Genomic DNA, 57671 nt, shown 5'->3' on the forward strand with positions numbered 1-57671 from the left:
GACCGGCGAACGCAGCCTGCTGCTCGGACACTTCGCCAAGGAGTTCCGCGGCCTCAAGAGTTCCGAGTTCGCCGACCTCTACCAGCTCCTCCAGGCACGTATCACCAAGCTGGAGAACACCTTCCGGTGGAACTGGAAACTGGGCGACGTGGCGATCTGGGACAATCGCGCCACGCAGCACTACGGCATCGCCGACTTCGGCAACCAGCAGCGTGAACTGCACCGCATCACCCTCGCCGGCGATGTGCCCGTCGACGTCCACGGTCAGGCGAGCCAGGTTCTCCAGGGCGACGCGACGCACTACTCGGTCGTCGAAGAACCCGCCCGACTGTCGGTGTTCGCGGCCTGACCCGTGCGCGCGTCACCGCCCGCTCCCTGAGTTGCGAGGAGCGCAAGCGACGAGCCTCGAAGGGTCCTGGCGAGGTGCGTGGCAAACCCTTCGTGACGCGCCCTCCGCAAGCTCCGGGCGCTCCTCAGGGAGCAGAGAGTGCGGCTTGCGCTCCTCTCGCCTCAGGGCCGGTCGCCCTCGGCGACCGGCCGTTCCGGGTCCGACGACCACTGCGAGAACGATCCGGGGAACAGCGTGGCGTCGATCCCCGTGATGGCGAGCGCCGCGATCTGGTGCGCGGCATTGATCCCGGAACCGCAGTAGACGACGACATCGGAGCCGGCCCCGGCGTCGATACCGAGATCTGCGAACCGGCGTCGTAGCTCCTCCGCCGTACGGAAGCGGCCGGAGGTGTCGACGTTGTCAGCCGTCGGGACACTGATCGCCCCGGGGATGTGGCCGGCGCGCGGATCGACCGGTTCGACGTCGCCGCGATAGCGTTCGGCGGCCCGGGCGTCGAGCAGGTGTGCCGGCCCGGCCGCGACGTCGTCGATGGTCGCGACCGGCAGGTGTCCGGCGCTCAGGGTCACGTTGCCCGTTCGCGGCCGACCGCCGTCGCCCGTGGTCGTGCGCAGACCTTCGGCACGCCACGCCGCGAGGCCGCCGTCGAGAAGTCGCACGTCGGCGACTCCCGCCCACCGCAGCAGCCACCAGGCGCGCGCGGCCGCGAGGTTGCCGGAGTCGTCGTACACCACCACCGGGACGGCGTCGTCGATCCCCCATCGCCGGGCCGCCTCCTGGAGGTCGGCGACGTCGGGCAGCGGATGCCTGCCGCCGACCGGTCCGGAGGGCGGGGCCGCCAGTTCGGAGTCGAGGTCGACGTAGACCGCACCGGGGATGTGACCCTCGCGATAGGCGTGCCGACCATCGAAGTCGCCCAGTTGCCAGCGCACGTCCAGCAGGATCGGCGGAGTCGCCAGCAGCATCTCGGCCAGCTCGAGCGGGGTGATGAGGACCTCGGCCATGGCGGCGAGGGTACCAACGCGACCCGATGGCAGAATGGGGCAATCCGCCCATGACCGGGCACCTGGGCCTCCGTCGCCCTGTCGTCACCACCCTCAGGAGTCCATCCCGTGGCGTTGTTTCCTGCCGTCGTCTTCGGACTCATCACCTTCTGGCTGCACCGGCGCATCGTCCGCGCGACCGCGATGCCGCGCCCCTGGTCGATCATCGCCGACGTGGCGCTGGTCGTCCTGTGGGCGCTCGCCCTCATCGGCTTCGCCACCGGACGGGTGCTCGACCCGTCGTGGGCGCGGCCCATCGGCACGATCGGGCTGATCTGGCTCGCCGCCGTCTTCTACCTGTTCCTCGGCCTCGCGGTGGTGGGCCTCGTGTCGTTCGCCGCACACATCGTCCGCTGGATCCGGCGACGTCGATCCGGAGTGCAGGACAACCCCTCGTTCGCGGCCCGTCGGCTCAGCAAGCTCCGGGTCGCCACGGCCGCGGTCGTGGTGGTCGCGCTCGGGGTCACCGGCTACGGGGTGTGGGAAGCATCTCGCCCCCAGGTCGTCGACGTCGACGCCACGTTCGCGAGCCTGCCGCCGCAGTTCGACGGAACGCGCATCGCGGTGATCTCCGACCTGCACGTCGGCCCGGCCCGTGACGCGTCGTTCACCCAGCGCGTCGTCGACGACGTCAACGAGCAGAAGCCGGATCTCGTCGTCCTCGTCGGCGACCTCACCGACGGCACCATCCCGAACGTCCGCGACACCCTCGAACCCCTCGCGGATCTGGATGCGCCTCTCGGGGTCTTCGGTGTGAGCGGCAACCACGAGTACTACGCCGACGACGGTGGCCGGTGGCTCGACGTCTGGGAGGAGGTCGGCGTGCGCACGCTGCGCAACGTGCGGGTGCCCATCGAAGTCGACGGCGCGACCATCACACTCGCCGGCGTCCACGACGCCACCGCCCCCGAACCGTACGAGCCCGACCTCCCGGCGGCGTTGGCGGGAACGTCTCCCGACGACTTCACCCTGCTCCTCGCCCACCAGCCCAAGCAGGCCGTCGAGGCATCGGATCTGGGTGTCGACCTCCAGCTGTCCGGGCACACGCACGGCGGCCAGCTCTGGCCCATCCGCTACCTCGTCCGCGCCCAGCAGCCGACGATCACCGGGCTCGACCAGATCGGGAACACCACGATCTACACCACCCGCGGCGCCGGCGCCTGGGGCCCGCCGGTCCGTGTCCTGACGCCGCCGGAGATCACGATCCTCACGCTGCGATCGGCGCCGCCTGCCTCCTGAGGCGCGAGGAGCGAAAGCAACACCCCCTGCCCCCTGAGGTGCGAGGAGCGAAAGCGACGAGCCTCGAAGGGCTGGTGAGTTGACTCGCCGGCCCTTCGAGGCTCGCTTCGCTCGCACCTCAGGGAGCAGATGGGTGGGCTCGCTCGCACCTCAAGGAGCAGGATGGGGCTCGCTCTCGAGGAGCAGCGGCTCAGCCGTTGATATCGGAAGGATGGGTCGCCAGTGGGGTGACCTTGATCCGCATGTACGGGAACAGCGGCAGACCTGACAGCAGGGTGTGCAGTTCGTCGTTCGACTCGACGTCGAAGATCGAGTAGTTGGAGTACTCCCCGACGATCCGCCAGATGTGCGGCCACTTGCCGGCGCGTTGTAGATCCTGCGAGTACGCCTTCTCCCGTGCGACCGTGTCGGCCCGCAGGTCGGGGTCGAGGTCGTCGGGAATGGAGACGTCCATCCGCACGTGGAACAGCACTACTTCGCCGGGTCCAGCACGAAGTCGTAGGAGACGGTGAAGCCGCCCTTGCCGTCGTCCTGCGGGTCGAGCACCAGTTCGGGTTTGACGGCGCTGGCGACGTCGTCGTCGTTGTGCGGGTCGCCCGGGAAGTACAGCTGTGCGGTGAGCTGCTCGTGGCCCGGCGCCGAGACCTTGAGGTGCAGGTGCGCGGGACGCCACGGATGCCAGCCCGCCGCGGAGATCATCTTCCCGCACGAGCCATCGGTCGGGATCATGTACGGCGCGGGCCGGATGGTGGTGATCTCGAAGCGGCCCTCGTCATCGGCGGTGAAGGTGCCGCGCAGATTCCACTCCGGGATTCCCGGCGCGAACTGCGAGTAGAAGCCGTCGTCGTCGGCGTGCCAGAGTTCGACAGTGGCGCCGGCGAGGGCGGTGCCGTCGCACGACCGGACCTGGCCGGTCCACACCAACGGATCGCCGGGCTCGTTGTCCCGCATGGGCAGAGTGCCCTTGGCGCCGAGTTCCGGAGCGTCCGGGACGTAGTACGGGCCTTCGATGCTGCCCTTGTTGCCCTGACGATGCGAGGTCGCGACGTCCTCGACGACGTGCTCCACCCAGACGTCGAGGAACAGCGGCCACTCGCCGTCCTCACCGACGTTGATGAGCCACGCCTTGAGCGCGTTGTACTCGTCGTAGGTCACCTTGTGCTTCCGGATCACCTCGTGCACGCCCGCGAGGACCTCGTTGATGAGGGTCGAGACACGTTCCGGCGCAGTGTCCTTCACTGCCTCGAACGGAGACTTGTCCGCGTGGAACCGCTCGGTGGCGGAGGCGCCGGACGCCGCGGCGGTGGCGACTTCCTGGGGATGCTCGGTGGTGGTCATGTTCTTCTCCTTGCTACTGGGTTCGCGGGGCTGCCACGAGACGTGTTGTGGGCGTGCGGGTCTAGTTGTCGGTGCGATAGCGGTCGAGCTTGTCCGGATCGATCTCGAAACCGATGCCCGGCGCGGTCGAACGGTGCAGGTGGCCATCGCGGATCTGCAACGGCTCGGTCAGCAGGTCGTCGCTCATGTCCAGGAAGTTCGACAGCTCACCCGCGTAGCGCGAGGTCAGCTCGAAGGCGCTGCCGAAGGCGAGCGTGCACGCCGTCCCGATCTGTCCGTCGATCTGGTTGCCCATGACGACCGGGACGCCCAACCCCTCGGCGAGGTGATGCGTGCGGCGTGAGGTGGTGAAACCCGACCGCGCGGTCTTGATGCTGACGGCGGTCGCCGACCGGCCGAGGATCTCGCGGGTGACATCGGCCGGCGTGGGCACCGATTCGTCGGCGATGAACGGCACCGGCAGCTGTTCGACGAGCCACCGGCGACCGAGCACATCGGCTGCGTCGCAGAGCTCTTCGGCGAACAGCAGATCGAGGTCGGCCATCTCCCGCATGGCTCGCGCCGACTCGGCTGCGGTCCAACCCCGATTGCCGTCGACGTAGAGTTCGACGTCGCTGCCGAACCGCTCGCGGAGCGCGCGGACGACCGCGGTGTCGAGGGATGCCGGGTGACGTCCGACCTTCACCTTGAAGGTGCGGATCCCGTAGGTGTCGACCATCTTCTCGGCTTCGGCGACCATCGCGGCCGGCTCGGCGAAACCGAGCATGTGACTCACCCGCATCCGGTCGGTGTAACCGCCGAGCATGTCCCCCACGGGCAACCCCAGGACCTTGCCCAGCGCATCCCAGATCGCCATGTCCACAGCGGATTTCGCGGCCGGGTTGCCGACCGTGCGAGCCATCCGGGCGGCGACCACCTCACGCTCGAGCAAGGTCAGGCCGACGACCGCGGGCGCGAAGATGCCCTCGATCACGGCGATGATGCCGTCCTGGGTCTCGCCATAGGTGAACGGGCGGGGCGGCGCCTCGGCGACGCCGACCACGCCGGCGTCGGTGTGCACCCGGACCAGCACGTGGGTCGCGGCGTGCACCTCGCCGGAGGCGAACCTCAGCGGCTTCACGTACGGGATGGCGAACGGAATCGCCTCCACAGCGGTGATTTTCACGGTTTCTCTCCAGATCGAGCACCCAGTCGGGTCCTCACGGAACGGTGGTCGGCAAGCTGGGTGTCGCGCGACTCTGCGGCGGCGGGATCGATGAAGGCGGAATCGGCGAAGGCAGCGGCGATGACGTCGGCGACCGCGGTGACGACCGGGTCGTCGGAACCCGATCGCCAGGCGAGTGCGACCTCGACGGTGTCGGCATCGACGAGGTCGCGCACCACCAAACCGTCGAGCGGAAGTGACCGCACCGAGGCCGGGAGCAGGGCGACCCCCAGCCCGGCGGCGACCAGGGCCAGCAGCACCGCGGTACCCGGCGCCTGGTGCGCCCGGTGGGGAACGAAACCCGCTGCGCGACATGTCCGTATTGCGGCGTCGTTGACGGCGGAGTCCCGGCTGTCGTACAGCACGAACGGCTCGTGGCGGAGGTCGGCGACGGAGACCACGGGCTCGGCGGCCAGTCGGTGATCGACCGACACCGCGAGAACCATCGGCTCGACATCGATGACCGTCGTGTCGATGTGCTCCCCGATTGCCGGCGGGCGCAGGATCCCGAGGTCGAGGGTGCCGGCACGCAGGGCGTCGCACTGGCCCGGCGTGAGCATGTCGGACTGGATGCGAAGATCCACATCGGGCAACTCCCGCTTGACGACCCGCGCGATGCGCGGCAGATGGGAGAACGCGGCGATACCGGTGATACCGACCCGGACGAGGCCGCTGCGGCCGGCGGCGATCCGACGCACGCCGTCCACGGCTTCGTCCACGCCGGCAAGAATTCGCTCGGCCTGGGCCCTGAGGTACTGCCCGGCCGGGGTGAGCGACACCTGACGGGTGGTCCGCGTGAACAGGGTGACGTCGAGCTCGGCCTCGAGCTGGCGGATGGCGTACGACAGCGCGGGCTGTGCCACGTGCAACGACGCCGCCGCCTGCCCGAAATGACAGGTGTCGGCCACGGCGGCGAAGTACCGCAGGTGCCGTAGCTCCATGACCTACCTCGTCTCCTACCGATCGATCACCGCGGCTGTGACCGCGGACACGTCTCACGGTAGAGCGTCGATCCATACATGACAAAGACACAAATTGCGGCGATTGATCGACGCCATTGATCAATAGGTTGCTTGGCCAGGACTGGCAATTACCCGGGTGTGATCGCCACCACGTGCTGCCACAGTGCAGAGAGCAGCCCACTTTCTGGAGGTATACGACCATGACCGCGTCCGTATCGGAACACTTGAATCATGTGAACTCGGTCCTCGGCGACGCGGTCGTCGACGACCGAGACGCCGGTGTCTACCGCGCCAATCGGCGCATCTTCACCGATGAGGACATCTTCGAGTTGGAGATGAAGCACATCTTCGAGGGCAACTGGATCTATCTCGCACACGAGAGCCAGGTCCCCGAGCCTGGCGACTACTTCACCACCTACATCGGCCGGCAGCCCGTCGTCATCACCCGCGACAAGAACGGCGAGTTGCACTGCCTGATCAACGCCTGTGCGCACCGCGGCGCGATGATCTGCCGGCGCAAGACCGATAACCGCATGACCCTCACGTGCCCGTTCCACGGCTGGACGTTCCGCAACGACGGGACCCTTCTGAAGGTCAAGGATCCCGATGGGGCCGGCTACCCCGACACCTTCGACGTCGACGGCTCGCACAACCTGACCAAGGTCGCCCGCTTCGACAGTTACCGCGGCTTCCTGTTCGGCAGCCTCAACGAGGACGTCGCCTCGCTAGGGGAGCATCTCGGCGACACCCGACTGATCATCGACATGCTCGTCGACCAGTCGCCGGACGGACTCGAGGTCCTGCGCGGCGCATCGACGTACACCTTCGACGGGAACTGGAAGGTACAGGCGGAGAACGGGGCCGACGGCTACCACGTCACCGCCACCCACTGGAACTACGCGGCCACCACGTCTCGTCGCGGCACCGGTGAGTCGACGAACGACACCAAGGCACTCGACGCCGGCGGCTGGGGGAAGTCCGGCGGCGGCTACTGGTCCTACCCCAACGGTCATCTGTGCCTGTGGACATGGGCGGCCAACCCGCAGGACCGGCCGCTGTGGGATTCGCTGGAGCAGCTCAAGGAGATCCACGGCGACGCCAAGGGCGAGTTCATGGTGAAGGGGTCGCGCAACCTGTGTCTGTACCCGAATGTCTATCTGATGGACCAGTTCTCGACGCAGATCCGCCACTTTCGTCCGATCGCGCCGGACAAGACCGAGGTGACGATCTACTGCATCGCGCCCAAGTGTGAGAGCGACTCCGCGCGGGCTCACCGCATCCGCCAGTACGAGGACTTCTTCAATGCGTCCGGAATGGCGACTCCCGACGACCTCGAGGAGTTTCGGTCGTGCCAGCTCACGTTCCGGGCGCAAGCCGCGCCGTGGAACGACATGAGCCGCGGTGCCGAGCACTGGCTCACCGGTCCCGATCCCGTCGCCGAATCGCTGGGCATGACCGGGGTCATCTCGGCCGGCGTCAAGAACGAGGACGAGGGGCTCTACCCGGTCCAGCACGGTTACTGGCTCGAGCGGATGCGCGCAGCTGCCGCGAAGGAAGAGGCGGCGGCCGAACAAGCAGCGGCCCCAGCCCAGTAGACCGCCGCCCAGCCCACCGCCCTGAAGGAGAGCACCATGACCACCGCTGAGACCAATTCCGCCGCTGTCGATCCCGCCGGGTCGGGCACATCCACCGGCGGAACGCTCATCACCCAGAACATGATCGAGCAGTTCCTGTACCGCGAGGCCCGCTACCTCGACGACCGCGAATTCGAGAAGTGGCTCGACTGCTACGCCGACGACGTCGTGTACTGGATGCCGGCCTGGGACGACCGTGATCGTCTCACCGAGAACCCGCACCGCGAGATCTCGCTGATCTACTACGGCAACAAGGGCGGCCTCGAGGACCGGGTCTTCCGCATCCGCACCGAGCGGTCGTCGGCGACCTCACTGCCCGAACCCCGGACGAGCCACAACATCGGCAACGTCGACGTCATCGAGCGGCGCGGTGATCTCGTCGACGTCCGGTTCAATTGGCACACCATGTATTTCCAGTACAACACGGTGGACCCGTACTACGGGACCTCCTTCTACACGATCGACTTCTCCGGCGAGCAGCCGTTGATCCGGCGCAAGACGATCGTGCTGAAGAACGACTACATCCACCACGTGGTGGACATCTACCACTTCTAGGACCCGTCCATGACTGTCACCACCGACAACGGCTTCGGCGCCGACCTGCGCGCCCCCGACGGCGAGGCCACCATCCATCGGGTGGCGCTGTCCTTCGAAGACGGTGTCACGCGGTTCATCTCGTGCCGCGAGGATCAGACCGTCGCCGACGCCTCCTACCGTCAGCGGATCAACATCCCGCTGGACTGCCGCGACGGGGCCTGTGGAACGTGTAAGTCGTTCTGCGAGTTCGGCGATTTCGACGGCGGGGTATACATCGAGGACGCGCTCTCCGACGACGAGTCCGCCGCGGGCTATGCGCTCCCCTGTTGCATGAAACCCAAGTCCGATCTCGTGCTGCAGATCCCGGCGACCTCCGATGTCGCCAAGACCCAGGCGTCCCGTTTCACCGGCACCATCGTCGAACTCGATCGACTCTCGGACTCGACCATGCGTCTCGAGGTCCTGATCGAGAACCGCGGGGAGCTGGCGTTCCTGCCCGGACAGTACGTCAACATCGAGATCCCCGGCAGCGACGACGGCGAGGGCACCCCGGTGACCCGGTCGTACTCGTTTGCCAACGGCCCGCACGAGGACTGTCTCGTCTTCCTCATCAAGCTGAGTCCCGGCGGCGCGATGTCGACCTACCTGACCGACCGCGCCGCCCGCGGCGAGGAGATCGCGTTCACCGGTCCGCACGGATCGTTCTTCCTGCGCGAGGCCACCCGCCCCGTGCTGCTGCTGGCCGGCGGCACCGGCCTTGCGCCGATCCTGTCGATGTTGCGGAAGCTGCACGCCGACAACAGCCGTCGAAAAGTCCACCTCATCTACGGGGTGTCCACCGACACCGATCTGGTTGCCCTCGACGAGGTCGAGTTCTTCGCCGAGAAGCTGCCCGGTCTGACGTGGGACCACTGTGTCTCGGACCCGGCCAGTTCCGCGGTCAACAAGGGCTACGTGATGAGCCTGATCGAGCCGGCCCACCTCTACGACGGGGATGTCGCGATCTACCTGTGCGGTCCGCCGCCGATGGTGGAGTCGGTTCGCAAGCACGTCGCCCAGGCCGGCATCGCGCCGACGGGCTTCTACTACGAGAAGTTCGCGCTCGCGGCGCGTCCGGAGGCCGGTGCCGACGACGGCACAGTCGACGAGACCGAGGTGCTCACCGACGAAACCGCCCGGGCGACTACCGCGGCGTCCGACTCGTCCGCGCCGGACGCCGACGACCCGATCATCGTGGCCGCGAACGCCCGGTCGATCGCCGGACAGCAGACTCTCCCGGCCGCAGACATGGCGGCCTGGTCGGGTGCACGTCCGTCGGTCGCCGGCGACGATTCACTGGTCCGGATCGCTGGACAGGTCGTGTGGCACACCGAATCCGATGACCGCGGACTGGAATCCGATGCGGGGTTGCTGCGACCGACGGCGTCGCATCCGGCGGGTCCGGCACGGTCGATCGCCGGGCAGGAGGTGTTCGCGCCGTCGAGCCTGGAACCGCTGCACGAAGCGGTTCCCGCGGTGGCGACCGAAACGCCCACCGTCGGGGACACCGTGGCGGGACCGGCAGTCGTCGGTTCGCAGGGCTACCAGATCGGCGAGGAGCATCCGGCGATCCACGAGTCGGACGCCCTGTTCGAGGCCCGGGCCGCCCTGGAACTGGGCGCACTCGAGCTGACGTTCGGGCGCTTGTCCATGCAACAGCTGGCCGGTTACCGTATGCTCGCCGACGCCACGGTGCCGTACGTGGACGGTGATCGCTTCGTCGATGCCGCGGAGTACACCGAGACCAACGCCGCGTTCCACGACTACCTCTTCGCCCAGACCGGTAACGATCACCTGCTCGAGGCCTACAAGGCGCTCGGCGTCAAGGGCCGCATGAGTGAAGTGCTACGGAACGCGACCTGGTGTCACCCGTTGTGCGCGCAGGACCACATCGACATCGTCTCGGCGTTCGAGGCCGGGGACCACGACGCGGCACGAGCACTGATCACCGCGCATGCCGACCGGTCGAAGCAGACCATGCGCCGAGCGATGGCCGACGAATCGGTTTCGCGTCGATCGCGTTTCGTCACCCCGGGCCGGTTCGCCGGCAAGGTCGTCGTCATCACCGGTGCCGCACAGGGGATCGGCGAGCAGACCGCCCGGCGAATCAGCGCCGAGGGCGGCAGGGTCGTCCTCGCCGACCGGTCGAAACTGGTCGCCGAGGTGTCCCGCGATCTCGACGCGAACGGTCCCGGCGCGGCAGCCGCCATCGCCGACCTGGAGGGTTTCGGCGGCGCCGAGTCGGTGATCCGGCAGGCGTTGTCCACGTACGGTCGGGTGGATGTGCTGATCAACAACGTGGGCGGCGCCATCAACTTCAAACCGTTTGTCGAGTTCACCGAGGAGCAGATTCGGGCCGAGATCGACCGGTCGCTGATGACGACGCTGTACGCGTGCCGGGCGGTCCTGCCGTCGATGACACGCGCCGGGGGCGGGGTGATCGTCAACGTCTCCTCGGCGGCGACGCGAGGCATTCACCGGATCCCGTACTCGGCGGCGAAGGGGGCGGTGAACGCGTTGACCGCGTCACTGGCGATGGAGTACGCCGACGACGGCATCCGAGTGGTCGCCACGGCGCCGGGAGGCACCGAGGCACCGCCGCGTCGGATCTCACGCGGTACACCGGAGCCGCGCAACGAGATCGAGTCACAGTGGTATCAGGCCCACATCGACCAGACGATCGCGTCGTCGTCGATGCACCGGTACGGCACCCTCGACGAGCAGGCGGCCGCCATCTGCTTTCTCGCTTCCGACGAGGCGTCGTACATCACCGGGACCGTGCTGCCCGTCGCCGGCGGCGATCAGGGTTGAGCTGCTGACTAGTATGGACCGATGATGGTCACCGGCGGGTGCGTCGGCCGCGACCGCGAGATCGAATTGCTCTTCTCGCGGCTCGACGCCGTGTCGGAGTCGGGCTTTCTGGCCGTCACGGGAGATCCCGGAATCGGCAAGTCGACGCTGCTGAGGCACCTGGTCCGGCGGCGACTGTCTGCTCCGACAACCGGTTCCACGTTGTGGGCCGCGGTCTCACCGTGGCGAGCGCACACGCCCGGCGCACTCATCCGGCAGCTGGTACAGGACCGGCCCGACGCCACACCCGCGACCGCTGCCGACCCGACCCCGGACGACCTGCTCGACGCACTACTCGCAGCGGTCACCACTCCTGCAGAGTCATCGACCGAGGTGCCCGGCGACACCGCCGGACTCATCGCCGTCGACGACGCCGACCTCGCCGACGAGGAGTCACTGCAGGCGTTGGTCTCACTCACCCGAGAACACCGGGATCGCCGAATCCTGGTCGTCCTCACCATGTCTCGGCCGGGCGCCCGGCTCGTCGGCAACGCACTCGACGAGCTACGACTCGACGGCCTGGACCCAACGGGTACTGCCGACCTCGCCGCGCAGCGCGGCATCGTGCTGCACCCGGCGATGCGGGAGGAACTGGCCCGGCACACCGGCGGGAATCCCCGCGACATCGTGGCCCTGCTCGACGAGGTCCCGCCAGGTACCTGGTCCCGCACCGGCGTGGGACTGCCTGCGCCGGCCCATGTCGTCGCGATGGTGCGGAAGCGATTGCCGGACAACGGCACCTCGGCTCGCGCGCTCATCGAAGCGCTCGCGATCCTCGACCCGGCCGAGCCCCTCGCCACCGCGATTGCGCTCGCCGGGATTAGCGACCCCCTGGCCGCGATCGACGACGCGCGCGCAACCGGTCTGGTGACGGACGACAGGGCATTGACACCCGCGGAGGCGCAACCGCGTCTCGCGGGTCCCCTGGTGCGGGCCGCCGTCCTCGAGGTCCTCGGCATGAAGACCGTGGGCGACGCCCACCGTCGGGCTGCGGACCTCGTCGACGACCCTGCCCGACAGCTCCATCACCGCGTCGCGGCCACCTCGACGGTCGACGCCGCCCTCGCCGACGCCCTCACCGACCTGGCACGCGCCCGCGGCGCCGACGGTGCGTGGGCCGAGGCCGCCGGGCTGTACGGGCAGGCGGGCCGGCTCACCCCCGATCCGTTGCAGCGCGACACACGGGTGACGCTCGCGGTCGATTCGCTCCTCGCCGCGGGCGACTGCACCGGTGCCGGCGCCCTCGTACCGACCGTGGAGAGCCTGCGCGAGACACCACTGCGCAATGCGACCCTGGCGTACCTCGCCATCCTGCGGGGCCGGTCGGCGGAGGCACAGCTGCGTCTCGACCGGGCGTGGGCGATCGTCAACGTCGAGCGCGAGCCCGATGTCGCCGCCCTGATCGCGCAACGTTTCGTCCTGCACAACCTGGTCCGATGCCAGGGCACCGAGTTGGTGGACTGGGCCGATCGCGCGGACGCGATGGCCGACGCCGGATCGGCCGCCCGAGTGGAGGCCGCCGTCATCCGTGGACTCGGACTGGCCTGGTCGGGACACCCGGATGCCGCACGCGCCGAGTACCAGACGGTGTCGGAACGGGTTCGATACGGCGCGCAGGCGCAGCGTGCGATCATGGGTCGCGGTTGGCTCGAACTCGGCCTCGACGAGATCGACGCTGCGCGTACCGATCTCGAAACCGCCGTGTCGATGGCGCAGCTCGGTGGCTCCACCCGGATCACGTTGTGGGCGCTGGCCTGGCTCGCCCGGGTCCAGTTCCTCACCGGCGACTGGGACGATGCGCTGCGCGGCGTCGAGGCCGGCCGCGCGCTCGCCCGCAACAGCGGCATCGCGCTCACCACGCCCCTGCTCAACTGGACTGCGAGCCAGATTTATTCGCTGCGCGGGAACTGGGAGGACGCGCATGGAAGTATCGCACAGAGCAGCACCTCCATCGGCGACTACGAGATCATGCGGATACCGGACCTGCTGGCCCGGGCCCAACTGGCGGAGGCCGCAGCCGACTACGGCAAGGTCCGGCGGATACTGACGCCGCTCGTCGCGATGGCCGAGTCCGTCCCGGCCCTGTCCGAGCCGGGCCTGTGGCCGTGGGTCGACGTCCTCGCCAACGCACTGGTCCTCGAGGGACGGCACGAGGCCGCCGACGATCTGCTGCGACGCTACGAGATCCGGTCCGCCGAACGGGGCCACCGGTCGTCGGCAGCCCGGATGAAGTACGCACGCGGCCGCCACCTCGGTGCGACCGGTGACATCCACGGAGCACGACGCACCTTCGAGGAGGGCATCGAACTCCTCGACGGTCTCGGCCTGCGCTACGACCAGGCGCGGGTGAACTTCGCCTACGGCCAGACGTTGCGACGTGCGGGCAAGCGCCGGGTCGCCGACGCCGTCATCGGGACTGCCCGCGACCTGTATCTGTCACTCGGCGCGACCACCTACGTCGAACGCTGTGAACGCGAACTGAAGGCGGGCGGTCTCGCGACGTCGCGTGGTGAGAACCACACCGCCACAAAGGGTACCGCCGAACTCACTCCGCAGGAGGAGGCAGTGACCGCCCTTGTCGCGCGCGGCCTGTCGAACCGGGAGGTGGCGGCCGAGCTCTACATCTCACCGAAGACGGTGCAGTACCACCTGACCCGGATCTACGCAAAGCTCGGTGTGCGGTCCCGCGCCGAACTCGCAGCCACCCGCCGGTGACGTCGACCGTGCGTCAGACTCCGTCGACCGTGCGTGTGTACCTGCAGGCGATCTATGCTCCGGCCGTCGCGTAGGCGGCGGTGCGGTCGGTGACCGGCGCACCGGTCCGGTCCTCGACCATCCCCAGGTCCACGCCCGGGGCGAACTCGACGACGTCGAATCCCGTTCCGGCGACGTCGAACACACCGAGGTCGGTGATCACGCGACTCACCACGCCGCGGCCGGTCAGCGGCAGCGCGCAGCCCTCGAGCAGCTTCGGGTCACCCTTCTTGGTGACGTGGTCCATCAGCACGATGACCCGGCCGGCGCCGTTGACGAGGTCCATGGCGCCACCGATGCCCTTGACGAGGGCACCCGGGACCATCCAGTTGGCCAGGTCGCCGTTCATCGCGACTTGCATGCCACCGAGGACCGCGACGTCGACGTGGCCGCCGCGGATCATCGCAAAGCTCGTGGCCGAATCGAAGTACGACGCCCCGGGCAGCACCGACACGGTCTGTTTGCCGGCGTTGATGAGGTCGGGGTCGACCTCGTCGTCGTAGGGAAACGGTCCGACGCCGAGGATGCCGTTCTCGGCGTGCAGGTGGACGCCGGAGTTGTCCGGCATGAGGTCGGGAATCATGGTGGGCAGACCGATTCCCAGGTTGACGTAGTCACCGGGGGCGAGTTCGCGGGCGGCGCGGGCGGCCATCTCGGTACGGGTCCAGGTCATGTCGACACTCCTAGGCTGACGGCGATGCGGTGGGACGTTCACGGACGGTGCGCTTCTCGATCCCCTTGCGCGCGACCTGCTCCGGGGCGAGTTCGACGATCCGCTGCACGAAGATGCCGGGCAGGTGGATCTCGTCGGGTCCGAGCTCGCCGACCTCGACCACCTTCTCCGCCTCGACGATGGTGATGCGCCCGGCCATCGCCGCCGGCGGATTGAAATTACGTGCGGCAGCGTGGAATCGGCAGTTGCCGTCAGTGTCGACGACCGCTGCCCGGATGAGTGCGTAGTCGGTGACGATCGACTCCTCGAGGACCATCTCCCGACCGTGGAAGGTCCGCACCTCCTTGGGCGGCGACGCCTCCGCGATGGTGCCGTCGGAATGGTAGCGCCAGGGCAGCCCGCCCTCGGCGACGAGCGTACCGACGCCGGTGGGGGTGAAGAACGCCCCGATCCCGCTTCCGCCGGCGCGCATGCGTTCGGCGAGGGTGCCCTGAGGCGTGAGTTCGACGGTGACCTCGCCGGACAGGAACTGGCGGCCGAACTCCTTGTTCTCGCCGATGTAGGACGCGACCACCCGGTCGATACGGCGGGCCTCCAGCAGCAGACCCAGACCCGCACCGTCGGCTCCGCAGTTGTTGGAGACGATGGTCAGGTTCGCCGCCCCCTGCTCGAGGAGCGCGTCGATCAGGAAGCCGGGGATGCCGGCCAGCCCGAAGCCGCCGACCGCGATGCTCGCACCGTCGGGGATGTCGGCGACCGCCTCGGCGGCCGACGCCGCGAGTTTGGTCGGGCCGCCGGGACGGTCGACGACCGTCGTCGTGGCCGCACTGTCGCGAGTGCTCATTGCTGCTCCAGGTGTTCGATGAGTGCTGGAGTGATGGTGTCGACTTGTTCCGCGTTGGCCAGGTGGGCCGAGTCCGGGACCACCAGCAGGCGGCCGTTCGGCACGGCATCGACGATGTCGCGCAACAGATCCGGCGGTGTCGCCGGGTCATCGGCACCGGCGATCGCCAGTGTGGGCGCGATGATCGACGACAGGTCGGATCGCTGATCCATGGCGGAGATCGCCTCGCAGCAGGCCGCGTATCCCTCGGCAGGAGTGGCGGCGACCATGGCCTCGAACTGCTGTCGGGCTTCGGTGTTCGCGGCGAGGTAGCCAGGAGTGAACCACCGCTGGACCACGGCCGCGGCGACCACCGAGGTGCCGTCGGCGCGCACGAGTGCGGCACGGTCCGTCCAGCCCTGCGCCGGTGGCAGATACGCCGCCGTGCACAGCAGGGCCAGCCGATCCACTCGTTCGGGATTGCGTGCGGCGACGCGCATCATGGTCATCCCGCCGAGCGACAGCCCGACGAGGTGTGCTCGTTCGATGTCGAAGCGGTCCAGCAGCGCGATGACGTCATCGGCCAACTCATCGATCGAGTACGGCCCCGGTGGCACCGGCGAATCGCCGTGCCCCCGGGTGTCATAGCGCACCACGCGGAATCGCTCTTCGAGCGCGGCGACCTGCGAATCCCACATCCGATGCGTCGAACCCAGCGAGTTGGACAGTACGACCGCCGGTCCGTCGGGACGTCCGGTGACGACGGCGTGCACCTGCGCGCTCATCGGGTCGCCTCGAAGATAGCGGCGAGTCCCTGTCCGCCGCCGATGCACATCGTCTCCAGGACGAATCGGGCGTCACGCCGGCGCGCTTCGTAGGCCGCGGTGGCGAGGATGCGGGCGCCGGTGGCTCCGATGGGATGACCCAGCGAGATCCCGGACCCGTTGGGGTTCAGTCGTTCATCGGTCGGGTCGACCTTCCACTCCGCCAGGCAGGCGAGCACCTGGGCGGCGAAGGCTTCGTTGAGTTCGATGAGGTCGATCTCGTCGAGCGTGAGGTCGGCGCGGTCGAGGGCGGCGGCGGTGGCCCCGACCGGGCCGATGCCCATGACCTCGGGCTCGCAACCGGTGACGGCCCACGAACGCAGGGCGAGAAGGGGTTCCAGTCCGCGGCGCTCCGCCTCGGCGCGTGTGGTGACCACAGCCATGGCCGCACCGTCGTTCTGGCCCGAGGCGTTTCCGGCCGTGACCGTCGACTCGCCGTCGATCTTGAGCCTGATGGGACGCAACGCTGCAAGCGATTCCGCAGTAGCGTCCGCTCGCGGGTGCTCATCGCGGTCGACGACGGTGTCCGTACGGCCACGTCGGCCCGGGATGATGACGGGCACCAACTCGTCGGTGAAGCGGCCGCTGGCGTGCGCCGCGATCGCCCGTTCGTGGGATCGGGCCGCGAACTCGTCCTGCTCGGTCCGCGAGATGCCGTACCGCGCACGGAGATTCTCGGCGGTCTCGATCATCCCGCCCGGAACCGGGTGTGAGTCGCCGCCTGCGGTCAGACGCCCGCGGTCGAGGCGATCGCGGAGTTCCACGCCGCCCTGCTTGATCCCCGACCGCAGCCCCAGCGCGTAATGCTCGACGGTCGACATCGACTCGGCGCCACCGGCGACGACGAGGCGCGCACCGCCCGTCGCGACCATCGACGCCCCGGTCAGGATCGCCTGTAACCCGGAACCGCAGCGACGGTCGATCTGCATCCCCGGTACGCCGACTCCCAGACCGGCGTCCAGAGCCGCGATGCGACCGAGCGCCGGCGACTCGCCGTTGGCGTAACCCTGCCCGAGGATTACGTCGTCGACATCACCCTCCTCGAGTCCGGTGCGCCGGACGAGTTCGCGAAGGAGGTCGGTGGCCAGTCGGGTGACGGGCACGGTCGACAGCGCCCCACCCATGCGCCCGACCGGGGTACGCAGTGGCGAACAGACAACGATGTCGGTACCCGCGTCCGTGGTGAGTGAAGCCATGAGTCCACCCTAGGAAGCAACAGCGATATGCAGAAGTATCCATATCTCGGCATTTGATATGGAGCAGATATCAACGCTCTAGACTGACTCCATGGAACTGCGACACCTGCGCTACTTCCGCGCCGTCGCCGAGGAGCTGCACTTCGGCCGGGCCGCCGAGCGGCTCCACATGGCCCAGCCACCGCTGTCTCAGCAGATCCGCCAGCTGGAGGACGAGCTCGGGGTCGCACTGCTGATCCGGTCGACGCGTCGTGTCGAGCTGACCCCGGCGGGTGCGGATTACCTGCCGCGAGCCGTCGCGATCCTGGACTCGGTCGACGCCGCCGCCCGGCAGGCGCAGCGGATCGCCGACGGGCGGCAGGGCAACCTCGCGATCGGGTGCGTGGGTTCGGCCACTTACTCGCTGTTGCCCGCGCTCGTGCGCGCACTGAGCGACGAACTCCCCGATGTGGACGTCCACGTTCGCGGCGAGATGCTGGCACCGGCCCAGATCGCCGCGCTCGAGTCCGGGGACATCGACCTCGCCTTACTGCGCATGCCCATCAACACCACCGGACTGCGGGTCGAGTCGATCCGCAGCGACCGCCTCATCGTCGCTCTGCCCCACGATCATCCGCTCGCCCACGGCGCAGCGGATACGCCCGTCGACCTCGCCCTGCTGCGCGGCGACGACTTCATCGTGCACGCGGGCAGCGGGAAGTCGGTCATGCACGGGGTCCTGTCGGCGGCCGCCGGACGCGCGGGATTCGTCCCGCGCGTCCGGCACGAGGTCGAGGAGACGTCGACGCTGGTGACACTCGTCGCCGCGGGGGTGGGGGTCGCCCTGGTCCCTGAACCCACCTCAGCGCTCGGTATACCCGGCGTCGTCTACCGCCCGCTCGACACCGACGACGAGGTCGAACTGGCCGTCGCGTTCCCCGACGGGCCCCAGTCCCCGCTCGTCGACCGGGTCCTGGCGGTGTTGCGCACACTCTCCTGAACGCCGCAAACCCACCCCTTTTCGGTATATCCACCCACCACACAGGGGGTGGAAACACCGAAAAGAGGTGGGTTTGCGAATGTCTCGGATCAGCGGTGGGTGAAGTTCGGGTCCCGCTTCTCGACGAAGGCGGCCATGCCTTCGGTCTGGTCGTCGGTCGCGAACGTGGAGTAGAACAGTGCGCGCTCGGCGCGGACACCCTCGACGAGGCTCGACTCGAACGCGCGATTGACCGCGTCCTTGGCGGCGGCGGACGCGATCAGCGACTTCGAGGCGATGACCTCGGCGACCTCGATGGCGGCGGCGCGGCAGTCCTCCTTGGGAACGACGCGCGAGACGAGGCCGAGGCGTTCGGCCTCGTCGACCTTCATCTGGCGGCCGGTCAGCACCATGTCCATCGCCTTGGCCTTGCCCACGGCGCGGGTGAGACGCTGCGAGCCGCCGATCCCGGGGATGACGCCGAGGTTGATCTCGGGCTGACCGAAGACGGCGTTGTCGCCGGCGATGATGGTGTCGCACAGCATCGCGAGCTCGCAGCCGCCGCCGAGGGCGTAGCCGGTGACGGCGGCGATGATCGGCGTGCGCGCCCGCGACAGCTCATCCCAGGCACCGAAGAACTGCTCGTTGACCACGTCCGCGTAGGACTTCGACGACATCTCCTTGATGTCGGCACCCGCGGCAAACGCCTTTTCCGAGCCGGTGATCACGATGGCGCCGATCCCCTGGTCGACGTCGAACTCCCGGACGGCACCGACCACTTCGTTCATCAGCTCGGTGTTGAGGGCGTTCAGTGCCTTGGGGCGGTTGAGGGTGATGATGCCCACCCGGCCGCTGGTCTCGACGATGATGGTCTGGTGTTCGGTCACGGTCAGTCCTCTTTCGGTTCGGTGACGGGCGGGATGTTACGGGCTGACTCCCACCCGGGGAAGGTCTCGGTCAGACGGTCGGGAACGTGAGGTCGTCGGGCAGTGGCGCGAAGAAGGCGTCGACGGCGTCCCCGGAGAACGTGGCCCACTTCGGATCGCGGTCCTTGTCGATGACCTGGGCGCGGATGCCCTCCGCCATGTCGGGATGCAGCAGGCAACGCACCGACACGCGATACTCGCGCACCAGGGTGTCCTCCAGGGTCGCGTCGCCGGCTGCCTCGCGCAGCGAACGCAGGGTGACGGCCAGTGCAGTCGGGCTCTTCGCCTCGATCGCGTCGGCGGTCTTGTCCGCGAAGGGCGAACCCACCGCGCGGCATCGTTCGATGATCTCCGAGACCGAATCGGCCGCAAACGCTTCCGCGATCCATCCGCGATGTTCGGCGAGTTCGGAAGCCGGCGCGTCGACGGCGTGCGCGGACAGTGCCGCCTCGATTCCCGACTCGCCGATCACGGCGAGGAACGCCGGCAGCGACTCCGACGGGACGAAGTGATCGGCCAGGCCCATCGCGATGGCGTCGGCGCCGCGCAGGTGACCGGCGGTGAGGCCGGCGTAGGTTCCGAGCCCGTCCGGAACGCGCGAAAGCAGATGCGTACCACCGACATCGGGCACGAAGCCGATACCCACCTCGGGCATCGCGAGTTTCGTACGGTCGGTGACGATGCGGATGTCGCCGTGCGCGGAGACCCCGACACCGCCGCCCATCACGATGCCGTCCATGATCGCGACATACGGCTTGGGATAGCCCGAGATCAGCGCGTTCAGACGGTATTCGTCGAACCAGAACCTCGCCGACGGCGACTGCTCTGCGTCACGATCGGTCGACTCGGGATTACCGCTCAACGCGGACGCGTCGCGATGGATGGCGACGATGTCGCCACCGGCGCAGAGGCCCCGCTCACCGGCGCCGGAGAGAACGACGGCTTCGACCGCGTCATCGGCGGCCCAGGCCGCGAGGTGCTCGGCCATCGAGCCGACCATCTCGTGATCGATCGCGTTGATGGACTTCGGACGGTTCAGGATCAGCGACCGCGCCGACCCGTTCTCCTCCGTCAAGACCGATGGTTCCGACACGGGCGAACTCCTCTCCACACCGACAGTTCTCCGATGGTTGCATATCCTAGTAACCGGGGTCCAGCCCGACTCAGGTTAGGGTTACCTCATGGGCTATTCCAGAGCACGCGTTGCCGACGTCGCCGACCTGACGCCCAATCTGCGTCGCATCGTCTTCGACGTGAACGATCTGCCAGGACTCGGCTTGCCCGGCGGCGCCGACGAAGCCGTGGGCATCTACTTCCCACACGACCCCGAGCGTGTCACACCGGATATGGAATGTCGCGACGGCACGTGGGCCTACTACGACATCGAACCGGCACCCGACGGCCGGAACTACTCGATCCGGTCGGTCGACCACTCCGCCGGGACCATGGTCGTCGACTTCGTCATCCATGCCGCCGGCCCTGCAACGCTGTGGGCCCAGCGCGCCGAAGCGGGGCACGACGTGGTGATGACGCACGCGCGGTGCTGGTACGCACCACCCGCCGGCGTCGAACGCCTGATCCTCGCCGCCGATCTGGCCGGACTCCCCGCCCTGGCCCGGATCCTCGACGAACTGCCGTCGACCGACGGTGTCACCGCCGTGGTCGAGGTGCCCGCCCCGACCGAACTGGCCTATCTGCCCGAGCGCGACGTCGAGCTGATCACGCTCGTCGGCGGCAACTCCCGCACGCCGAGCCGTCTCGCGGACACGGTCTGCGGACTCACCCTGCCGACCTCGGGCGCGTACTGCTGGTTCGCCGGCGAGGCGGCGGAGTCGCGTGCGATCCGCAAGCACCTGCGCGGCAATCTTCGCTGGGACCGCCGGTCCTACGACGTCATCGGCTACTGGCGCGTCGACGCCGAGCGATGGACGCAGGCCTATGTGGAGCGGGGCGCGGAACTGTTCGCCGTCTACCGCCAGGCGCTCGACGACGGCAAGAGCGAGAAGCAGGCGTCGGAAGAGTTCGACGAGGCGCTCGAACGGGCCGGCCTCTAGTACTCGGCGACCATACCCTTGTCGGGGGCACGAAACATCGTCCACAGGAACCGGGGTATGACCCGCTTTGGCAGCGGCGACGGCCAGTCCCGTCCGCGCATCAAGGCGTCGGTTCCACCGTCGACGGTGACGACCGCGCCGGCCATGAAGTCCGCCGCCGGCGACAGCATCAGCATGACCCAGGCGGCGAGCTGGTCAGGAGTTCCGTACTCGCGCACCGGAACCGGAAACGACTTCACGTGCCCGGCCTGCGGACCGTCGAGTTGCGACTGCAACAGCGGCGTCATGACCGGCCCGGGAGCGAGGACGTTGACCCGGATGCCCTCACCGGCCCACTCGGTCGCCGTCCCGTGCAGGCGGCACCACTGCGTGACCGCGATCTTCGACGACGCGTACGCCACCGGGCCCGTGACGCCGCGCCGGCGTCGGATCACCCGGACGGCCCCCTCGGGGTCGCCACCCAGCAGGCGTCGGATGGCGGATTTCGGGACCAGCGGCGTGACCGTCGCCGAATTCGACCCGAAGACAACCACTTTCGCCTTCACCGCGGCGGCCAGGGCGGGCCGCCACGCGGTCAGCAGCTCGGTCACCCCGAACACGTTGACCTCGACGATCATCCGCTCCCGTCCGGCCGCGGGGCCCATGCCCGCGGCCAGCACGGCCCCGTCGAGTTGCCCGCCGGATCGGGCGAGGACCTCGTCGGCCGCGCGGCGTCGGCCCTCGGGTGTCGACAGATCGGCGACGACGTCGGCATCGCGCTGATCGACCCCGATCACGGTGTGCCCGTCCGCGCGCAGGGCGGCGGCCACGGCCGCACCCATCCCCGACGCCGAGCCGGTCACCGCGTATGTGCCGGCCGGGATCACGCCAATCCCCTTTTCCCGCTGTCGGATTCAACTGTCGCGCCGTGCCGGTGTTGGGTCCGCTCGTAGGCGTCGTTGAAGGCACGTAGTTCGTGGAGCAGAGCCTGCGGCGAGCCGGGGGCCAGGTCGGCGAAGACCTGCTCGAGCCGTTCGGCTCGCAGCAGACCATCGCGCCGGAACGCTTCCCTCCCCGCATCCGTGGGGCGGATCAACTTCGACAACGAGTCCTCGACCTCGAACCGCTCCACGTAGCCGTGTTTGATGGCGGCGTTGACCTGCCGGTTGACCGTCGACTGCTCGAGCTGGAGGTCGGCGGTCAGCTCCCGCAACGTCCGCGGCCGACCGTCGGAGAGAATCCAGAGGATCGCGAAGGCCGAGCGTTCCAGCCCGACGCCGGGGTGCACCAGGCTGCGACGCCGTGACATCCGCAGCAACTCCTGCGCCAGGTCACGATGCACCGGCGACTGCCAGGGCGCATGGTCCTCCGACATCTCTCCTCCATCTGTCGACGTGGACAATCTACTGTCCGATTTGCATGTGTACATTACATATGTATGCTGCATACCTCGAAGGAGGTCTCCCCCATGAGCCAAGTACGAGGTTCCGCGCCCGAGCTGACCGACGACGCGTCCGACGCCGTCGAGAAGGCACCCGCCGTCGCGATCGGCAGCGTCGTGGTGCTGTGTTTCGGCGGCCTTGTCGCCTCGCTGATGCAGACGCTGATCATCCCGATCCAGCCCGACCTGCCCCGTCTTCTCGGGACATCGATCGGCAACGCATCGTGGATCATCACCGCGACCCTGCTCGCCGCCGCCGTGGCCATGCCGATCGCCGGACGCCTCGGCGACATGTTCGGCAAGCAGCGTGTCCTCTTGGTGAGCGCGGTGCTGCTCACCGTCGGTTCGTTGATCTGCGCACTGGGCGATTCGCTCATCCCGCTGATCATCGGACGCGGCGTACAGGGCCTGGCCATGGGATTCATCCCCGTCGGTATGAGCCTCATCCGTGAGATCACTCCGCCCCGGATCACCTCGATGGCCGTCGCCGCGATGAGTGCCACGCTCGGCGTCGGCGGTGCGATCGGCCTACCGCTGGCGGCCTGGATCGTGCAGACCTGGGATTGGCACGCCCTGTTCTACGTGGCAGCCGGTCTCGGCGTCCTCGTCACGGTCGCGGTCCTCGTCCTGGTCCCGCGCGTGAACGACGCCGCGGGCGGCCGCATCGACGTCCCCGGCGCGATCGGGTTGGCCGTGGGACTGTCCGCCTTCCTCATCGCCGTCTCGAAGGCGAACGACTGGGGTTGGACGTCCGGCGCCACACTCGGACTCGGAATCGGCGGAATCCTGGTGTTGATCGGATGGGGATTCTTCGAACTGCGCCAACGTGAGCCGCTCGTCGACCTGCGCACCACCGCACGGCCCGCCGTCCTGCTGACCAACATCGCCGCCGCGGCGATCGGCTTCGGCATGATGGCCCAGTCCATCGTGCTGCCGATGCTGCTGCGCCTCCCGGAGGCCACCGGTTATGGTCTGGGACAGTCGCTTCTGGCCGCGGGCCTGTGGATGGCGCCCGGCGGACTGATGATGATGATCTTCGCGCCCATCTCGGGCATCCTCATCAACCGGATCGGCGCCAAGATCACCCTGGCCATCGGCGCGGCCATCCTGGGATGCGGTTACCTGCTCGCCTTCTTCCTCATGGACGCGGCCTGGAAGCTGATGCTGGCCTCGATCGTGTGTGCCATCGGTGTGGGTGTCGGCTACGCGGCGATGCCGACCCTGATCATGGGATCGGTGCCGGCCACCGAAGCCGGTGCCGCCGTGGGGCTCAACGGACTCATGCGTTCGCTGGGCACCACCGTCGCCTCCGCCGTGATGGCACTGATCCTGGCCAGTGCCACGATCTCGCTCGGCGGCACCGAGGTGCCCGACCAGTCGACGTTCACCTGGTGCTTCCTCGTTGCCGCGGCCGCCGCCTTCGTCGGCATGGCGATCACACTGACCATCCCCTCGCGTCGCGGATCGTCGAATGTGCCGGAGGAGCAACCGCTTCCGGCTCGGGGCTGATCCAGATCCGGGTTGCGGTCATCGCCCAGATCAGGGACGCAGGGGCGGGAAATACGACTCGGCACCCAGTGCGCGAACGTCGTCGAGCCATCCCGAACCGTAGGCCTCGACGGTCCGCACCGAATCCGGCTCCTCCAGATTCCAGGCCTGTCGTTTGTAGGTCCAGTTCGTTGGTTGCAGACGGTGCGCCGCGCGCCAGTGATCGATCGACGCTCCGTGGTCGCCCTGCCGGTGAAAGTACTCACCGAGCTCGAAATGGGCAGCGGCCAGCGATTCGTTCGCGGACCGCGGCTGTGATCGCTCGATGACCTGATCGGGATCGAGGACATAGCGACTGGTGGCACCGTGTGCTGCCCAGTCACGGACCATGGCCGGGTAGAGCGCGTAATCGATCCTCATCTTGGCGATCTCCGACCTGACCGCGCGGTGGTCCGCAGGCATCTCGTCGAGCGATTGTGCGGCGACCTCGGAACTCTCGTGCGGATTCTCGAGCCAGGCCGGCTCAGCCGGTCGGACGATCACCCCCTGCTCGTCGACCCACATCGCGTTGGGGACGTTGGTGACACCGAAACGAGCTCCCAGGATGTGGGTCCGGTCGATCAGTGCCGGGTGTGACGGAGCGGCCTTCTCGATCCACGGACGCGCTGCCTCGGCGCCGCCGGTGTCGAGGGCAACCGTCACCACCTCGACTCCGGACGGATGCAGTTCGTCACGGAGCTCCCGCCACAGGCGCAGGTCTTCCCGACACCCACACCACGATGCCCACGCCACCAGGACGGTCTTCTGGCCCAGCAGGGAGTCAAGTCGAAAGAGGGTCCCGTTGAGTTGCGGCAGTTCCAATTCCGGAGCCACCGCCGTCGTAAGCGACCGGCCCGTGATCGTCGATTCCGGGCCCAGTGCCCATACATCAACCCGTTCGTCCTTCACCAGACCCATCCCGAGCCGCTCGGCGATGGAAACGATGTCCACATCGGCCGAGTCGCCATCACTCGAGTTGAGCAGGGGCACACACACTTCACCTTTGCAGGCGCCCTGGGGCTTGAGCGCCCAGCCGGTGCCCTGCAGAAACATGTCGGCGTCGATGTCCAGAGAAGTCAGGATCATCGCCCGGCCTCCACGGTCGTGTCTGTGATCCCCATGAGTTGTTGCATCCGCTCGGGATCGACGCCGATCCGGTGCGACAAGGAGAGGGCATCCCAATACTCCCGCCAGTTGACGATGAGTCCATCGTCATCGATCTCGAAGATCGCCAACAGCGGGTTGTGCACGCGAACGTTGTTGTGCAGCATCGTGACATGGTCGATCCGCTCGGTGATGACGTAGCGGTCGTCCGACACGACCGTAAGGACCTCGCACACGCAGTCCTTGTAGTCGTCGGCTTGACGGGCGAGCTCCCCGGCGATGGCATCACGCCCCTGGATCGCCTGCCGCGCAGGCACGCCGACCTGATACCAGGCATCCTCGCGGAACAACGCGGTCACCCGTTCCAGATTCGGCCGGAAGTCGCCCAGGTCGAGGATGCGCAGGACCTCGCGAACCGGCGCCTCTTGCTTCGAACCCATGTGGTCCCTCTCTCTCCATCGCTTGCATGTGATCACGGTCATATCATGTATATCACTGTCAGAAATGATCTGGTGTGAACCGGACCGTCATCGACGGTGGCCTCGATTCCGCACTGATGAGCCGTAATAGAGCGCCAAAACGCTTGCATCAGGAATTCAGCATGTCAGAATCGAGACTCACCGTCGTTTGAAGCGACCCTCGGCGAGCAACGTAGAGGCCGTCGGCCTGGATCAAGGGCGTACGTCGACAGCCGAACGGTCGAGGAAGTCCGCCAGGCCGGCAGAGAAGACGTCATTGTCGTCTCCTGCGACCATGTGGCCCGCCTCGCGGACGTCGACCACCTCGAGATGCGGGATCAGAACCCGCATCTCTGCGACTCCCGCGTCGGAGACGACGTCCGACATCCGTCCCCGGACGAGCAGGAACGGGCAGGTGACGTCTCGGGCGGCGGCTCGCGAACGCTCATAGACAACTTGGCTGTTCGGGTGCTCGGGACTGTCGGCAGAGTCTTCGACATCGAGACTGCGAGGGTCCCAGTGCCAATGCCACCGCTCCCCTCGTAGCCTCAGGTTCTTCTTCAGGCCCTCGAGACTGCCGGACCGGCGGCGCCGCGGGTTGTACGCGGCGATCGCCTCCGATGCCTGCTCCAGGCTGTCGAAGCCGTCGGGCGCACTCCGCATGAAGTCACGGACCCGCGCACTACCGGACTCCTCGATCTTCGCGGCCACGTCGACCAGGACCAGCGCCTGCGCGAGTCCCCTGTTCTCACCGGCTGCGATCAGCGAGACAATGCCCCCCAGAGACGCTCCCACCAGCGACAACGGTTGTCCGGGTTCGCGGCGACGAATCTCGGATGTCAGGGACATCAGGTCATCGAGGTGCCCCGACAGACCATAATTGCCGTCGGGCGCCCAATCGCTGTCGCCGTGACCCCGGAGATCCACGGCGTAGGTCGTCCATCCCAGAATCGCAAGTCGTTCGCCGGCCGTACGCCAGGAATGCCGAGTCTGCCCGCCGCCGTGCAACAGCACGACGACGCCGCGGGAATCACCACCGGCCCACCGGTCGGCGGCCAACTCGAGTCCTCCGCCGGGAAGTGTCACCCGGTCGTGCGAGACCTTGTCGGTAGCCATGGCACCCCCTTCATCTGGTGCGATCCGTCGTCGCCCGCATCGATCAAGCACCATCGTGCCAGCCGCAGCCGAGATTCGCACAACCATGGATTTTGTTGCACACGAACACGATACGATCCTACTGCCCTAGAGTCAGGAGAAACATGGCTGCCCTCGACCTGGTCCTCGTCGAACATTCCGGTTCCACGTGCACCGTCACACTGAATCGTCCCGAAGCACGTAACGCCCTGTCGCAGGACCTCAACCGGGAACTCATGGCCGCTGTTGCCGACGCGGACGACGACCCCGGCGTGGCGGTCATCCTGCTCACCGGCGCGGGCGGTTCGTTCTGCGCCGGCATGGATCTCAAAGAGCTGTCCGCCAGGGGTTTCTCCGGGAGCGAGAAGACCGAGAACTGCATCGACCGCGTCGCCGTGTGCGCCACGCCGGTCATCGGCCTCGTAGACGGGCCGGCGGTCACGGGTGGATTCGAACTCGCGCTCGCATGCGACTTTCTCATCGCGTCGACCACCGCGCGGTTCGCCGACACCCACTCTCGCATCGGGATCGTCCCCGGCGGTGGGTTGACCGGCCGTCTTGCCGAAGCCGTCGGAGTTCGGCGAGCCCGGCACCTCAGTGCCACCGGGCAGTATCTCGATTCCGCCACCGCCCTGGCCTGGGGACTGGTGAACCAGGTGGTCGAGCCGACCGCATTGCACGACCGCGGACTGGCCGTCGCCGAAGCCTTCACCGCAGCCGATTCGGCCACACTGCAACAGATCTGGTCGCTCTACGACGGGCTGTCCGACGACGGGATCGTCGAGGCCCTCACCCGGGAGGCCGAGACCAACCGGGCCTGGACCGCCGAGGTGGCCGCCGTCGCCCAGTCGACGGCATCAGTCCTCGAGCACGGCCGTTCGCAGACAGCACACGACGGGCGCTGACGACTCTCGGGTCAGCGCCCGCGTGGGCTGTCGTGCAGTACCGTCGGTCACACGACCTGGTTGTCGGACTCTCTGTCCCGTTGCCCGACAAGGACTACATGCTGGTGGGGCCCCGGGAACTTCAGGAGCGACCCGGCATCGCCACGCAGTTGCTGGCCTGTGACATAACGGGATTCGTCGGACGCGAAGAAGAGCACGGCATTGGAGATGTCCACGGTGTCCACATACGGGATGGGCATTGCCTGGAACGTCGCGAAGGCGGGCTCGACCTCTTCGCGCGTCGGATGTTCCAGATCCGGGCGGAACACCGAATACAGACCATCGTTGTGCAACAGATGAGTGTCGACGTTGGTCGGATGGATGACGTTCACGCGGATGAACTCCGAGGCCAAGTGCAGTGCGAGCTGCTCGGAATAACCGACCAGGGTCTTCTTGGACCACCCGTACCCGGCCGAGCCGGGCCCCATCGCCGGATTGTCCGTCGTGTTCGGCAACATCGCCGCCGTCGATCCGGTGATCACGACCGATGCATACGAGCCCAGGTGCGGCATCGACACCGCGACAGTGTTCATCACACCGACGAGGTCGACGTCGACGGCATCGACGAAATCTGACGCGTGCGGGTCACCCATGGCCATCGGCAGTATTCCGGCGTTGGCGACCACGATGTCGAGATGGCCGAGCGAAGCCAGTCCCTCGTCGAGCGCCGACTTCAGTTGAGCGCGGTTGCGCACGTCGGCCTTGACGGGCACGATTCGACGGTCGAGTTTCTCTCAGACCGCGGTGAGGACGACCTGTTCACCCAAGCTGTTGACCCAGAGCCTCTTCGGTGCCGGCTGGACCGCTGACCGTGTGGGCCGAATCTGATGAGGCCCGACCGGACCGACTACTGGCGGAGGCGTTCGCTCTGGTACGCAACGGCTTCACGAGCGCCTGATCCCGCGCCCGCCGAGCGGCCTCCTCGTGGGCACGTCAATCCCACATCAGTCCGCCGTCGATCAGCAGGGTGTGTCCGGTGACGAACCCCGCCTCGTCCGACAAGAGATAGGCGACCGCCGCCGCAACCTCTTCGGGCTTGCCCATGCGACCCACCGGAATGAGATCGGCCCACTTCTCCTGCTGGTCGGCGCCGAAGGCGATGATCCCTTCGGTCAGGATCGTGCCGGGACCGACCGCGTTCACCTGGATGTTCCGACGCGCGTACTGCAGCGCGGCGTTCTTGGTGAGTCCGACGACGCCGTGCTTGGCGGCGGTGTAGGCAGCCATACCAGGAGCATTCTTGGCGCCCGCGTTCGATGCCATGTTGACGATCTTGCCGTGCCCGGCGCCGACCATGTGAGCGAGTTCGCCACGCATGCACAGGAACGTGCCTCGGAGGTCGACGCCCATCACCGAATCCCACTCGGCGATCGACAACTCGTGCAGATCACCGGGAGTGTGCGCTATCCCCGCATTGTTCACCGCGAGATCGAGTCCCCCGAGGTATTCGACGGATCGCGAGATCAACGCCTCGACGCTGTCGGCATCGGAGACATCCGCCTGGATGAACGTCGCCTTCCCCCCGGCCGCGCGGATGCTGTCCACGGTCGTGGCACCACCTTCGTCACTGATGTCCGAGACCACCACGTTCGCACCGTCTTTCGCGAGGCGAAGTGCGATCGCGCGTCCCAGACCGGACCCCGCTCCGGTGACCAGGGCACCGGAATTCTCCAATGTCATCAGTTATCTCCTCGCTCGACTTCGCCGGCACCGGTCACGACCGACCGGATGGCAACCGGACGAACAGTGCTCGTGCCTCGGCGCACACTACGTCCCCGTCGAGCAGCGCGCCGCGCACGAAGGTCTTGCGCCCCTCGATGCTGTCGATGGTCGCGGTCACCCGGAGTTCACGGCAGACGGGGGTGGCGCTGCGATAATCGACTTTGAGGAACGCGGTACGCGAGTCCGGCTGTCCCTTGCGACTCACGAACATTCCCAGGACATCGTCGAACAGGAGGGTGATCACTCCGCCGTGGACCGTGTCGGTGCTGCCCATGTGGGCGAAACCGAACGTCACCGAACCGAGCATGGAGTCGTCGGAGGTGTCGGTCGACTCATAGGGCACGAGGATCGGGTGCCCGAGGCCCTGCATGCCCAGTTCTCTGGCCGTGCGCTGCCCTTCGGCCACCTCGAAGTGCCGGAGCCGATCGGTCAGATCCTCGATCGCCGCGGTCATCTCCGCTGCCGCCTCGTGCGGTGGGGCCACCAGACACAAAGTCGCCTGTAGGTCTCGAAAGGCTTCGATCATGCCCACGAATGCGTCGATGTCGTGGGCCTGTACGTGGGTCATGATTCGGACTCCTTACGCCGGGAACGCGTGCCGCTGCACGAGCCCTTCGCTCAGCACGCTGAGGTCGGTCTGGAAATCGGTGAAACTGCGGCTGGTCGGTTCGATGGTGATCCACGTGACGCCGGCATCTTCGTACGCGGCCAGTTCGGGCCCGACGGCGGCTACGAAAGCTGCGGCTCCGTCCCTGCGCAGCACTTCTTTCTCGAAAGGCACGAACGAGACATCGACGTCGGGTTTTCCTGCTGATGCTCGGAACCTGTTCAGTTCGCCGATCTGCGTGCGAAGGGCCCCGATGTCCTCCAGGGGTGGCGTCCTCGTGATCGCGGCCGTCGACGCCTGCTGTGCGATCGGCATCCAGCCGTCGGCCTTGTCGATCACCCGTCGCCGAGCGGCGCGGCTGTTTCCCCCGATCCAGATCGGCGGACCACCGTCGGTTTGTGGTAGTGGCAGGGCGATGTGTCCCGCCGCGCCGTACGCCGGACCCTCGTGCTCCTCACCACGCCAGGTCGCCCGCATGGCATCGATGGCCTCGTCGAAGAGCTTGCCCCGGCCGCTGAAGTCGGCCCGGAGCGCGTCGAACTCGGTCTCGAGGTAACCGGCACCGAGTCCCAGTGTGACCCGCCCGCCCGATAAAAGGTCCAGACTGGCAACGGCTTTGGCGCCGAGATACGGGCTGCGATATCCGACGACCATCGCGTAGGTGAGCAGACGGATACGGCTGGTCGCCTCGGCGGCCACCGCCAACGACACGAACGGGTCGAACGCGTGATGACCACCTCGAGCCAGCCACTCACGGTCGGGGTAGGGGTGCTCGCTCATCGAGAAGCCGTCGAATCCGGCCTCCTCGCAGCACTTGGCCACCTCTCCGAGGCTGCCGTCTCCGATCCACTCGCGATAGTGTTTTACCGCCCGCATGGGGAACATCAGGTTGAACTTCAACGCCATCTCACACCCTCCGCCATGTCACACCTTCATCTGAAGAGTTCCCGTGCGACCACCAAGCGCTGGACCTCGGTGGCGCCTTCCCCGAGACGCTTCACTCGCAGGTCACGAAACCACCGCTCGAGTGGCAACTCATCGGAGAGCCCGAGCGCACCATGAACCTGGATGCAGGTGTCGATGACCTTGTAGGCCGCCTCCGTGCCGTACATCTTGGCGATGGAGGCGTCGACCTTGACGTCTCGGCCCAGATCGGCATTCCACGCCGCCTGATACATCAGCAACCGGGCAGCACGCAGTTCCACCTCGGCGTCGACGAGCATCCAGGCGACTCCCTGCTTGTCGGACAACCTGCCACCGAAGACCTCTCGGCCCTTGGCCCACCGACACGCCGAGTTCAGTGCTTCCTGCGCGATTCCGATCGGGCCGGCGGCGTACAGGATTCGGCTGTAGACGAGGAAGTCGCTGGCGAGTGCGAACCCACCACCCTCGGCACCGATGCGATTCGCCGCGGGCACCCGCACGTTGTCGAAGTGGAGTTCGTAAGGCGCGAACGACGCCATCACCCCTATCCGGTTGAACGTCAGCCCAGGGGTGCCCCTCTCCACGATGAAACACGAGATCCCGGCACGGCCTTCGCCGGTCCGTGCGTACACCACTCCCCAGTCCGCCCCCTCGGCATGGGAGGTCCACATCTTGCTGCCGTCGAGAACGTACTCATCACCGTCGCGGACCGCTCGAAGGGTGATCGCGCGGGCCGGGTCGGACCCACCTGACGCCTCGCTGATGGCGGTGTAGGCCTTGGTCATCCGGCCGTCGAGGATCGGCTGTGCGAATCTCTGGAACTGCTCGGGCGACGCCTTGAACATGATATTGGGAGGATTGCCGCCGAAGGCGCCGAGCGCTGGGAAGAACGCTCCCATACGGCATTTGGACGCCTCCTCGGCCACCACCACCTGACCGAGCACGCTGAGGCCGGCGCCGCCATACATCTCTGGAGTCTGCAGAGCCCACAGCCCCAGACGACGAGCTTTGTCCTGCAGCGGGATCAGCTGATCTCGCGAAAGCCCGGCGGTGTCATGGGGAAGCGTTGCCTCGAGAGGATGAACCTCGCGCTGCATGAACCGGCGAACCGTCTCACGAAGCATCCGCAACTCGTCGGGCAGTTCCCAGGATCCGAGCGGCGGACCTCCGGCCCCGGTCTCGGTTTCGATTTCCACAGTCACGGATGGCCTCAGACCTTCTGACCGAAACGGTGGTCCTTGGCGCTTTGCAGTTGAGGCACGTGGTTGGCGTCGTACTGCTCAATCCATTCTGCAGGAAGCTTGCCCCACGCCTCACCGATCTTGATCCGCTGCGCCTCGCTGAACACCTCGGAGGCGACCACGTCGCCGACGAAGATGGTGCTCTCCTGCACGTCGAGCGAGCCGATCACCCGGCATTCGACGTAGCTGTGGGCATCGAGGAGGATCGGTGCGCCCGTGACACCTTCTTTGGTCCGGAGTTTGCCGATCTTGTCGCCGTCCCGACCCGAGCTTCCGCCCAGGGTCATCAGGATCTCTATCGAAGCATCGACTTCGTCGTCACCGGCGCTGAGCATATGCATCGCAAAAACGCCGGAACTCAGCAGCATGTCATGCGTCATGTTGTACTTGGTCAGACTCACGGTCGCCCGCGGAGCATCCGGGATGATACTGGCGGCGCCGGCTGACAGCGACATCAGGCCGTTGGCGAAGCCCCCATCGATGGTGGTGATGGCGACTGGGAACGGCCGGAGTCCGCTGAGAACTTTGTTCGCAGCATCGGTGTCTACGGTCATGACTTTCCTTTGTTCGATTCGGGGAAGGACTACCTGTTCGCCGGCGCCGGGACGTCGATGACGACCGCACCGGCCTGACCACCACCCGCGCACATCGCGGCGACGCCGTAACCGCCTCCGCGACGGCGCAGTTCGTTGATGAGCGAGAGAATCATCCGCGCACCCGACGCCGCCACCGGATGACCGATGGAACACCCGCTGCCCAGAACGTTGACGATGTCGGCGCTGATACCGAGCTTCTTGCACGCCGCGACGGGGACGGCCGCGAATGCCTCGTTGATCTCCCACAGCGCGACGTCCGCCACGCCGATTCCGGCGCGGTCCAAGACCTTCGGGATGACGTCGAGCACGGCGAGACCGGTGTGGGCCGGATCGATACCCGTTGCCGCCCAGGCCTTCACCGAGGCCAGCACCTCCAGGCCCTCGTCGGCCGCGAGGTCGGAGCCGACCACCAGGACAGCGGCTGCGGCGTCGTTGATCCCGCTCGAGTTCCCCGCGGTGATGGAGAAGCCCTCGATCTCGGGGTGAAGTGGTTTGAGACCGGCCAGCCGCTCTGCGGTGGTGTCACGACGGGGATGCTCGTCCGTGGCGAACTCGACGAACGTCCCGTCCTGCTGCCGTGCCGACACCGGAACGATCTCGTCGACGAAAGCGCCCGAATCGATCGCCGCGATGGCACGCTCATGCGACCGCAACGCCCACGCATCCATCTCCTCACGGGTCAGGTCGAGTTCGGCGGCGGTGTTCCAGCCGACCGTGATCGACATGTCCATGTTCGGCGCCTCGGCGCTGTCCGGGTGGGTCGGCGGCATCCATTTCTGGGTGAACTCGTCCACGGTGCCGGGGGTCCGGAAGGACTGCATCGGACTGGTGGAGATGGACTGGGTGCCCCCTGCGATGATCGCCCGCTCTGCACCGGAGATGACCTGTGCTGCGGCGTTTCCCACCGCGGTCAGGCTTCCCGCGCAGTGCCGGTTGACGGCCTGCCCGGGGACCCGGGTCATTCCGGTGACCACTGCCGCGTGCCGCGCGACATCACCTCCGCCGTAGTTCGATTCGGCGAGGATGATGTCGTCGATCTGCGTGGGGGCCAGGCCTGATCGTTTCTGGACCTCTGCGACAACCACCTCGGCGAGTTCCATCGCCGTGGTGTCACGCAGGGTCCCTTTGAACGACGTGCCGACGGGCGTGCGTGCTCCGGCGACGATGACGGCTTCGATTGTTGACATGGCTGAATCTTTCGTTCGGTGTGCGCGGCCTCAGCCGAGCGTGAAGGGGTCGCGAGTGGCGCCGCTGAGTTCTACCCAGACGGCCTTGGTCTCGGTGAAGTCCGCGACGGCGTCGATACCGTTCTCACGGCCGATACCGCTCGCGCCGACTCCGCCGAACGGTACGTGCGGAGCGACCGTGCGATACGCGTTGATCCAGATCGTGCCCGCTCGCAGTTTGGCCGCCACCCGATGGGCGCGGTGCACGTCTTTGGTCCAGACCGAGCCGGCCAGACCGAATTCCGTGGAGTTGGCCGACGCGATCGCCTCGGCCTCGTCGGCGAATGTCGACACCGTCAGGACCGGTCCGAAGATCTCCTCGGAGACGGCTCGCATGTCCGCGGTGACGCCGGTCAGGACCGTCGGCTTCACGAAATAGCCACCCAGTTCCCCGGCCGGCACCCCGCCGTAGGCGATGGTGGCGCCCTCTTCGCGTGCAGCAGCGAAGTGCGACAGCACTTTTTGGTACTGCGGCTCGTTGGAGACCGGGCCCATCTCGGTCCGGGGATCCTTCGGGTCGCCCAGGATGATGGTCGAGGCGCGTGCGACGACCTTTGCGATCAGGTCGTCGGCGACGCTCTCGTGCACCAGCAACCGCGACCCGGCCAGGCAGGTCTGTCCGGTCGCGGCGAAGATGCCCGAGATCACCCCGTTGGACGCGGCGTCGAGATCCGCGTCGGGAAACACGACCTGAGCCGACTTCCCACCGAGCTCCAGGGTGAACCGGGTCATGTTCGCCACGGCGGCCTGACCGACGCGGATCCCGGTACCGGTGGAACCGGTGAACGCTATCTTGTCCACACCGGGATGGGAAGCCAGCGCGGCCCCGGTCTCGGGACCCCAACCGGTGACGACGTTGACGACGCCGGGCGGGAAACCGGCTTCCGCGAACAGCTTCGCGAACGCCAGCGTGGACGCGGGGGTGTGGTCGCTGGGCTTGATCACGAACGTGCACCCCGCGGCCAGTCCCGCCGCCAGCTTCCACGCCAGCAACAGCAGCGGGGAGTTCCACGGCGTGATCGCCCCGACCACACCGACCGGCTCATGGGTGGTGTACACGAGGAAGTTCGGCTTGTCGGTGGGGATGACGCTGCCTTCGAGCTTGTCCGCCATACCCGCGTAGTAGTAGAAGTACTCGGGGAGTCCGCGCATCTGCCCGGACATCTCGCGCAGGAGCTTACCGCCGTCGCGCACCTCCAGCTCGGCCAGTTCGTCGGCGTCGCGGGTGATGAGCTCGGCGAGTCGCCAGAGCAGCTTGCCACGAGCTGTGGCGGTCAGCTCGCCCCACGGGCCCGACAGCGCATCACGAGCGGCCTGCACCGCACGGTCGATGTCGACGGCTCCGGCGTCGGGCACCCGAATCCAGGGCCGGCCGGTGAACGGGTCGATGCTCTCGTAAGTCTTGCCGGACTCGGCCGTGACCTCCTCGCCTCCGATGAGCAATGGAACGGTCGCGATCTGTTCGGTGAGTTGGTCAGTGGTCACTTGCACTCCTAAACGAACCTGTCGGGTGTCAGCGGAATCGGGGCTCACGCCTGTTCTTCCGTGAGTCGCTGCGTCCCGATCCCGGGTTGCCGATCTGCGTGTACGACAGGCCGGTGCGAAGCGCGGTGGTCGGGGTCATGTCAAGGGACTCCCAGATCGCCCGAACCGTTCCCTGGATGGCTTCCGGTCGCCGGCCGGCAATTTCGGATGCCAGCTGTTGCGCGCGTTCGCGGAGGGAGTCGCGTGTGGTGATCTCACTGACGAGTCCGGTCCGCAGCGCGGTCTGGGCGGTGATCCGCTCGTCGCTTCCGACCAGGGCCCAGCGCAAGACGTCGCCCAGCGGAACACCGCGGGACAGCATGCCCATCGGCTCCAGCGCGGACACGATCCCGGCATTGGCATGGGGATCGAAGAAGTTGGTGTCCTCGCTGCAGATGACGATGTCGGACTGATTGACGAGATACATCGCTCCACCGGCAACCATCCCGTGCAGGGCGCAGACCACCGGCTTCCACACCCGGTGGTGCTTGGGCCCCAGCAGCACGCCGGGATCCTCCTGGTTGAACCGGTTGACATGAGTCCACCACGGGCCTTCGCCGACGTCGACGCCGGTACAGAAGGCCCGGTCGCCGTTTGCCTGTAGCACCGCGACATGGATGTCGTCGTCATCGCGGACACGCCCCCAGATCTCGGCGATCTCGCCGGTCATCACCTCGTTGAAGCAGTTGAGCCGGTCCGGACGATTGAGCGTGATCGTCGCGACATGGTCGTCGATCTCGAATTCCACGGTGCTATAGCTGTTCTCAGACGTCATGGTGGACACCGTTCTGCACCGGGGACGCGAGGAGTTCCTCACGTAGCTGCGACTTGTTGATCTTGCCGAGGGAATTGCGTGGGATCTGAGCGATCACTTCGATCTGTTCCGGGTATCTGCGTTTGTTCAGGGTGGTCGTCGCCAGGTACTCGTGCAGCGATCCGAGGTCGGGTGGTGCGCTCGAGTCGGACGGGACCACGACGGCACACACACGCTCGCCCGTTTCCTCATCGGGCATACCGATCACCGAGAGGTCGGCGATCGCAGGATGGTCGATCAGGGCCTCCTCGACCTCGCGTGCGGAGATGTTCTCCATCTTGCGGATGATGATGTCTTTGATCCGTCCCGTCACCGCGAGACGGCCCGCCGCGTTCAGGAATCCGAGATCCCCCGTGCGGAAGTACCCCTGCTCGTCGAGCGCGGACGCGTCCAGCGCCGAATCCACATAACCCTTGAAGAGTTGTGGCCCGAGTACTCGTATCTCCCCGACCTCACCGGTCGGCAACCCCGATCCGTCCGGCCCGACGATCCGTACCCGGCCGCCCGAGCCCGGCGTGCCCTCGAAACGCGCGTGTTCGTCGGCGGTGTCGTCGGGGCTCCCCCAGGTGAGGTACGGGCATTCGGTCATCCCGTAGCCGGAGATGATGCCGACGCCCCCCAGATGTTCCGCCGCGGCCCGGCTGAGGTCGACCGGCCGGCCCGAGCCGCCTCCCAGAGTTGCCCGCGCGTTCGGGAACAGCGGCGCGGTACCGCGTTCGTGCGCGATGCGCAGATACTCCGTGGTGAAGGGCAGGCCCGAACCGATGAGCGTCGCGCGCTCGGCTATCAACTGATCCGCATTGTGCTCGGGGACGAATGCCGACGCCGTGATGAGAGTGTGCCCGACCAACAGACTGCTCAGGACGTGGGCGATGCCGCCGACATGGGTGATCGGGATGTACGCCGCACAACGCTCATCGGCCGTGACCTGGACATTCGTGACGAATGTCTTTGCCGCGGAGATCAATCCGGAGTCCGAGTGCTTGACTCCCTTGGGCGCGGCGGTCGTTCCGGACGTGTAGAAGATCCAGCTCACCGCGTCATCGTCACGGTCTGTTCGGGTCGGCAGTTGCGTGGCGTCCCCGCTGATCCATTCGTCTGTCACGACCAGGATCCGAAGCCGCTCGTTTCGACCGGCGATCGCGGACGCCATCGCGGCGTGATCGAACCCGCGGAAGTTGTCGGGCACGATGAGAAGTGAGGCGCCGACCTGCTCGGTGATGAATGCGACCTCACTCTCCCGCAACATCGGGATGATGGGATTCTGCACCGCGCCGATCCGCGCCAGGGCCAACGACAGCGCCATCGCCTCGATGCTGGTCGGCAGTTGCCACGACACCACGTCGCCTGCCTGGACACCCTGCTCGTGGAGCGCGGCCGCGGTGGACTCGGCGAGGTCCACGAGGGCTGAGAAGGTGACCCGGCGGCCGTGCTCGTCAGTTGCGAACTCACGGTTCGGACTCAGGCGAGCACGTTCGATCAGGAGATCCCAGTAGTTGGCAGCCCCCGCGACACCGACGACCGGTGTGCGCTGCGGAGTGGTCACACCGGCCCCTGCGACGTCGAGACCGTATCCTGCGACGCCACCAGGGAACCGGCGACCTCGCGCTTGAGGATCTTGCCTGCGGGCCCGAGGGGGAGTTCGGACCAGAACTCGAAACGTCGCGGCTGTTTGTAACCCGCCAGTTCGGCGCGGCACAGCGCGGTCAGTTCGGTCCTGAGGGCATCCTCGTCGATCGTCCCCTTCGGAACCACGACCGCAACCGGCGTCTCGCCCCACTCCGGATCGGAGACTCCCACCACGGCGACCATGTCCACCGCCGGGTGGTGACCGATCACCCGTTCGATCTCGGCCGGGTAGACGTTGAATCCGCCCGAGATGATCATGTCGGTCTTGCGGCCGGTGACGTGCAGGTAACGCTCGGCGTCGAGGTACCCGAGGTCGCCCGACCACAACCCGGTGCGGCGGAACGTCTGCCTGGTCTGATCCGAGCGATTCCAATAGCCGACGGCATTGGCCTCGCTCACGATCACGATCTCGCCGACCTCACCGGTCGGTAGCTCATTGCCGTCCGCGTCGACGATCCGGATCGAGCACATCGGGGTCTCCTGGCCGCACGACGTCAGGATGCTCGTCTTGCCCGCCACCATGTCGCGATGGTCCTGGGGGGTGAGGATCGTCGCCTGGCCGCCGCATTCGGTCAGGCCGTAGCGCTGCTGCAGGTCACATCCGAGCAGATCCATCGCCCTTTTCGCGAGCCCGGGCGGCACCGGTGCCGAGCCGTAGCTGATGCGGCGCAGGCTCGACATGTCGCGGGCCGCACCCTCTTCCAGTATTCGCAGAGTGCGCTGCAGCATGGTGGGGATGAACGTGGTGAACGTGACGCCACTGCGCTCGATCTCGTCGATGACCGCCTCGGGATCGAATCGCTTGTGGATGATCATGGTCTGCCCCAGATACGTCCACGTCAGGGTGCGCACCATCCCGCCGGCGTGAAGAAGGGTGTCGTCGCCAGGAAGATGTCGCTGCGGTTGGCCTCGGTCACCAGTGTGGTGTCGACGGCCTGCGCGAGCATGCCACGATGCGTGTTGATGACGCCCTTCGACCGGCCGGTGGTGCCGCTCGTGTACAAGATGAACTGGATGTCGTCCGGGCGCAACGACTTCGGTGTCGGATCGTGGGCGGCGGCCGCCCCCAGCGCCGCCTCGTACTCGTTCCCCACCGTGTCGCCACCGATCTCGAGGACCACCGCCAGGTCGCTCAACTCGGAACCGAAGCGGTCGACCTGATCGGTGTGGACCACCGCCGCGGTGGCACCGGAATCGTCACGCACGTGCGCCAGTTCGTCCGGTGCGAGCCGGATGTTCACCGGGACGGTGACCAGGCCCGCCTTCGCGAACGCGAAGGTGATCTCCGGCCACTCGATACAGTTGCGCGCGATGACGATCACCCGATCGCCCTTGCGGAGCCCGGCGGCCAACATGTGATTGGCCAGCCGGCGGGCCCGCTCGTCCACCTCGGCCCAGGTATGGGTCCGCCCTGATTCGACGATCGCGGGCTTGTTCGGGTATCGGCGCGCGTTGTTCTTCGAGATGTCACCTACAAGCACGTTGCCTCACAGGTACTTCGGCGCGAAGGACTGAGCCTCCGCGAGACTGGGATGGGGAAATGGAGATCCGACGGCGTCAGATCAGGAAGGCGAGAGTGTCGACTGGTCCCCCGGCACTGATCAAGTGGACAGTCTTGCCCGCGAGCTTGAGTCCATCGGGGTGCCGGCGGACCTTGTGGATGACCCTCCCAGCCCACACACGCTGGGTGTGACGATATTCGAACAGGGCGAAATTCGATCCCACCGTGACCGTGTCGTCGGTGGTGTCGAGGACCTCGGAATTGGTCAGCAGACGCCGCATCACCGACGGCGGGGTCTGCGAGTGTCGATTGCCGGTGTTCAACTGTGCTACTCGGCTTTTGATCCGGCGACGGTTGTCATAGATGTACGCCAGGTTGGTTGCCGGGTCGTCGTCGGGGTGCATCGGCACCCAGTACAGCGCGTCGTCGTCCCACAGCAATTCCCACTCCGAGTAGCGTGCCTCGTCGGCCAGCCTGGCCTCGAGGGACAGGAAACTCGCGATCTCCGGGGACGGCGCCGGCAGCGGCTGCAGTGCCGAAGACAGTACGTCGGTCTCGTCGAGTGTGCTCATCGGTTGATCTCCTGTCCCACGACATCTGCCCACTGACGGTAGAAACCGCGCTGAGGTGTCTCGGCGCTCTTGTCGCTGTTGACGATGCCGGTCTCGTCGGTCACATCGGTTTCCAGGCCACGTGACAACCGCAGCCATTCCGGATCCCTGGCCGCCAGTCCCGCTTGATTGCGCATTCCGATCTCGCCGTCGTCGGCGATCAGGAATCCGGCTGGGCCCATGGCGCCCTCGGACCGGCGGAGTGTACGCAGATTGAGTTCATCCTGTCCCGGGATCAGCGCCGCGGTGGTGTACGCGATCGTCTCGTCGGGGCCGATCGGCTCGACGTACATGACGTTCATCTCGGCGAGGAACAGGTTGGGCCAGATCAGGGTGTGCGGCGGTCCGACCACCAACGAATCGTGCGCCTTCTCCTCGCCGTACTTCTTCTCCAGCGCAGCAACGTACTTCGGTAATTTGGTCCGGGGTATCCGGCCGTACCAGATGAACTCCTCGTCCAGCTTTCGATACTCCGCCGAGTAGTCGATCTCGGAATGTCCGTCACCGATGTCGCGGACCACGACGTCGGTCTTGGATGGGATGTGCGAGACCTTCGCGGGTCGAATAGCGTCATAGACCGATGCGTGGGTGAACAATGCGTGATAGCCATCGACGTTGTTCTCCACCACCATCTTCCAGTTGGCGTGGTGCAGATGCTTCATCCAGTTGGCGCGCAGGTCGATCGTCCCGGTCGGCGACAGGTTGAGCAGGCGATCGAAGGCGGCGACGGCACCCCCGAGATGTTCGGTGAGCGATGGACCGTCGGCAGCCAGGGAAGCGAAGATGAACCCGCCGTAACTGTCCACCCTGGGCGCTTCGGCCATCCCGAGCTCGGACCGGACCGCGCGGAATGCCTCGCCGTAGCCCTCTTTCATCGGAACCGCGGTCAGCGAACCCGTGTTGCTGAAGGTCCAGCCGTGGTAGGGGCACCGAAAGGCGTTGGCGTTGCCCTTCTCGGCATTGCACAGCTTGTTCGCCCGGTGCGAGCACCGGTTGAGCAGCACCCGGATCTCTCCGTCCTTGCCGTGCGCGACGACGACCGGCTCGCTGCCGATCCGGCGGGTCAGGTAGTCACCGGGCTCACTGACCTCACTGTCATGGGCAACATAGACCCATCCGGTCCGGAAGATGGTGTCCATCTCGCGCTGGAAGATCTCCGGTGACGTGTAGACAGAACCGTGTACGCGATCGTCCTGGACGATCTTCGACACGTCGAAGTCGTCAGCCGTGCCGTGTTTCGACTCAGCGGTTGTCATCTGGGGCCTCCGTATCGGTGGTGTTCCTGGGCTGCGCGGCCGGGATCGCTACTCCGGCCAAGTTTCTGAAGCCGATGTCGACCACGTCACCGATCTGCGGCGAATCGGCCTGCCAGTCGACCGTTGTCATGATGAGGCGATGTCCGCCCGTGAGTTCGATGTCGACGATCGGATAGGGACCGGTCGTTGCAACCAATCCCGGTTCGAGGCGGTGCATGGTGGTCGACGAGTGCACGACCCCGGTCGGAACTGTTTCGGCCCAGTCGATCCGGCCGGATCCGCAACGGTCGCAGACGTGTTGTTCGAGATCGAGTGGGATCGCGCACCGAGCACAGAACGGGAGCACCAGGACGCCGCGCGCGGCCCCGGCGTAGAGGGGTTCCAACGGGTCACCCGCCACCGCCGGCGCAAGGCTGTCATCGAGCAGCCAGTCATCGACGACGGTCATGCTGCACGTTCCAGGACCAGCGCGGCGTGGTGATCCAGTCGACCACCGATCCCGCCGACGAGTGCTGTTGTCGCATCGGGTACCTGGCGCGCGTCGCCGTCGCCGCGGAGCTGAACGAGTGCCTCGGCCAGCGGGGTCATCCCCTGGAGATAGAACCCGGACAACTGCCCTCCGCCGGTGTTCGTCGGCAGGTTCCCTCCGCGCCCGGTGTGGCCTTCGCGGACGAACTGTCCCGCCGGGGCTCCACGGGTGAGCGCGTACTCTTCCAGCAGAATCAACGTGACGACCGAGAACGGATCGTAGAGCTGGACGGTGTCCACATCGTCGCGCGTCATGCCGGCGGCGTTCAGTGCATCGTCGACACAGCGCCTGCCCCCGCCGAACCAAGACTCGGCCCCGGCCCGCCGATGCCGGATCGGATGGTCGCGCCCGGTTCCGCGGATGTTCACCCGCACAGCGTGTCCGACCGCCGGGTCTGCGCTGACGATGACCGCGACCGCGCCATTGACCGGGCGTGCGCAATCGAGGCGCCGCAGCGGCTCGGAGATCATCGGGCTGTCGAAGTAACCCTGGGCATCGAGGGGGGCGCGGACCACCGCATCCGGGTTGTCCACCGCCCACGCACGCGCTGTGGTCGCCACCGCACAGAGATCTTCCGGTGTACCCGCGTTGACGTGCAACCACCGCTGTGTGAGAAGGGCGTAGGTCGGAACGGACCCGAGGACGCCGCCGGCGCGCTCCAGTCCCCGAGAACCGGAGTGGCCGCCGCTGTGTGCATAGGTCGAGCCGGCGGCCTTTCCGGCGACGAGCGGCGCGTCGGCGAAGACGCACATCACCACTCGCGCGCTGCCGCTCTCCACAGCGAACTGGGCACGCTGGATCATCGCGATCGTGGTGGCCCCCTTGATCTCCACATGCTCGAGCAGGCGGAGGCCGGAGAAACCACCCGAGGACGCGAATCCGACCCCGAGTCGGTCCGGGCGTACACCCTGCGACGAACCGACGAGCAATCCGTCGATGTCGGTGATCTCGATCCCCGCGTCTGCCAACGCATTCCGGCTCGCCTGACACGCCAGCTCGAGCGGACTGTCCCCCGGGCGCAAAGACATCGGGGTCATCCCCAGGCCCACGATCGACGCGCTCACGACGACCGTTCCGGCCGTGGCCCCAGTGAACGGTCACGACGCTCGTCCCGGTAATTTCCGACGCGCAGCCAATCCTCGCGATCGTCGGGCGTCGCCAGACACAGGCTCACGAGCTCCAAGGGCGACAAGAAGATGTGGTCGTCGCTCTCGAGGTCTTCGACGAGCAACCGGTCTCCGTTGCCGGTCGAATCCAGCGACAGGCGTACCGCCGCGAACTCGTTGATCAGGGATGCGAGTTCGCGACGCCGCACGCGGCGCTCGTCGCCACCGGATTCTGCACGTTCATGTGTGGTCATAGTCATCGACGACCCGTCTCGCCCAACCTTGCTCCGCTGAATTCTCGAAGAGTTGCTGCCAACTCGACAGAACCCACTTGCCCTTGCGGTCATCCCGCCTCATAGTCATATCGTATACCGGTGTCAGAAACAATCCCATGGATCGAAGACCAAACCGCTCTGAGTTCCATGTCGGCCCAGTTCAAGACACCACAGGCACATCCATCTAATGTGGACATAGTGGAAACCTCACCCGATCACAATGGAGGCCCGAGCATGACCGAGGCAACGATTTCCACCCCTGCGGCCGACACCGGCGAGTACCGGAGCATCTGGACCTACCTCCGCGAACTGGAGTTCCGTCAGGGTTTCGTCGACATCGGCGGGATACGGACCCGATACGCCGAGGCCGGTTCCCCGGACAAACCGCACGCCATCCTGCTGCACGGCACCGGCGGCCACTGGGAGACCTTCGCGCCCAATCTCGGACCGCTGTCGGAACATTTCCACTGCGTGGCGATCGACATGGTCGGCAACGGCTTTTCCGAGAAGCCCGATTACGACTACGAGATCGCGGTCTATGTCGAACAGGTCCTCGGGGTGATGACGCACTTCAACATGGCGTCGGCGCACTTCATCGGCATGTCCCTGGGCGCGTGGGTGTCGGCCGCGGTCGCAACCGAACATCCCGACCGCGTCGACAAGGTCATCCTGATGTCGCCCGCCGGCCTGATCGCGACCGCGTCGAACATGGCACGCATCCGCGCCGAGCGCACCGAGGCCGTCAACAATCCCAGCTGGGAATCACTCCACAAGGTGTTCGCACACCTCATCGCCGATGAGGCCAACCGACTCCCCGACCTGATCGCACTGCGGCAGGCGATCTACCGCCGCGAGGACACCCGCACCACGATCGATCACCTGCTGATCCTGCAGGATGCCGAAACGCGCGACCGCAATCTCATCCCCGAGGAGAAATGGGCCACGATCGCCGCGCCCACGCTCGTCGTGGCCTCCGGCAAGGACGAGGGCGAGTACCAGAGCACTGCTCACATCGTCGCCGATCTGATCCCGCGTGCCGAGGTGTTCGAGATGCCCGCGGTCCGGCACTGGCCGCACTTCGAGGACCCGGCCGCGTTCAACCCGACCGCAGTGGAGTTCCTTCGCCGATGACGACGACTCTGGGCGACACCGACGTCGCCGACCTGGCACGCCGCCTCTACGAGGCGGAGAGGACACGGGTCCCCATCCGGCAGATCTCCCTCGAGCATCCGGAGATGACCATCGAGGACTCCTACGCGGTGCAGCGCGAGCTGATCCGGCTGAAGGTCGCCGACGGCGCGGTGTCGCGCGGCCGCAAGATCGGCCTCACGTCCAAGGTCATGCAGCGCGCGGTGTCCATCACCGAACCTGACTACGGCGTATTGCTCGACGACATGTTCTTCGACGACGGTGGCATCGTGCCGGCCCGTCGATTCATCCGGCCGCGCATCGAAGTCGAACTGGCGTTCATCCTCGGCGAATCCCTCTCCGGGCCCGGGATCACCCTCTATGACGTTCTCCGGGCAGCGGAGTACGTGACCCCGGCGCTGGAGATCCTCGACGCGCGTGTGCAGATGACGGACCCGGAGTCCGGCCACCGCCGGACCATCGTCGACACCATCAGCGACAACGCCGCAGATGCCGGGGTCGTCCTGGGCGGACGCGTGGTGACGCCCATGGACGTCGACCTGCGCTGGGTTTCGGCTCTTCTCCTACGGAACGGCTCGATCGAGGACTCCGGGGTCGCCGCATCGGTGCTCGGCCATCCGGCAAACGGTGTCGCGTGGCTGGCCAATCGTCTCGCCCCCCACGGAGTCGCACTGAGCGCGGGCGAGGTGATCCTCGCGGGGTCGTTCACCGCGCCGGTCTTCGCCGAACCCGGCGACACGTTCGTGGCCGACTACGGACCGCTCGGAACGGTGTCCATCCACTTCGCCCCGGAGGCTCCCGAATGACCGGCGAACGCAACCCCTGGATCCGGCAGTTGCACGGCGAGCATCCCCGGATCGGGATGTGGATCGCGTCGGGGAATCCCTACAGCGCGGAGATCTGCGCCGGCGCGGGACTCGACTGGCTGATGCTCGACCTGGAGCACGTGCCGAACGACGTCCGCTCCACGCTTGCACAACTGCAGGCGGTCGCCGCCTACCCCGTCGAGGTGCTGGTACGTCCGGCGACCGGCGACCCGAGCGTGATCAAACAACTCCTCGACATCGGGGCCACCAATCTGATCGTCCCGATGGTCGAGACCGCCGACGAGGCCCGCGCCCTGGTCGCCGCGACCCGCTATCCGCCCGAGGGCATCCGCGGGGTGGGAAGCGCACTGGCCCGCGCCTCCCGCTGGAATCGCATTTCTGACTATCTCATCACCGCAGACGCCGCAGTGTCGCTCACCGTGCAGGTCGAGACCGCCGGCGCACTCGACCAGCTGGACGAGATCGTCGCCGTCGATGGTGTCGACGCCGTGTTCATCGGGCCCGCCGATCTCGCCGCGTCGCTCGGCTACCTGGGCAAGCCCGAGCACCCCGAGGTCGTGGCGACGATCGAGGAAGCCTTATCGCAGATCAAGGCCGCAGGAAAGGCCGCCGGAGTCAACGCCTTCAACCCGGAGGTGGCACGTCGGTACATGTCGGCCGGCGCGTCTTTCGTGTTGGTCGGCGCGGATGTGACGATCCTCGCCCGCGGCAGTGAAGCCCTCGCCAAGCAGTACGCGGCACCGCCCCACTCCGCATGACACTTGACTCTGCGTTCCCAAGATCTGACAATAGTGTCACTGCGAGTCCCGTCTCGCACGACGAGGAAAGGTCCCCACATGGATTTGGACTTCAGCACCGAACAGTTGGAGTTCCGAGACGAGGTGCGTACGTGGCTCGACGAGAACAAACCCTCCGAGCCCCGGCCCCGGGATGCCGAGGGTATTCGTGAATACGACACTGCGTGGCAGCGGACCCAGTGGGAGGGCGGCTGGGCCGGTATCGCTTGGCCGAAGGAGTACGGCGGCGGCGGACTGACACTGTTGCAGCAGCTCATCTGGTATGAGGAGTACGCCGCGCGGGGATTCCCGGGCATCGATGCCAACTTCGTCGGACTGTCGCACGCGGGGCCCACCCTCATCACCCGCGCCAACGACGCGCAGAAGAGTTCTCATCTCCGGCGGATTCTGTGTGGTGAATCGATCTGGTGTCAGGGCTTCTCCGAACCCGAAGCAGGTTCGGATCTCGCCGCCCTCCGCGCCCGGGCGGTGATCGACGGGGATGACCTCGTCGTGAACGGACAGAAGATCTGGACAAGCTTCGCGACGATTGCCGACTACCAGGAACTTCTGGTGCGAACCGACAACACCGGCTCCAAGCACCAGGGCATCACCTGGGTCATCTGCGACATGACCAGTCCGGGCATCGAGGTCCGCCCCATCGAGACGATCGAGGGCGGCGCCGAGTTCTGTGAGGTCTTCTACGACAACGTACGAATTCCGCTCTCGAACGTCGTCGGTGAGATGAACGACGGATGGAGCGTCGCGATGTCCACGCTCTCGTTCGAACGCGGGACAGCGTTCACGGCCAATCAGGTCCGTCTGGCCAAGGTCGTGGAAGACCTCATCGAGTTCGCCCGCGATCATGTCGGTCCCGACGGACGCCGTCCGGCGATCGCCGACGACGAGATCGCACGACGACTGGCGCGAGCGCGCGCCGCGGTGACCTCACTGCGAGCCATGACCTACGTCGGCATCTGCCGCAGCATGCAGACGGATACGCCCGGCCCCAAGGGGTCGATGCTGAAGCTGTTCTACGCCGACCTGGCCAAGCAGGTCGCGGAACTGGCGTTGGACATCATCGGAACCGACGCCCTGCGCAGCACCTCCCGCTGGGACGAGAACGGCTGGGTGGGCAACTATCTGTACGCGTTCTCGCAATCCATCGGCGGCGGGACGTCCGAGATCCAGCGAAACATCGTCGGCGACCGGGTCCTCGGACTCCCGCGCTGAGCAAGGAGTACACCATGAACCTCCTCCCATCCGGCGACCAGCTCGAGCTGGTCGCCGCCGCAGGGGATTTCATCACTTCGCGACCACCGGTCGAAGAGATCCGCGTTCATCGCGACGACGCGTCACCCGTCGACCCCGAGATATGGCGCGGCGGTGCCGAACTCGGTCTGCTCACTCTCGGTCTCGACGAGGATTTCGGCGGTTTCGGTCAGGGCATCGACGACGAGGTGATGGTGGTCATGGAGTTGGCCAAGCATCTCGCAGTCGGGCCCTTCCTGGCGTCGACGCTCGGCGCCAGGGTCGCCGCGGCGACCGGACACCTCGAGCTCGTCGACCAGATCGCCGCGGGGACCGCGATGGTCGGGCTCGCGGAACTCCGCGGCGACGGGGAGATCGGCGCGGACGGGTTCAAGGGGTCCTTCGACCTCCTGGATTGCACGGGCGCGAGCCATGCCCTCCTCGTCACCCGCGACGGTGCCGCGCTCATCGAACTGGTCGAGTTCGGTGACGTCACACCGGCCGAATCGGTCGACCCGGGAACGCGGTTGGCCACCGCAACGGTGACGGCGGGCGATGTCACCGCCTGGCTGCCGGCCGGCAGCGAGTGGATCTGGGGTCGCGCCCAGATCCTCGCCTCGGCCTACCTCGCCGGCCTGGCCGAGGCGATCACCGAGATCTGCGTGGAGCATGCGAAGACCCGCGAACAGTTCGGACGGCCCATCGGCGTGCACCAGGCCATCAAACATGCCGTCGTCGACATGGCAGTCCGGGCCGAGTCCGCCACGGCGCAGACGTTTTTCGCGGCGACGGCATTCAAGGCGGGCCGGTCGGACACCGAGTTCCAGATCCTGGCAGCGAAGACGGTCGCGGCACAGGCCGCTATGAGCAACGGAAGCGGGAGTATCCAGGTGCACGGCGGGATGGGTTACACGTTCGAACACAACGCCCACCTGTATCTGAAACGCGCCATCGTCTACAAGCATCTGTTCGCAGGCGCCTCCGGAGTACTCGCCGAGCTGCTCGACCTCGAGGCCGCACAGTGAATCGAAAGGTCGCCATCGCCGGTGTCGCGCTCTCCGATGTCGGCAAGGTCGACAACAAGAACGCGTATGAGCTCATGGCCCAGGCCAGCCGTCGGGCGCTGGCCGACACCGGTCTGAGCCCCGCCGACATCGACGGGCTGGGATCGACCAGTCAGGGCACGCTGCCCCCGACCGACGTCGGTGAGTATCTGGGCATCAGACCGCGATGGATCGACTCGACCTCCGTCGGCGGTGCGTCCTGGGAGGTCATGGTCTCCCATGCGACCGACGCGATCGCCGCGGGTCACGCCGACGTGGTGTTGCTGACCTACGGGTCCACCGCCCGCGCCGACATCCGGAAGGGGCTGCGGGGAGCCAACATCAACTGGGGTGCCCGCGGCCCACTGCAGTGGGACGCGCCATACGGCCACACGCTGATCTCGAAATACGCGATGGCCGCACGGCGTCACATGCATCAGTACGGTACGACGATCGAGCAGCTCGCGGAGGTCGCGGTGTCGGCCCGGTTCAACGCCGCCGACAACCCCGAGGCGATGTACCGCGACCCGATCACCGTCGATGACGTGTTGTCCGGACCGATGATCGCCGATCCATTCACCAAGCTGCACTGCTGCATCCGTTCCGACGGCGGCGCAGCGATCATCCTGGTGGCCGAGGATCGGGTGCCCGATCTCAAGTCACCACCGGTCTGGGTGCTGGGTTCTGCGGACGCCACCTCCCACATGCTCACCAGCCAGTGGGAAGACATGACCGTGGGTCCCGCCGCGGTCACCGGCCCACTTGCCTTCGAACGCGCCGGTGTGCGCCCGTCTGATGTCGACGTCGCGGAGATCTACGACGCATTCACCTACATGCTCCTGCTGAGCCTGGAAGATCTCGGGTTCTGTGGGAAAGGAGAGGGTGGCGCCTTCGTCGCCGAGCAGAACCTACGTCTCGGCGGTGCGTTGCCGACCAACACCGACGGGGGTGGCCTGTCCGCGTGTCACCCCGGTCAGCGTGGACTCTTCCTACTCGTCGAAGCAGCCAGGCAGCTGCGCGGCGAGGGTGGTGCACGACAGGTCCCGGACGCGAAGATCGCCTGCGTCAGCGGTACCGGAGGCTGGTTCTGTTCCAGCGGCACGGTCTTGCTCGGATCGGAAGAACCGTGAGCGCTCGGAGTTCAGCCGTACCCGCGATCGCACCGCCCCTGCAGGACACCTTCGCCAACACCCGGGAACTGCTGGAAGCAGCTGCGGAACTCCACGGCGAACGCGACGCCTACGTCGAGCCGGGGTCGCGGGTCTCCTTCGCCCAGTGGGTGTCCCGGGCGCGTTCGGTGGCCGCACACTTCGCCGCGTTGGGCGTCGGCAGGGGTGATGTCGTCACCCTGATGCTCCCGTCCGGTGTCGACTACGCCACCTGTTACGCCGCCGCCGCGATGCTCGGCGCCGTCACCGCGGGCGTCAACGGAAGGCTCGGCCCGACAGAGACCGGAGCCATCCTGAGGGTGTCCGCGCCGGCGCTCATCGTTCATGCGTCGAACCAACCACCGGAGTGCGGGGTGCCCGTCGTCGACCTGCGGCTGCTCAGAACGTGGTACTCCGATCCAGGAGAACCCCCGGTCGTCGATGTCGATCGTAGCGACCCGGTCGCCATCATCTTCACCAGCGGGACAACCGGTTTGCCGAAAGGAGCCTGGTTCGACGCCGACAACCTCGCCGCGTCGGCACAGGCCGCTGGGATCATGAGTGCCCCCTATGACCGCCGCATGACTTCTACGCCGTTCTCGCATGCCGGCTACATGTCTAAATTGTGGGACCAACTGCTCTGGGGCACAGCCCTCATCATTCCACCGGCGCCGTGGACGGCAGCCGGTATGGCTCGTACGCTCGCCGACGAACACGTCACGGTCGGCGGCGGAGTCCCCACCCAATGGGCGAAGCTGCTCGAACTACCCGGTCTCGATCGGGGTTCGTTCCCCGATCTCCGGGTCGGCGTCGTTGCCACCGCACCGGCGTCACCCGAACTCGTCGAGCGCACGACGGAACTGATCGGGGTTCCGTTGGTCGTCCGCTACGCCATGACCGAGTCACCGACGGTCTGCGGAACCGACCCGGCTGATCCGCCCGAGGTCCAAACCCGGACCGTCGGCGCCCACAGAACGGGATGACTGTGCAAGTCGTCGACGACGAGGGGGCGGTTCTCCCTCCCGGTCAGGTCGGACGGGTCCGCATCAAGGGTGATTGTGTGATGCGCGGGTACTGGCGCGATGCGGAGTTGACAGCTGCCGCTTTCGATTCCGAGGGCTACCTGCTCACCGGCGACCTCGGCACGTTCACGCCCGAGGGCAATCTCCGGCTGGCAGGCCGGTCCGGTGACATGTACATCCGCGGTGGCTTCAATGTGCATCCGGTCGAGGTCGAGCAGGCGATTGCGCGGCACCCTCTGGTACTCGACGCTGCTGTCGTGGGGCACGGCGCGCCGGTGATCGGTGAGATCGGCGTTGTGTTCGTCGTACCCGCGGATCCCCATCGACCACCCACACTGGACGAACTTCGCGAGTGGACGACGTCCTTGCTGGCCGACTACAAATCGCCCGACCATCTCGTGCTGGTCGACACGATCCCCCAGACGGCGATGGCCAAGACCGACCGGACTCGCCTGCGAGATTTTCTCGTCGAGAATCCACCGCCGTCACGTACCCCGCCAGCCAACGCTCGGAACACGTGATCGACCGAGACCCGGACAGCTCCGGGTCACCTGCAGCCCGCTACGACCCCTTGAGGAGTTCACGATGCGAGTCCACATCGCTCTCGACGAATGTGAGGCGCACGGGATGTGCGCGCTTCACGAACCAGACCTGTACGAACTGGATGACGACGGTTACGCGGCCAACGCCGACTTCACCGTCGGTGGCGGCATGGAATCCGCGGCGCGCAACGGCGCCAGTCGCTGTCCGATGAGCGCGATCAAGGTCATCGACGATTGATCTCCTCCGTCTGGGAGACGACTGTCCTCCGTGGTGGCGAACTCCATTCGCCATCACGGAGGACACGGAACATATCCGACCAGCCGGAATCAATCGACCGTGCGCCATGGGAAGCGACGGTGTCCCCCGCTTTCTGACCGACAGCGTGGACGTCGTCACCGACGGCCACCGGAATCCGGTTCGCCACATCGACTTCGGGGCTGCGCAGCGTGCGGCACGTGGGCGATCGCGAACCCCGAAATCGAGTCGTGCTCCAGTATCCAGCGGGGAGATCGGGGTTCTTGCGCGGGAAGCCGAGAGATCGCCGGCCGCAGTCGGTCTGATGTCCGGCACACTCCGACGCACCAGGAAGACGACCGTCGGTGCCGACTTGCGATATCGCCTGAGGCACAGCACGGGTCGATCGGTGCCGCTATCCCGGTGTCATCAGGGCCCGGAGCGCTCCTGGCGGATTCTAGGGGTCCTCGCAACACCGTTGGTTAGACTGGCACAAGTAAATCACGCAGGCGCTCGGCTGGTGTTCTCCAGTCGAGCGTTTTGCGTGGTCGGCCGTTGGGTCTTTGGGCGACGAGTTCGAGGTCCTCGGCGCTGTGTACCGACAGGTCGGTTCCCTTTGGGAAGTATTGGCGCAGTAAACCATTGGTGTTCTCGTTAGAGCCGCGCTGCCATGGTGAATGGGGGTCGCAGAAGTAGACCGACACACCGGTGGTGACGCTGACCTGCTTGTGCGCCGCCATTTCACAGCCCTGGTCCCAGGTCAACGACCCCCGCAGATGCTCGGGTAGAGCACCGATCAGCGGGATCAGCACGTCGCGAACCTCCTCGGCTGTGTGTCCGCCAGGCAGATGCCCGAGCAGGACGTAGCGAGTCGTGCATTCGACCAACGTCACGATGGCCGATTCCGAACGGGTACCGACGATCAGGTCACCCTCCCAGTGGCCCGGTACCGCCCGGTCCTCGACCTCAGCCGGCCGATCGGAGATCATCACCATCTCGTCGACAAACCGGGCTGCGCGGCGGTCTGGGGACCGGCGAGTCTTACGACGTGTACGTCCGGTCCGCAACGCGTCGGCGACTTCACGGCGCAACCCGCCGCGGGCCTGAACGTAGATCGCCTGGTAGATCGTCTCGGTACTCACTCGCATTGCCTTGTCATCGGGGAACTCGATGATCAAAGCGTGACAGATCTGTTCTGGAGACCACTGCTGGGCAAGTTTGTCGCGGACGTAATCCCGAAGCGGCCCAGCGGTGGCGAGTTTGGACTCCTTAGGACGTAAACGCGCACTCGCCCAGGCCGTTTGAGCCCGATAAGGACGGTATACCCCTGACACTGAGTAGGCATCAATCTCGCGTTTGATCGTCGACGCCGCCCGCCCCAACCGGCGTCCGATCTCGCGCAACGAGTCGCCGGCACGGTGCATGTCAGCGATCTGCTTACGCTCAGACAAGCTCAGGAACCGAGGATGCAGCTGGGCTTCGATCTTGGCCACCGACGGCCGTCGCCCCGCTGAGTCGTACGTCGTCATACCGGTCTTGTAGTCGATGCGGCGACCATCGGGATGAAGGCGCGCGTGAGCACCTTTGCGTATCCCCTGATCCCAATCCTGCGCAGTCCGGATATTGACGCCCACCTGCCGGGCGGCGTCGCGACGACGAACACCAGCCGCCCGCAACTCGTCATAACGAGCGCGCCCGGGATGCCCAGAGGTCCCCGGCTTGCCACGCCCGCGTAACCCGGCTCGACGCACCCAGCCAGACGCAGTACTGCGATTAACACCCACACAACGAGCGGCAACCGTGACACTCCCGCCTTCGCGATCCAGCGCCTCGAAGAACCGATCCTTCAACTCTGCAGAAACCACGATCCCCGCAACTCCCTGAAAGCCAGGGTGTTGCGGGGATCGCTAGAATCCGCCCCTCGGACGCGGGCCCACCGTGACAAGCGGGATGATGCGGAGGTAGCTCATCCTGGACGGGCCGGCGGAACCCGACGGCATGGACCACTCGACGGCGCCTGTCCGAGAGGGCAGGCGCGGTCGTCGCGGTGGGTGCGTGGACTATCCGCCCAGACGCAACCCCGAGGCGCGCGTGCCGAACAGGTCGACACCCAGGACAGTACCGAGTTTCTCGGCGTCCCAGCGCTTTCCGCCGTTTGACACCGCACTGACGGGGGTCCAACCCTTCAACCACTGGATGTTCTCGCCCAGTGCCTTGATGACCTGTCCACTGACGTGTCCGGCCTCCGGGCTGGCGAGCCATGCGACCACCGGCGAACCAAGAGACGGATCCTTGGGGTCGAACTCGTCCTCGGACCGCTCGTCGGGTTCGATCGGCGCCGCGGCGCCGGCGATGGTGGCCGACATGCGAGTGCGCCCACCCGGGCTGATCGCGTTGACGGTCGCGCCGGTCGATGCGAGCTCGAGGCTGAGCGTCTGCGTGAGCCCGACGATGGCCGCCTTCGCCGTACTGTAATTCGTCTGCCCGAAGTGGCCCTGGAGTCCGGCACCGGAGGTGGTGTTGATGATCCGCCCGTAGACCTTGGCGCCGGTGTCCTTGGATTCCTGACGCCACTTCCGGGCCACGGCTCGGCTTGTCAGCCAGCTGCCCCGCACGTGCACCCGCATCACCAGGTCGAAATCGTCGACACTCATGTTCCAGATCGCCTTGTCGCGGACGATACCGGCGTTGTTGACCACGATGTCGAGGCGGCCCAGCTGGGAATAGGCGCGTTCGACGAGCAGATCGACCGACTCCTCGTCACCGACATCGCTGAAATCCGAGATGGCCTTGCCGCCACGGTCTTCGATGATCTGCACGACTTCGTCGGCAACCTTGCCGGTGCCCTGACCATCCAGGGAGGTACCCAGGTCGTTGACGATGACGGTCGCGCCGTGCTTGGCGAGTTCCAGCGCGTGGCCTCGCCCGATTCCGTGTCCGGATCCCGTGACCAAAGCCACCTTGCCGTCGAGCAATCCGCTCATGGTGCTGATACTCCTCTGCGTTGTGTATGTTTCGACCGCACGAGCCCTGCCGGTCGAGAGACCTAGGCCGGACGGAAGATCGTGGCCGTGAACTCGTCGGTGATGGGACGGAAGCCGACGGTCACCCGCACCCCGACTTCGAGGTCTGCGGGCTCGCAGTCTTCCATGTTCGTCATCAGCCGCGGACCCTCGTCGAGTTCGACGATCGCTGCGACGTACGGCAGCCGCTCTTTGAACGGATGCAGGTCGTTCATGTAGACGGTCGAGTACGTATACAGCGTCCCTCGACCGCTGGCTTCGAAACTGGTCACGTTCTCGCCCCAGCAGAACGGACAGAATGGCCTCGGGTAGTGGTGGACCTTTCCGCAGTCCCCGCATCTGGCCACGAGTAGTGTGCCCTGCGCGGCGGCATCCCAATATGGTGTGGTCGCGGCTTCGACGGTGGGGATGTCGGCGCGGGGCTTCGCCGGCCGGACCCCCGCCGGCTTTTCGGTGTCGGCCATCTCACCACCCCACGAATTCCGGTGGGCGCTTCTGCACGAAGGCCGACACGCCCTCGCGGGCGTCGAGCGAGTACGACTGGATTTCCTGAGCCATGGCTTCGGTGACGAACGATCCCGCTCGGTCCACGTCGGGCGACTCGTTGAACAACCGCTTCGTCAATCCCACCGCACTCGTCGGCGCCACGGCCAGTCGTCCGACGTAGTCGTCGACGGCGGCTTCGAGATCCTCCGGCGGCACCACCCTGTTCACCAGGCCCAGGTCGAATGCCTCCTGAGCGGAGAGCTTGTCGCCGAAGAACGCCATCTCCTTGGCCTTCTGCATTCCGATCCGCCGCGGGAGGAGGTACGCGCCGCCTCCGTCCACGACCAGGCCGCGCTTGACGAAGGACTCGGCGAAGTACGCATTGTCGGTCGCCACGACCAGGTCCGAGGCGTAGGCGAGGTGAGCGCCGATTCCGGCAGCGGCCCCCTGCACCACGGTCACCACGGGTCTGCTGCAGTCGAGCACCGATGCGATCAGACGTTGGGCACCACCCATGATGGTCTTCATCGGCCCAGTGGCCCGCTTCACGTTCTTGGCATGCCCATCGGCGAGTTTCACCACATCCGCTCCGGCACAGAACTGTCTCCCGCGGGCCCGGAGGACGACGACGCGAACCTCGTGGTCGGCGTTCGCATCCAGGAACAGCTCGGTGAGCGCGTCGCGATCATCGGGCCGAAGCGCGTTTGCCGCCTGTGGACGGTTCAGATGGATCGTCAGGACACCGTCGGTCAGCCCACTCTGTACCGCGTCCTCGTCGGCACGCACGTCGGCGAGTTCCGTCACTTCGTCACCGGGGTGTACTCGGCACGAAGGTGCTTGATCCCGTTGAGGAAGTTCGACCGCAACCGCACGGGTTCGCCCACCGACCTGATGTCCGGATAGCGCTCGAACAGCATCCGGAAGGCGACGTCGAGCTCGAGCCTTGCGAGATGTGCGCCCAGGCAGAAGTGGGCACCGGCACCGCCGAAAGCCACATGTGGGTTGGGATCTCGGGTGATGTCGAAGGTATAGGGATCGTCGAACATCGTCTCGTCACGGTTCGCCGAGGTGTACCACATCACCACCTTGTCGCCCTCGGACAATTCGAGGTCACCCAGCATCACCCCGTCCCGGGCAACCGTGCGGCGGAAGTGGATGACCGGTGTCGCCCACCGGAGCATCTCCTCGATGGCCGTGGACGCGTACTCCTCGTAATCCGACAACCACAGATCCCGCTGATCCGGGTGCTGGGTCAGCACGTGCAGGCCGTGCGAGATCACGTTGCGAGTGGTCTCGTTACCCGCGCCGACCAACAGGATGAAGAACTTCGCCATCTCCTGGGGTGTCAGGTTCTCGTCGTCCGCGGCGACGAGTTTGGTGATCAGATCATCCTGCGGATCGGCTATCCGGTCCTCGGCGAGATCGTTGAGAAGCGCGATCAGTCCCTCGCTCGCGGCGGTGACCGCCTTGCCGATACCGCGGGCGGACTGGTCCTCGATGTACTCGGGGTCCGATGCGCCGAGGATCGTGTTGGTGGCCTCGAGGATGAACTTCTCGTGCTCACGCGGGATTCCGAGCAGATTGTCGATGATGCGCAGGGGCAACAACGACGCGAACTCCTCGACGAAGTCGGCCTCGCCGGTCTGCGACATCTCGTCGAGGATCTCGCTGACCGTCTCCTCGATCTCGTCGCGCAACCCGGACAGATTCCGCGCGGTGAACCCGCGCGAGACGATCTTGCGCAGCCGCGCATGCTCGGGGTTGTCCATGTCGATGATGGAACCGCGGTATTCCCGGAGTTCGGCCGGCTGATCGAAGATCTGCGTCCCACCGATGCCCGACGAGAAGTCCTCGGGCCTCCTGCTCACCTCGAGAATGTCCTCGTATGTGGTCAGGGCCCAGAACCCCTTGGGGCGTCGGCCCTCCTCGGCTGGGCCCAGCGGCACGAACATCCGAGGCCGATCGCGGCGCAGCGTCGCGAACTCCGCGTCTCGTTCGGCCGGGGACTGCTGCCACCAGGAAAGGTCATGCAACGGGGTCGACGCGATCTCGTCGGTTTCGATCATGGGCACCGCCTCTGGTAGTTATGCTGGAGCTATTCTGGCATTCGTGTCATGTTTTGGCAAATACCTTGAACTGCATCTTCACACGATTTTGATCAACCACTCCAGATCTTAACTGGCTTCAACGTCACCTGAGTCACGGAGGAAGAATGACTCCATACAGCTCCCCCGCCCTGGTCATCAGCGAGTGCCAGCAGGGGCTGCTCGACCCGCCTCCGGGGTTGTTCTCCGGGCTCGCCGAGCAGGCCTCCGTCCGCGGCCTGGTCCGGAACACGGCAGAGTTGGCCCGCGCCTTCCGAGCGCGGTCGCTGCCCGTCGTTCACTGCACCATCGCCCACCGGTCCGACCAGATGGGGATGCTGCCGAATTCCTATCTGAGCAAACTGGCCATCCGCGGTCGAATGATGGTGGAGGGAAGTCCCGACATCGTCATCCCCGCGGACCTCGGTCCCGAACCGACAGATCTGGTCAGCTCACGCGCGACCGGTCTGACGGCGTTCTATGGCACCAATCTCGATGCGATGCTGAGACTGCAGCGTGTACAGACGCTGGTGC

The 57671-nt window shown here is 66.6% G+C and carries 53 protein-coding genes and 3 pseudogenes (2 of these 56 only partly in view); 19 read left to right on the plus strand and 37 right to left on the minus strand.

Annotated elements, in window-relative coordinates; genetic code table 11:
* A protein-coding gene (locus tag QAD21_RS20295) for a TauD/TfdA family dioxygenase (RefSeq protein ID WP_280360187.1) crosses the window boundary here: on the plus strand, positions 1-349 show its end. Its footprint begins 635 nt before the window's first position; 349 of the gene's 984 nt are visible here — the last part of the coding sequence; its start codon lies beyond the left edge, outside the window; it ends in the stop codon at positions 347-349.
* A gap of 161 nt (positions 350-510) precedes the next feature.
* On the opposite strand, the gene QAD21_RS20300 is transcribed toward QAD21_RS20295, so the two are convergent.
* Positions 511-1353: a sulfurtransferase gene (locus QAD21_RS20300; RefSeq protein ID WP_137809441.1), complete on the minus strand. Its 843-nt coding sequence runs from the start codon at positions 1351-1353 to the stop codon at positions 511-513.
* A 108-nt stretch (positions 1354-1461) separates the two neighbouring features.
* Here QAD21_RS20300 and QAD21_RS20305 point away from each other — a divergent pair, with 108 nt between their 5' ends.
* On the plus strand, positions 1462-2631 hold the full coding sequence (locus tag QAD21_RS20305) for a metallophosphoesterase (RefSeq protein ID WP_280360188.1): 1170 nt from the start codon (positions 1462-1464) through the stop codon (positions 2629-2631).
* Between the two features lie 190 nt (positions 2632-2821).
* On the opposite strand, the gene catC is transcribed toward QAD21_RS20305, so the two are convergent.
* The 4 genes from catC to QAD21_RS20325 all read right to left on the minus strand — a co-directional run bounded on the left by catC (position 2822) and on the right by QAD21_RS20325 (position 6114).
* The gene (gene catC, locus QAD21_RS20310; RefSeq protein ID WP_058249761.1) at positions 2822-3103 is read right to left on the minus strand and encodes a muconolactone Delta-isomerase; all 282 of its coding nucleotides are present in this window, start codon (positions 3101-3103) and stop codon (positions 2822-2824) included.
* Entirely contained in the window at positions 3103-3969 is an 867-nt protein-coding gene (gene catA / locus QAD21_RS20315) for a catechol 1,2-dioxygenase (RefSeq protein WP_058249760.1), read from the minus strand. The genes catC and catA overlap by 1 nt, the downstream gene beginning before the upstream one ends.
* 61 nt (positions 3970-4030) lie before the next feature.
* Entirely contained in the window at positions 4031-5134 is a 1104-nt protein-coding gene (locus QAD21_RS20320) for an enolase C-terminal domain-like protein (protein WP_065632576.1), read from the minus strand.
* The gene (locus QAD21_RS20325) at positions 5131-6114 is read right to left on the minus strand and encodes a LysR family transcriptional regulator (protein WP_137809443.1); all 984 of its coding nucleotides are present in this window, start codon (positions 6112-6114) and stop codon (positions 5131-5133) included. Before QAD21_RS20325 ends, QAD21_RS20320 begins: the two co-directional genes overlap by 4 nt.
* A gap of 221 nt (positions 6115-6335) precedes the next feature.
* Between QAD21_RS20325 and benA the strand changes: the two genes are divergently transcribed.
* From benA to QAD21_RS20345, 4 genes are read left to right on the plus strand one after another with little or no spacing between them, the layout of a single operon-like run.
* Positions 6336-7730, plus strand: coding sequence for a benzoate 1,2-dioxygenase large subunit (benA, locus tag QAD21_RS20330; protein ID WP_280360189.1), 1395 nt, complete (start codon positions 6336-6338; stop codon positions 7728-7730).
* 36 nt (positions 7731-7766) lie between these two features.
* Complete coding sequence (gene benB / locus QAD21_RS20335) at positions 7767-8324, plus strand: benzoate 1,2-dioxygenase small subunit (protein WP_280360190.1); 558 nt, start codon at positions 7767-7769, stop codon at positions 8322-8324.
* A 9-nt stretch (positions 8325-8333) separates the two neighbouring features.
* Positions 8334-11156: a benzoate 1,2-dioxygenase electron transfer component BenC gene (benC, locus tag QAD21_RS20340; RefSeq protein WP_280360191.1), complete on the plus strand. Its 2823-nt coding sequence runs from the start codon at positions 8334-8336 to the stop codon at positions 11154-11156.
* 21 nt (positions 11157-11177) lie between these two features.
* Positions 11178-13910 carry a LuxR family transcriptional regulator gene (locus QAD21_RS20345; protein ID WP_280360192.1) on the plus strand — a complete coding sequence of 911 codons (2733 nt, stop codon included), beginning with the start codon at positions 11178-11180 and terminating at the stop codon, positions 13908-13910.
* A gap of 52 nt (positions 13911-13962) precedes the next feature.
* Here the strand turns inward: QAD21_RS20345 and QAD21_RS20350 are convergent, their stop codons facing one another.
* The 4 genes from QAD21_RS20350 to QAD21_RS20365 are packed head-to-tail and all read right to left on the minus strand — an operon-like array spanning position 13963 to position 17465.
* A complete protein-coding gene (locus QAD21_RS20350; protein WP_159371500.1) occupies positions 13963-14622 on the minus strand; it encodes a 3-oxoacid CoA-transferase subunit B in 660 nt (219 codons plus the stop codon).
* A 10-nt stretch (positions 14623-14632) separates the two neighbouring features.
* Positions 14633-15466, minus strand: a complete 834-nt coding sequence (locus tag QAD21_RS20355; RefSeq protein WP_065632570.1) for a CoA transferase subunit A — start codon at positions 15464-15466, stop codon at positions 14633-14635.
* The gene (gene pcaD, locus QAD21_RS20360) at positions 15463-16230 is read right to left on the minus strand and encodes a 3-oxoadipate enol-lactonase (protein WP_277244027.1); all 768 of its coding nucleotides are present in this window, start codon (positions 16228-16230) and stop codon (positions 15463-15465) included. The genes QAD21_RS20355 and pcaD overlap by 4 nt, the downstream gene beginning before the upstream one ends.
* Positions 16227-17465, minus strand: coding sequence for an acetyl-CoA C-acetyltransferase (locus tag QAD21_RS20365; protein ID WP_277244028.1), 1239 nt, complete (start codon positions 17463-17465; stop codon positions 16227-16229). The genes pcaD and QAD21_RS20365 overlap by 4 nt, the downstream gene beginning before the upstream one ends.
* A gap of 91 nt (positions 17466-17556) precedes the next feature.
* Between QAD21_RS20365 and QAD21_RS20370 the strand changes: the two genes are divergently transcribed.
* Positions 17557-18444 (plus strand): LysR substrate-binding domain-containing protein, encoded by an 888-nt coding sequence (locus tag QAD21_RS20370; protein WP_277244029.1) that lies wholly within the window; start codon positions 17557-17559, stop codon positions 18442-18444.
* Between the two features lie 89 nt (positions 18445-18533).
* Here QAD21_RS20370 and QAD21_RS20375 read toward each other — a convergent pair whose 3' ends face one another.
* Together QAD21_RS20375 and QAD21_RS20380 are read right to left on the minus strand one after the other, a co-directional pair.
* Positions 18534-19310: an enoyl-CoA hydratase gene (locus QAD21_RS20375; RefSeq protein ID WP_058249749.1), complete on the minus strand. Its 777-nt coding sequence runs from the start codon at positions 19308-19310 to the stop codon at positions 18534-18536.
* A gap of 70 nt (positions 19311-19380) precedes the next feature.
* On the minus strand, positions 19381-20442 hold the full coding sequence (locus QAD21_RS20380; protein ID WP_277244030.1) for an enoyl-CoA hydratase/isomerase family protein: 1062 nt from the start codon (positions 20440-20442) through the stop codon (positions 19381-19383).
* 88 nt (positions 20443-20530) lie between these two features.
* On the opposite strand from QAD21_RS20380, the gene QAD21_RS20385 reads away from it, so the two are divergent.
* Complete coding sequence (locus QAD21_RS20385; RefSeq protein WP_165629560.1) at positions 20531-21403, plus strand: siderophore-interacting protein; 873 nt, start codon at positions 20531-20533, stop codon at positions 21401-21403.
* Here QAD21_RS20385 and QAD21_RS20390 read toward each other — a convergent pair.
* On the minus strand, positions 21400-22224 hold the full coding sequence (locus tag QAD21_RS20390) for an SDR family oxidoreductase (RefSeq protein WP_277244081.1): 825 nt from the start codon (positions 22222-22224) through the stop codon (positions 21400-21402). The genes QAD21_RS20385 and QAD21_RS20390 overlap by 4 nt on opposite strands.
* A 41-nt stretch (positions 22225-22265) precedes the next feature.
* Positions 22266-22757, minus strand: a complete 492-nt coding sequence (locus tag QAD21_RS20395) for a MarR family winged helix-turn-helix transcriptional regulator (protein ID WP_277244031.1) — start codon at positions 22755-22757, stop codon at positions 22266-22268.
* Positions 22758-22850: 93 nt separating this feature from the next.
* Between QAD21_RS20395 and QAD21_RS20400 the strand changes: the two genes are divergently transcribed.
* Positions 22851-24332 carry an MFS transporter gene (locus QAD21_RS20400; RefSeq protein ID WP_280360193.1) on the plus strand — a complete coding sequence of 494 codons (1482 nt, stop codon included), beginning with the start codon at positions 22851-22853 and terminating at the stop codon, positions 24330-24332.
* A 30-nt stretch (positions 24333-24362) separates the two neighbouring features.
* On the opposite strand, the gene QAD21_RS20405 is transcribed toward QAD21_RS20400, so the two are convergent.
* From QAD21_RS20405 to QAD21_RS20415, 3 genes are all read right to left on the minus strand, one after another.
* Positions 24363-25436, minus strand: coding sequence for a ResA-like WAxxUGC motif-containing protein (locus QAD21_RS20405; RefSeq protein ID WP_247450254.1), 1074 nt, complete (start codon positions 25434-25436; stop codon positions 24363-24365).
* Entirely contained in the window at positions 25433-25894 is a 462-nt protein-coding gene (locus QAD21_RS20410; protein ID WP_065632562.1) for a limonene-1,2-epoxide hydrolase family protein, read from the minus strand. The genes QAD21_RS20405 and QAD21_RS20410 overlap by 4 nt, the downstream gene beginning before the upstream one ends.
* Positions 25895-26125: 231 nt before the next feature.
* On the minus strand, positions 26126-27028 hold the full coding sequence (locus QAD21_RS20415) for an alpha/beta hydrolase (protein ID WP_065632561.1): 903 nt from the start codon (positions 27026-27028) through the stop codon (positions 26126-26128).
* Between the two features lie 143 nt (positions 27029-27171).
* On the opposite strand from QAD21_RS20415, the gene QAD21_RS20420 reads away from it, so the two are divergent.
* Entirely contained in the window at positions 27172-27951 is a 780-nt protein-coding gene (locus QAD21_RS20420; RefSeq protein ID WP_065632560.1) for an enoyl-CoA hydratase, read from the plus strand.
* A gap of 47 nt (positions 27952-27998) precedes the next feature.
* On the opposite strand, the pseudogene QAD21_RS20425 reads toward QAD21_RS20420, so the two are convergent.
* The 16 genes and pseudogenes from QAD21_RS20425 to QAD21_RS20500 form a co-directional block, all read right to left on the minus strand.
* A pseudogene (locus QAD21_RS20425) lies at positions 27999-28724 on the minus strand (SDR family oxidoreductase); the annotation flags it as partial.
* Between the two features lie 199 nt (positions 28725-28923).
* Positions 28924-29670: an SDR family NAD(P)-dependent oxidoreductase gene (locus QAD21_RS20430; protein ID WP_065632559.1), complete on the minus strand. Its 747-nt coding sequence runs from the start codon at positions 29668-29670 to the stop codon at positions 28924-28926.
* A 34-nt stretch (positions 29671-29704) separates the two neighbouring features.
* Positions 29705-30280 (minus strand): PaaI family thioesterase, encoded by a 576-nt coding sequence (locus QAD21_RS20435; protein ID WP_065632558.1) that lies wholly within the window; start codon positions 30278-30280, stop codon positions 29705-29707.
* Positions 30281-30292: 12 nt separating this feature from the next.
* Positions 30293-31225, minus strand: coding sequence for an LLM class F420-dependent oxidoreductase (locus QAD21_RS20440; RefSeq protein ID WP_065632557.1), 933 nt, complete (start codon positions 31223-31225; stop codon positions 30293-30295).
* A gap of 26 nt (positions 31226-31251) precedes the next feature.
* A complete protein-coding gene (locus QAD21_RS20445; protein ID WP_065632612.1) occupies positions 31252-32367 on the minus strand; it encodes an acyl-CoA dehydrogenase family protein in 1116 nt (371 codons plus the stop codon).
* Between the two features lie 86 nt (positions 32368-32453).
* Positions 32454-33038 carry a flavin reductase family protein gene (locus tag QAD21_RS20450; RefSeq protein WP_065632556.1) on the minus strand — a complete coding sequence of 195 codons (585 nt, stop codon included), beginning with the start codon at positions 33036-33038 and terminating at the stop codon, positions 32454-32456.
* Positions 33039-33067: 29 nt separating this feature from the next.
* Positions 33068-34267, minus strand: a complete 1200-nt coding sequence (locus QAD21_RS20455; protein WP_065632555.1) for a thiolase family protein — start codon at positions 34265-34267, stop codon at positions 33068-33070.
* 30 nt (positions 34268-34297) lie between these two features.
* Positions 34298-35791, minus strand: coding sequence for an aldehyde dehydrogenase (locus QAD21_RS20460; RefSeq protein WP_065632554.1), 1494 nt, complete (start codon positions 35789-35791; stop codon positions 34298-34300).
* A gap of 28 nt (positions 35792-35819) precedes the next feature.
* A complete protein-coding gene (locus tag QAD21_RS20465) occupies positions 35820-36605 on the minus strand; it encodes an enoyl-CoA hydratase/isomerase family protein (protein ID WP_065632553.1) in 786 nt (261 codons plus the stop codon).
* Positions 36595-38190: an AMP-binding protein gene (locus tag QAD21_RS20470; RefSeq protein ID WP_065632552.1), complete on the minus strand. Its 1596-nt coding sequence runs from the start codon at positions 38188-38190 to the stop codon at positions 36595-36597. The genes QAD21_RS20465 and QAD21_RS20470 overlap by 11 nt, the downstream gene beginning before the upstream one ends.
* Positions 38187-39754: pseudogene (locus QAD21_RS20475) on the minus strand (AMP-binding protein). The gene QAD21_RS20470 and the pseudogene QAD21_RS20475 overlap by 4 nt, the downstream one beginning before the upstream one ends.
* A gap of 76 nt (positions 39755-39830) precedes the next feature.
* The gene (locus tag QAD21_RS20480; protein ID WP_065632550.1) at positions 39831-40346 is read right to left on the minus strand and encodes an aromatic-ring-hydroxylating dioxygenase subunit beta; all 516 of its coding nucleotides are present in this window, start codon (positions 40344-40346) and stop codon (positions 39831-39833) included.
* Positions 40343-41641 carry an aromatic ring-hydroxylating dioxygenase subunit alpha gene (locus QAD21_RS20485; protein ID WP_065632549.1) on the minus strand — a complete coding sequence of 433 codons (1299 nt, stop codon included), beginning with the start codon at positions 41639-41641 and terminating at the stop codon, positions 40343-40345. Before QAD21_RS20485 ends, QAD21_RS20480 begins: the two co-directional genes overlap by 4 nt.
* A complete protein-coding gene (locus QAD21_RS20490) occupies positions 41628-42089 on the minus strand; it encodes an OB-fold domain-containing protein (RefSeq protein WP_065632548.1) in 462 nt (153 codons plus the stop codon). The genes QAD21_RS20485 and QAD21_RS20490 overlap by 14 nt, the downstream gene beginning before the upstream one ends.
* Complete coding sequence (locus QAD21_RS20495; protein ID WP_065632611.1) at positions 42086-43207, minus strand: thiolase family protein; 1122 nt, start codon at positions 43205-43207, stop codon at positions 42086-42088. Before QAD21_RS20495 ends, QAD21_RS20490 begins: the two co-directional genes overlap by 4 nt.
* Before the next feature lie 23 nt (positions 43208-43230).
* On the minus strand, positions 43231-43530 hold the full coding sequence (locus QAD21_RS20500; RefSeq protein ID WP_065632547.1) for a hypothetical protein: 300 nt from the start codon (positions 43528-43530) through the stop codon (positions 43231-43233).
* 255 nt (positions 43531-43785) lie between these two features.
* Between QAD21_RS20500 and QAD21_RS20505 the strand changes: the two genes are divergently transcribed.
* The 8 genes and pseudogenes from QAD21_RS20505 (at position 43786) to QAD21_RS20540 (ending at position 51547) form a co-directional block, all read left to right on the plus strand.
* Complete coding sequence (locus QAD21_RS20505) at positions 43786-44682, plus strand: alpha/beta hydrolase (protein ID WP_277244034.1); 897 nt, start codon at positions 43786-43788, stop codon at positions 44680-44682.
* Positions 44679-45506 carry a 2-oxo-hept-4-ene-1,7-dioate hydratase gene (gene hpaH, locus QAD21_RS20510; protein WP_065632545.1) on the plus strand — a complete coding sequence of 276 codons (828 nt, stop codon included), beginning with the start codon at positions 44679-44681 and terminating at the stop codon, positions 45504-45506. Before QAD21_RS20505 ends, hpaH begins: the two co-directional genes overlap by 4 nt.
* Positions 45503-46285: an aldolase/citrate lyase family protein gene (locus QAD21_RS20515; RefSeq protein WP_065632544.1), complete on the plus strand. Its 783-nt coding sequence runs from the start codon at positions 45503-45505 to the stop codon at positions 46283-46285. Before hpaH ends, QAD21_RS20515 begins: the two co-directional genes overlap by 4 nt.
* Before the next feature lie 78 nt (positions 46286-46363).
* Positions 46364-47536, plus strand: a complete 1173-nt coding sequence (locus tag QAD21_RS20520) for an acyl-CoA dehydrogenase family protein (RefSeq protein WP_065632543.1) — start codon at positions 46364-46366, stop codon at positions 47534-47536.
* 14 nt (positions 47537-47550) lie between these two features.
* Complete coding sequence (locus tag QAD21_RS20525) at positions 47551-48579, plus strand: acyl-CoA dehydrogenase family protein (RefSeq protein ID WP_065632542.1); 1029 nt, start codon at positions 47551-47553, stop codon at positions 48577-48579.
* Positions 48576-49727: an acetyl-CoA acetyltransferase gene (locus tag QAD21_RS20530; protein WP_065632541.1), complete on the plus strand. Its 1152-nt coding sequence runs from the start codon at positions 48576-48578 to the stop codon at positions 49725-49727. The genes QAD21_RS20525 and QAD21_RS20530 overlap by 4 nt, the downstream gene beginning before the upstream one ends.
* 38 nt (positions 49728-49765) lie before the next feature.
* A pseudogene (locus tag QAD21_RS20535) lies at positions 49766-51288 on the plus strand (class I adenylate-forming enzyme family protein).
* Between the two features lie 64 nt (positions 51289-51352).
* Positions 51353-51547 carry a ferredoxin gene (locus QAD21_RS20540; protein WP_065632540.1) on the plus strand — a complete coding sequence of 65 codons (195 nt, stop codon included), beginning with the start codon at positions 51353-51355 and terminating at the stop codon, positions 51545-51547.
* 479 nt (positions 51548-52026) lie between these two features.
* Here the strand turns inward: QAD21_RS20540 and QAD21_RS20545 are convergent, their stop codons facing one another.
* The 5 genes from QAD21_RS20545 to QAD21_RS20565 form a co-directional block, all read right to left on the minus strand.
* Positions 52027-53073, minus strand: coding sequence for an IS30 family transposase (locus tag QAD21_RS20545; RefSeq protein ID WP_247452148.1), 1047 nt, complete (start codon positions 53071-53073; stop codon positions 52027-52029).
* Between the two features lie 531 nt (positions 53074-53604).
* Complete coding sequence (locus tag QAD21_RS20550) at positions 53605-54528, minus strand: SDR family NAD(P)-dependent oxidoreductase (RefSeq protein ID WP_277244036.1); 924 nt, start codon at positions 54526-54528, stop codon at positions 53605-53607.
* Between the two features lie 62 nt (positions 54529-54590).
* Positions 54591-55031, minus strand: coding sequence for a Zn-ribbon domain-containing OB-fold protein (locus tag QAD21_RS20555; protein WP_065632537.1), 441 nt, complete (start codon positions 55029-55031; stop codon positions 54591-54593).
* Between the two features lies 1 nt (position 55032).
* The gene (locus tag QAD21_RS20560; RefSeq protein ID WP_247450258.1) at positions 55033-55857 is read right to left on the minus strand and encodes an enoyl-CoA hydratase-related protein; all 825 of its coding nucleotides are present in this window, start codon (positions 55855-55857) and stop codon (positions 55033-55035) included.
* Positions 55854-57119 carry a cytochrome P450 gene (locus QAD21_RS20565; RefSeq protein ID WP_065632608.1) on the minus strand — a complete coding sequence of 422 codons (1266 nt, stop codon included), beginning with the start codon at positions 57117-57119 and terminating at the stop codon, positions 55854-55856. The genes QAD21_RS20560 and QAD21_RS20565 overlap by 4 nt, the downstream gene beginning before the upstream one ends.
* 146 nt (positions 57120-57265) lie before the next feature.
* Between QAD21_RS20565 and QAD21_RS20570 the strand changes: the two genes are divergently transcribed.
* Positions 57266-57671 carry the 5' portion of a cysteine hydrolase gene (locus tag QAD21_RS20570; protein WP_065632536.1) on the plus strand. Its footprint extends 197 nt past the window's final position, so only the first 406 of its 603 coding nucleotides appear in the window; the start codon lies at positions 57266-57268; its stop codon lies off the right edge, out of view.

The sequence above is a fragment of the Gordonia sp. SMJS1 genome (genome assembly GCF_029866425.1).
GTDB classification, from domain to species: Bacteria; Actinomycetota; Actinomycetes; order Mycobacteriales; family Mycobacteriaceae; genus Gordonia; species Gordonia hongkongensis.

Coding starts and splice junctions, on each gene's coding strand:
- QAD21_RS20465 (WP_065632553.1), bottom strand. CDS start 36,605: ATGACGTCTGAGAACAGCTATAGCACCGTGGAATTCGAGATCGACGAC.
- QAD21_RS20500 (WP_065632547.1), bottom strand. CDS start 43,530: ATGACCACACATGAACGTGCAGAATCCGGTGGCGACGAGCGCCGCGTG.
- QAD21_RS20385 (WP_165629560.1), top strand. CDS start 20,531: ATGGGCTATTCCAGAGCACGCGTTGCCGACGTCGCCGACCTGACGCCC.
- catA (WP_058249760.1), bottom strand. CDS start 3,969: ATGACCACCACCGAGCATCCCCAGGAAGTCGCCACCGCCGCGGCGTCC.
- QAD21_RS20555 (WP_065632537.1), bottom strand. CDS start 55,031: ATGGCCGACACCGAAAAGCCGGCGGGGGTCCGGCCGGCGAAGCCCCGC.
- QAD21_RS20345 (WP_280360192.1), top strand. CDS start 11,178: ATGATGGTCACCGGCGGGTGCGTCGGCCGCGACCGCGAGATCGAATTG.
- pcaD (WP_277244027.1), bottom strand. CDS start 16,230: ATGAGCGCGCAGGTGCACGCCGTCGTCACCGGACGTCCCGACGGACCG.
- QAD21_RS20480 (WP_065632550.1), bottom strand. CDS start 40,346: ATGAGCACACTCGACGAGACCGACGTACTGTCTTCGGCACTGCAGCCG.
- benB (WP_280360190.1), top strand. CDS start 7,767: ATGACCACCGCTGAGACCAATTCCGCCGCTGTCGATCCCGCCGGGTCG.
- QAD21_RS20540 (WP_065632540.1), top strand. CDS start 51,353: ATGCGAGTCCACATCGCTCTCGACGAATGTGAGGCGCACGGGATGTGC.
- QAD21_RS20325 (WP_137809443.1), bottom strand. CDS start 6,114: ATGGAGCTACGGCACCTGCGGTACTTCGCCGCCGTGGCCGACACCTGT.
- QAD21_RS20410 (WP_065632562.1), bottom strand. CDS start 25,894: ATGGGTTCGAAGCAAGAGGCGCCGGTTCGCGAGGTCCTGCGCATCCTC.
- QAD21_RS20370 (WP_277244029.1), top strand. CDS start 17,557: ATGGAACTGCGACACCTGCGCTACTTCCGCGCCGTCGCCGAGGAGCTG.
- QAD21_RS20420 (WP_065632560.1), top strand. CDS start 27,172: ATGGCTGCCCTCGACCTGGTCCTCGTCGAACATTCCGGTTCCACGTGC.
- QAD21_RS20350 (WP_159371500.1), bottom strand. CDS start 14,622: ATGACCTGGACCCGTACCGAGATGGCCGCCCGCGCCGCCCGCGAACTC.
- QAD21_RS20505 (WP_277244034.1), top strand. CDS start 43,786: ATGACCGAGGCAACGATTTCCACCCCTGCGGCCGACACCGGCGAGTAC.
- QAD21_RS20430 (WP_065632559.1), bottom strand. CDS start 29,670: ATGACATTGGAGAATTCCGGTGCCCTGGTCACCGGAGCGGGGTCCGGT.
- QAD21_RS20550 (WP_277244036.1), bottom strand. CDS start 54,528: ATGAGCGGATTGCTCGACGGCAAGGTGGCTTTGGTCACGGGATCCGGA.
- benC (WP_280360191.1), top strand. CDS start 8,334: ATGACTGTCACCACCGACAACGGCTTCGGCGCCGACCTGCGCGCCCCC.
- QAD21_RS20445 (WP_065632612.1), bottom strand. CDS start 32,367: ATGCTTCGTGAGACGGTTCGCCGGTTCATGCAGCGCGAGGTTCATCCT.
- QAD21_RS20495 (WP_065632611.1), bottom strand. CDS start 43,207: ATGACCCCGATGTCTTTGCGCCCGGGGGACAGTCCGCTCGAGCTGGCG.
- QAD21_RS20440 (WP_065632557.1), bottom strand. CDS start 31,225: ATGGCGTTGAAGTTCAACCTGATGTTCCCCATGCGGGCGGTAAAACAC.
- QAD21_RS20365 (WP_277244028.1), bottom strand. CDS start 17,465: ATGGCTTCACTCACCACGGACGCGGGTACCGACATCGTTGTCTGTTCG.
- QAD21_RS20515 (WP_065632544.1), top strand. CDS start 45,503: ATGACCGGCGAACGCAACCCCTGGATCCGGCAGTTGCACGGCGAGCAT.
- QAD21_RS20355 (WP_065632570.1), bottom strand. CDS start 15,466: ATGAGCACTCGCGACAGTGCGGCCACGACGACGGTCGTCGACCGTCCC.
- QAD21_RS20565 (WP_065632608.1), bottom strand. CDS start 57,119: ATGATCGAAACCGACGAGATCGCGTCGACCCCGTTGCATGACCTTTCC.
- QAD21_RS20395 (WP_277244031.1), bottom strand. CDS start 22,757: ATGTCGGAGGACCATGCGCCCTGGCAGTCGCCGGTGCATCGTGACCTG.
- benA (WP_280360189.1), top strand. CDS start 6,336: ATGACCGCGTCCGTATCGGAACACTTGAATCATGTGAACTCGGTCCTC.
- QAD21_RS20390 (WP_277244081.1), bottom strand. CDS start 22,224: ATGGGTGCGGCCGTGGCCGCCGCCCTGCGCGCGGACGGGCACACCGTG.
- QAD21_RS20455 (WP_065632555.1), bottom strand. CDS start 34,267: ATGTCAACAATCGAAGCCGTCATCGTCGCCGGAGCACGCACGCCCGTC.
- QAD21_RS20520 (WP_065632543.1), top strand. CDS start 46,364: ATGGATTTGGACTTCAGCACCGAACAGTTGGAGTTCCGAGACGAGGTG.
- QAD21_RS20300 (WP_137809441.1), bottom strand. CDS start 1,353: ATGGCCGAGGTCCTCATCACCCCGCTCGAGCTGGCCGAGATGCTGCTG.
- QAD21_RS20525 (WP_065632542.1), top strand. CDS start 47,551: ATGAACCTCCTCCCATCCGGCGACCAGCTCGAGCTGGTCGCCGCCGCA.
- QAD21_RS20415 (WP_065632561.1), bottom strand. CDS start 27,028: ATGGCTACCGACAAGGTCTCGCACGACCGGGTGACACTTCCCGGCGGA.
- QAD21_RS20405 (WP_247450254.1), bottom strand. CDS start 25,436: ATGATCCTGACTTCTCTGGACATCGACGCCGACATGTTTCTGCAGGGC.
- QAD21_RS20400 (WP_280360193.1), top strand. CDS start 22,851: ATGAGCCAAGTACGAGGTTCCGCGCCCGAGCTGACCGACGACGCGTCC.
- QAD21_RS20485 (WP_065632549.1), bottom strand. CDS start 41,641: ATGACAACCGCTGAGTCGAAACACGGCACGGCTGACGACTTCGACGTG.
- QAD21_RS20545 (WP_247452148.1), bottom strand. CDS start 53,073: ATGACGACGTACGACTCAGCGGGGCGACGGCCGTCGGTGGCCAAGATC.
- QAD21_RS20435 (WP_065632558.1), bottom strand. CDS start 30,280: ATGACCCACGTACAGGCCCACGACATCGACGCATTCGTGGGCATGATC.
- hpaH (WP_065632545.1), top strand. CDS start 44,679: ATGACGACGACTCTGGGCGACACCGACGTCGCCGACCTGGCACGCCGC.
- QAD21_RS20450 (WP_065632556.1), bottom strand. CDS start 33,038: ATGACCGTAGACACCGATGCTGCGAACAAAGTTCTCAGCGGACTCCGG.
- QAD21_RS20490 (WP_065632548.1), bottom strand. CDS start 42,089: ATGACCGTCGTCGATGACTGGCTGCTCGATGACAGCCTTGCGCCGGCG.